The organism is Streptomyces sp. NPDC001270, assembly GCF_042896695.1.
Classification (GTDB): Bacteria; Actinomycetota; Actinomycetes; order Streptomycetales; family Streptomycetaceae; genus Streptomyces.
This window is the reverse complement of record NZ_JBIAXM010000005.1, coordinates 344,892-402,218: the sequence shown is the minus strand read 5'-3', so window position 1 is coordinate 402,218 and position 57,327 is coordinate 344,892. Positions and strand designations below refer to the sequence as shown.

General features: G+C 71.3%; 48 protein-coding genes and 3 pseudogenes (2 of these 51 running past the window's edge). 33 read left to right on the top strand and 18 right to left on the bottom strand.

All coding sequences use genetic code 11. The features are described 5' to 3' along the window. The 4 genes in view from ACFY2B_RS11705 to ACFY2B_RS11690 are tightly spaced (at most 5 nt apart) and all read left to right on the top strand, a layout consistent with a single transcriptional unit that may run on beyond the window. On the top strand, window positions 1–1,516 hold the 3' portion of the coding sequence (locus ACFY2B_RS11705; protein ID WP_390762959.1) for a hypothetical protein. Its footprint begins 1,112 nt before the window's first position; the window shows 1,516 of its 2,628 coding nt (coding positions 1,113–2,628); its start codon lies beyond the left edge, outside the window; its stop codon occupies window positions 1,514–1,516. A 5-nt stretch (window positions 1,517–1,521) separates the two neighbouring features. Next, on the top strand, window positions 1,522–2,613 hold the full coding sequence (locus ACFY2B_RS11700; RefSeq protein ID WP_390762958.1) for a hypothetical protein: 1,092 nt from the start codon (window positions 1,522–1,524) through the stop codon (window positions 2,611–2,613). Between the two features lie 5 nt (window positions 2,614–2,618). Continuing rightward, window positions 2,619–4,052, top strand: coding sequence for a hypothetical protein (locus ACFY2B_RS11695; RefSeq protein WP_390762957.1), 1,434 nt, complete (start codon window positions 2,619–2,621; stop codon window positions 4,050–4,052). A gap of 3 nt (window positions 4,053–4,055) precedes the next feature. Next, the gene (locus tag ACFY2B_RS11690) at window positions 4,056–6,305 is read left to right on the top strand and encodes a hypothetical protein (RefSeq protein WP_390762956.1); all 2,250 of its coding nucleotides are present in this window, start codon (window positions 4,056–4,058) and stop codon (window positions 6,303–6,305) included. 38 nt (window positions 6,306–6,343) lie between these two features. Here ACFY2B_RS11690 and ACFY2B_RS11685 read toward each other — a convergent pair whose 3' ends face one another. Next, the gene (locus tag ACFY2B_RS11685; protein ID WP_390762955.1) at window positions 6,344–7,258 is read right to left on the bottom strand and encodes a hypothetical protein; all 915 of its coding nucleotides are present in this window, start codon (window positions 7,256–7,258) and stop codon (window positions 6,344–6,346) included. Window positions 7,259–9,011: 1,753 nt separating this feature from the next. Here ACFY2B_RS11685 and ACFY2B_RS11680 point away from each other — a divergent pair. Next, the gene (locus tag ACFY2B_RS11680; RefSeq protein WP_390762954.1) at window positions 9,012–9,755 is read left to right on the top strand and encodes a hypothetical protein; all 744 of its coding nucleotides are present in this window, start codon (window positions 9,012–9,014) and stop codon (window positions 9,753–9,755) included. 5 nt (window positions 9,756–9,760) lie between these two features. Here ACFY2B_RS11680 and ACFY2B_RS11675 read toward each other — a convergent pair whose 3' ends face one another. Next, a complete protein-coding gene (locus tag ACFY2B_RS11675) occupies window positions 9,761–12,352 on the bottom strand; it encodes an NACHT domain-containing protein (RefSeq protein ID WP_390762953.1) in 2,592 nt (863 codons plus the stop codon). Between the two features lie 261 nt (window positions 12,353–12,613). Between ACFY2B_RS11675 and ACFY2B_RS11670 the strand changes: the two are divergent. Then, a pseudogene (locus tag ACFY2B_RS11670) lies at window positions 12,614–12,847 on the top strand (thymidine kinase); the annotation flags it as partial. Window positions 12,848–13,376: 529 nt separating this feature from the next. On the opposite strand, the gene ACFY2B_RS11665 reads toward ACFY2B_RS11670, so the two are convergent. The 3 genes from ACFY2B_RS11665 to ACFY2B_RS11655 all read right to left on the bottom strand — a co-directional run bounded on the left by ACFY2B_RS11665 (window position 13,377) and on the right by ACFY2B_RS11655 (window position 17,131). Beyond that, on the bottom strand, window positions 13,377–13,619 hold the full coding sequence (locus ACFY2B_RS11665) for a DUF5302 domain-containing protein (protein ID WP_390762952.1): 243 nt from the start codon (window positions 13,617–13,619) through the stop codon (window positions 13,377–13,379). Between the two features lie 225 nt (window positions 13,620–13,844). Next, window positions 13,845–15,260, bottom strand: coding sequence for a DEAD/DEAH box helicase (locus ACFY2B_RS11660; protein ID WP_390762951.1), 1,416 nt, complete (start codon window positions 15,258–15,260; stop codon window positions 13,845–13,847). Between the two features lie 737 nt (window positions 15,261–15,997). After that, complete coding sequence (locus tag ACFY2B_RS11655; protein WP_390762950.1) at window positions 15,998–17,131, bottom strand: hypothetical protein; 1,134 nt, start codon at window positions 17,129–17,131, stop codon at window positions 15,998–16,000. A 1,345-nt stretch (window positions 17,132–18,476) separates the two neighbouring features. Here ACFY2B_RS11655 and ACFY2B_RS11650 point away from each other — a divergent pair. Continuing rightward, a pseudogene (locus ACFY2B_RS11650) lies at window positions 18,477–18,891 on the top strand (transposase family protein); the annotation flags it as partial. Window positions 18,892–19,057: 166 nt separating this feature from the next. Here ACFY2B_RS11650 and ACFY2B_RS11645 read toward each other — a convergent pair. Continuing rightward, window positions 19,058–21,352 (bottom strand): hypothetical protein, encoded by a 2,295-nt coding sequence (locus ACFY2B_RS11645; protein ID WP_390762949.1) that lies wholly within the window; start codon window positions 21,350–21,352, stop codon window positions 19,058–19,060. Between the two features lie 652 nt (window positions 21,353–22,004). Here ACFY2B_RS11645 and ACFY2B_RS11640 point away from each other — a divergent pair. Beyond that, window positions 22,005–22,238, top strand: coding sequence for a hypothetical protein (locus ACFY2B_RS11640; protein ID WP_390762948.1), 234 nt, complete (start codon window positions 22,005–22,007; stop codon window positions 22,236–22,238). 49 nt (window positions 22,239–22,287) lie between these two features. On the opposite strand, the gene ACFY2B_RS11635 is transcribed toward ACFY2B_RS11640, so the two are convergent. After that, the gene (locus tag ACFY2B_RS11635; protein ID WP_390762947.1) at window positions 22,288–22,770 is read right to left on the bottom strand and encodes a hypothetical protein; all 483 of its coding nucleotides are present in this window, start codon (window positions 22,768–22,770) and stop codon (window positions 22,288–22,290) included. 123 nt (window positions 22,771–22,893) lie between these two features. Here ACFY2B_RS11635 and ACFY2B_RS11630 point away from each other — a divergent pair, with 123 nt between their 5' ends. Further along, on the top strand, window positions 22,894–23,049 hold the full coding sequence (locus ACFY2B_RS11630; protein WP_390762946.1) for a hypothetical protein: 156 nt from the start codon (window positions 22,894–22,896) through the stop codon (window positions 23,047–23,049). On the opposite strand, the gene ACFY2B_RS11625 is transcribed toward ACFY2B_RS11630, so the two are convergent. Next, entirely contained in the window at window positions 23,029–23,883 is an 855-nt protein-coding gene (locus ACFY2B_RS11625; protein ID WP_390762945.1) for an alpha/beta fold hydrolase, read from the bottom strand. The two genes, ACFY2B_RS11630 and ACFY2B_RS11625, sit on opposite strands and share 21 nt — an antisense overlap. A 76-nt stretch (window positions 23,884–23,959) precedes the next feature. Here ACFY2B_RS11625 and ACFY2B_RS11620 point away from each other — a divergent pair, with 76 nt between their 5' ends. After that, window positions 23,960–24,802 carry a helix-turn-helix domain-containing protein gene (locus ACFY2B_RS11620; protein WP_390762944.1) on the top strand — a complete coding sequence of 281 codons (843 nt, stop codon included), beginning with the start codon at window positions 23,960–23,962 and terminating at the stop codon, window positions 24,800–24,802. Window positions 24,803–24,968: 166 nt separating this feature from the next. Here the strand turns inward: ACFY2B_RS11620 and ACFY2B_RS11615 are convergent, their stop codons facing one another. Beyond that, a complete protein-coding gene (locus ACFY2B_RS11615) occupies window positions 24,969–25,895 on the bottom strand; it encodes a LysR family transcriptional regulator (RefSeq protein ID WP_390762943.1) in 927 nt (308 codons plus the stop codon). Window positions 25,896–26,016: 121 nt separating this feature from the next. On the opposite strand from ACFY2B_RS11615, the gene ACFY2B_RS11610 reads away from it, so the two are divergent. The 3 genes and pseudogenes from ACFY2B_RS11610 to ACFY2B_RS11600 all read left to right on the top strand — a co-directional run bounded on the left by ACFY2B_RS11610 (window position 26,017) and on the right by ACFY2B_RS11600 (window position 28,451). Then, window positions 26,017–26,892 carry a dioxygenase gene (locus tag ACFY2B_RS11610; RefSeq protein ID WP_390762942.1) on the top strand — a complete coding sequence of 292 codons (876 nt, stop codon included), beginning with the start codon at window positions 26,017–26,019 and terminating at the stop codon, window positions 26,890–26,892. Between the two features lie 99 nt (window positions 26,893–26,991). Further along, window positions 26,992–27,447, top strand: a pseudogene (locus tag ACFY2B_RS11605) (zinc-binding dehydrogenase); the annotation flags it as partial. A 32-nt stretch (window positions 27,448–27,479) separates the two neighbouring features. Continuing rightward, window positions 27,480–28,451, top strand: coding sequence for an MBL fold metallo-hydrolase (locus ACFY2B_RS11600; protein ID WP_390762941.1), 972 nt, complete (start codon window positions 27,480–27,482; stop codon window positions 28,449–28,451). 52 nt (window positions 28,452–28,503) lie between these two features. On the opposite strand, the gene ACFY2B_RS11595 is transcribed toward ACFY2B_RS11600, so the two are convergent. Further along, a complete protein-coding gene (locus ACFY2B_RS11595) occupies window positions 28,504–28,809 on the bottom strand; it encodes a hypothetical protein (protein ID WP_390762940.1) in 306 nt (101 codons plus the stop codon). On the opposite strand from ACFY2B_RS11595, the gene ACFY2B_RS11590 reads away from it, so the two are divergent. Then, window positions 28,808–29,131 carry a hypothetical protein gene (locus ACFY2B_RS11590; RefSeq protein ID WP_390762939.1) on the top strand — a complete coding sequence of 108 codons (324 nt, stop codon included), beginning with the start codon at window positions 28,808–28,810 and terminating at the stop codon, window positions 29,129–29,131. The two genes, ACFY2B_RS11595 and ACFY2B_RS11590, sit on opposite strands and share 2 nt — an antisense overlap. Before the next feature lie 28 nt (window positions 29,132–29,159). On the opposite strand, the gene ACFY2B_RS11585 is transcribed toward ACFY2B_RS11590, so the two are convergent. Further along, window positions 29,160–29,963 (bottom strand): VOC family protein, encoded by an 804-nt coding sequence (locus ACFY2B_RS11585; protein WP_390762938.1) that lies wholly within the window; start codon window positions 29,961–29,963, stop codon window positions 29,160–29,162. Window positions 29,964–30,287: 324 nt separating this feature from the next. Between ACFY2B_RS11585 and ACFY2B_RS11580 the strand changes: the two genes are divergently transcribed. Beyond that, window positions 30,288–31,139, top strand: coding sequence for a sulfurtransferase (locus ACFY2B_RS11580; protein ID WP_390762937.1), 852 nt, complete (start codon window positions 30,288–30,290; stop codon window positions 31,137–31,139). Window positions 31,140–31,533: 394 nt separating this feature from the next. Here ACFY2B_RS11580 and sepH read toward each other — a convergent pair whose 3' ends face one another. Beyond that, window positions 31,534–32,565: a septation protein SepH gene (gene sepH / locus ACFY2B_RS11575; RefSeq protein ID WP_390762936.1), complete on the bottom strand. Its 1,032-nt coding sequence runs from the start codon at window positions 32,563–32,565 to the stop codon at window positions 31,534–31,536. 472 nt (window positions 32,566–33,037) lie between these two features. Between sepH and ACFY2B_RS11570 the strand changes: the two genes are divergently transcribed. Further along, window positions 33,038–33,832 (top strand): hypothetical protein, encoded by a 795-nt coding sequence (locus ACFY2B_RS11570; RefSeq protein WP_390762935.1) that lies wholly within the window; start codon window positions 33,038–33,040, stop codon window positions 33,830–33,832. Here ACFY2B_RS11570 and ACFY2B_RS11565 read toward each other — a convergent pair. Continuing rightward, complete coding sequence (locus ACFY2B_RS11565; RefSeq protein ID WP_390762934.1) at window positions 33,756–35,075, bottom strand: D-arabinono-1,4-lactone oxidase; 1,320 nt, start codon at window positions 35,073–35,075, stop codon at window positions 33,756–33,758. The genes ACFY2B_RS11570 and ACFY2B_RS11565 overlap by 77 nt on opposite strands. Then, window positions 35,035–36,270, bottom strand: coding sequence for an MFS transporter (locus ACFY2B_RS11560; RefSeq protein ID WP_376523488.1), 1,236 nt, complete (start codon window positions 36,268–36,270; stop codon window positions 35,035–35,037). Before ACFY2B_RS11560 ends, ACFY2B_RS11565 begins: the two co-directional genes overlap by 41 nt. A gap of 220 nt (window positions 36,271–36,490) precedes the next feature. Here ACFY2B_RS11560 and ACFY2B_RS11555 point away from each other — a divergent pair, with 220 nt between their 5' ends. Next, window positions 36,491–37,618, top strand: a complete 1,128-nt coding sequence (locus tag ACFY2B_RS11555) for a ferrochelatase (protein ID WP_390762933.1) — start codon at window positions 36,491–36,493, stop codon at window positions 37,616–37,618. Continuing rightward, entirely contained in the window at window positions 37,615–38,442 is an 828-nt protein-coding gene (locus ACFY2B_RS11550; protein ID WP_390762932.1) for an inositol monophosphatase family protein, read from the top strand. The genes ACFY2B_RS11555 and ACFY2B_RS11550 overlap by 4 nt, the downstream gene beginning before the upstream one ends. A 181-nt stretch (window positions 38,443–38,623) precedes the next feature. Here the strand turns inward: ACFY2B_RS11550 and ACFY2B_RS11545 are convergent, their stop codons facing one another. After that, the gene (locus ACFY2B_RS11545) at window positions 38,624–38,797 is read right to left on the bottom strand and encodes a hypothetical protein (RefSeq protein ID WP_376523483.1); all 174 of its coding nucleotides are present in this window, start codon (window positions 38,795–38,797) and stop codon (window positions 38,624–38,626) included. Between the two features lie 408 nt (window positions 38,798–39,205). On the opposite strand from ACFY2B_RS11545, the gene ACFY2B_RS11540 reads away from it, so the two are divergent. The 4 genes from ACFY2B_RS11540 to ACFY2B_RS11525 all read left to right on the top strand — a co-directional run bounded on the left by ACFY2B_RS11540 (window position 39,206) and on the right by ACFY2B_RS11525 (window position 42,806). Next, window positions 39,206–39,859, top strand: a complete 654-nt coding sequence (locus ACFY2B_RS11540) for a response regulator transcription factor (protein WP_031035257.1) — start codon at window positions 39,206–39,208, stop codon at window positions 39,857–39,859. A 6-nt stretch (window positions 39,860–39,865) separates the two neighbouring features. After that, complete coding sequence (locus ACFY2B_RS11535; RefSeq protein WP_390762931.1) at window positions 39,866–41,098, top strand: sensor histidine kinase; 1,233 nt, start codon at window positions 39,866–39,868, stop codon at window positions 41,096–41,098. Between the two features lie 435 nt (window positions 41,099–41,533). After that, window positions 41,534–41,830, top strand: a complete 297-nt coding sequence (locus ACFY2B_RS11530; RefSeq protein ID WP_005481602.1) for a DUF4193 domain-containing protein — start codon at window positions 41,534–41,536, stop codon at window positions 41,828–41,830. Between the two features lie 13 nt (window positions 41,831–41,843). Continuing rightward, complete coding sequence (locus ACFY2B_RS11525; RefSeq protein ID WP_390762930.1) at window positions 41,844–42,806, top strand: hypothetical protein; 963 nt, start codon at window positions 41,844–41,846, stop codon at window positions 42,804–42,806. 177 nt (window positions 42,807–42,983) lie between these two features. On the opposite strand, the gene ACFY2B_RS11520 is transcribed toward ACFY2B_RS11525, so the two are convergent. Continuing rightward, entirely contained in the window at window positions 42,984–43,451 is a 468-nt protein-coding gene (locus tag ACFY2B_RS11520; protein WP_390762929.1) for a DUF3093 domain-containing protein, read from the bottom strand. A gap of 162 nt (window positions 43,452–43,613) precedes the next feature. On the opposite strand from ACFY2B_RS11520, the gene ACFY2B_RS11515 reads away from it, so the two are divergent. The 9 genes from ACFY2B_RS11515 to ACFY2B_RS11475 all read left to right on the top strand — a co-directional run bounded on the left by ACFY2B_RS11515 (window position 43,614) and on the right by ACFY2B_RS11475 (window position 52,584). Further along, entirely contained in the window at window positions 43,614–44,198 is a 585-nt protein-coding gene (locus tag ACFY2B_RS11515) for a PaaI family thioesterase (protein ID WP_390762928.1), read from the top strand. Beyond that, entirely contained in the window at window positions 44,195–44,773 is a 579-nt protein-coding gene (gene dut, locus ACFY2B_RS11510) for a dUTP diphosphatase (protein WP_390762927.1), read from the top strand. Before ACFY2B_RS11515 ends, dut begins: the two co-directional genes overlap by 4 nt. A gap of 1 nt (window position 44,774) precedes the next feature. Then, window positions 44,775–45,542: a DUF3710 domain-containing protein gene (locus tag ACFY2B_RS11505; RefSeq protein ID WP_390762926.1), complete on the top strand. Its 768-nt coding sequence runs from the start codon at window positions 44,775–44,777 to the stop codon at window positions 45,540–45,542. A gap of 226 nt (window positions 45,543–45,768) precedes the next feature. After that, window positions 45,769–46,947 carry an alginate lyase family protein gene (locus ACFY2B_RS11500; RefSeq protein ID WP_390762925.1) on the top strand — a complete coding sequence of 393 codons (1,179 nt, stop codon included), beginning with the start codon at window positions 45,769–45,771 and terminating at the stop codon, window positions 46,945–46,947. Between the two features lie 179 nt (window positions 46,948–47,126). Next, on the top strand, window positions 47,127–47,822 hold the full coding sequence (locus ACFY2B_RS11495; protein ID WP_390762924.1) for an ABC transporter ATP-binding protein: 696 nt from the start codon (window positions 47,127–47,129) through the stop codon (window positions 47,820–47,822). Between the two features lie 234 nt (window positions 47,823–48,056). Then, the gene (locus tag ACFY2B_RS11490) at window positions 48,057–50,618 is read left to right on the top strand and encodes an ATP-binding protein (RefSeq protein WP_390762923.1); all 2,562 of its coding nucleotides are present in this window, start codon (window positions 48,057–48,059) and stop codon (window positions 50,616–50,618) included. Then, window positions 50,615–51,301 (top strand): response regulator, encoded by a 687-nt coding sequence (locus ACFY2B_RS11485; protein ID WP_390762922.1) that lies wholly within the window; start codon window positions 50,615–50,617, stop codon window positions 51,299–51,301. Before ACFY2B_RS11490 ends, ACFY2B_RS11485 begins: the two co-directional genes overlap by 4 nt. A gap of 110 nt (window positions 51,302–51,411) precedes the next feature. After that, entirely contained in the window at window positions 51,412–51,810 is a 399-nt protein-coding gene (locus ACFY2B_RS11480; protein WP_376523456.1) for an OB-fold nucleic acid binding domain-containing protein, read from the top strand. 3 nt (window positions 51,811–51,813) lie between these two features. Next, a complete protein-coding gene (locus tag ACFY2B_RS11475) occupies window positions 51,814–52,584 on the top strand; it encodes a DUF3159 domain-containing protein (protein WP_390762921.1) in 771 nt (256 codons plus the stop codon). Window positions 52,585–52,783: 199 nt separating this feature from the next. Here ACFY2B_RS11475 and ACFY2B_RS11470 read toward each other — a convergent pair whose 3' ends face one another. Both ACFY2B_RS11470 and ACFY2B_RS11465 read right to left on the bottom strand, forming a co-directional pair. Then, entirely contained in the window at window positions 52,784–53,455 is a 672-nt protein-coding gene (locus tag ACFY2B_RS11470) for a potassium channel family protein (protein WP_376523451.1), read from the bottom strand. Next, the gene (locus ACFY2B_RS11465) at window positions 53,455–54,126 is read right to left on the bottom strand and encodes a potassium channel family protein (protein WP_376523640.1); all 672 of its coding nucleotides are present in this window, start codon (window positions 54,124–54,126) and stop codon (window positions 53,455–53,457) included. Before ACFY2B_RS11465 ends, ACFY2B_RS11470 begins: the two co-directional genes overlap by 1 nt. A gap of 371 nt (window positions 54,127–54,497) precedes the next feature. Here ACFY2B_RS11465 and ACFY2B_RS11460 point away from each other — a divergent pair, with 371 nt between their 5' ends. Together ACFY2B_RS11460 and ACFY2B_RS11455 are read left to right on the top strand one after the other, a co-directional pair. Next, window positions 54,498–56,603, top strand: coding sequence for an APC family permease (locus ACFY2B_RS11460; RefSeq protein WP_390762920.1), 2,106 nt, complete (start codon window positions 54,498–54,500; stop codon window positions 56,601–56,603). 141 nt (window positions 56,604–56,744) lie between these two features. Continuing rightward, on the top strand, window positions 56,745–57,327 hold the 5' end (the start) of the coding sequence (locus tag ACFY2B_RS11455; protein WP_390762919.1) for a class I SAM-dependent RNA methyltransferase. It continues 758 nt past the right edge of the window; 583 of the gene's 1,341 nt are visible here — the first part of the coding sequence; the start codon lies at window positions 56,745–56,747; the stop codon falls past the right edge of the window.

Below are 57,327 nucleotides of genomic sequence, written 5' to 3'. Positions count from 1 at the left end.
GGACCAGGCGGAGGCGGCAGTCCGCGACCTGCCGGTGATCGACGCTGTGCGACAAGGGCTCGCGGTCCGTTCGGTGTCCGGCCTCACCGCGACCCGGGACAGCGCGGGCGTCACCGTCCGCTGGCGGCCCTCGCCGTCCACGCGGGGCGAGCCCGAGTACGTACTGCTGCGCAGTGAGCGGCGCCCGCCCCGCGACGCGGCCGACGGCACCGTGCTGCCGCTGACCGAGCCGCGTGCCACCTCGTACCTCGACGGCAGCCCCCCTGCCTGCATCCCGCTGTACTACGCGGTCGCCGTGCGCCGGGCCGCCGAACCCGGCAGCGCCCCCTCGCCGCTCATGGTGGCGGGGCCCGTCGTGCACTGGCCCGAGGTCGCCGGCGTCCGCCTGCGCGCCGAGGACCGTCAGATCGTCGCCGACTGGACCTGCCCCGACGGCGCGCACCGCGTAGAGGTCGTCCGCACCGCGCCGGGTGGTGAGACCGTGACGGTGGCCGCCCGCCGCGACGGCTTCACCGATGACGGGGTCTCGAACGCGACGACGTACGGCTATTGCATCCGAGTCGTCTACCGCACCGACGACGGACCGCCCGTGCGCACGGAGGGCGTCCGGCGCACCGCCACGCCGCTCGCGCCGCCCGAGCCGGTCACCGACCTGGACATCCGTCTCGTCGACGGCCGCCTCCTGGCTCGCCTCGACCCGCTGCCGGACGGCGAGGTGCGCCTCTACGGGTTCGACGACGCGCCTCCGTGGCCGGCCGGCACCCGGCTGCGCACGACCGAACTCCCCGGGCGGCCGATCGTCGCGGAGCCCGCCCCGGAGGGGCTGCGGTTCGCGCCGCCGAGCCGGCTCACCCTGGTGGTCGCGGTCACGGTCGCCGGGGAACATGCCGTCGTCGGCGCACATGCGGCGGCCGCCGCGCCCGTACTGGGCAGTCTCACGTTCACCCGGCACGGCGGCACGGGTGTGACCGTCGTCTTCGACTGGCCGCCGGGCAGCGGCGACGAGGTCGAGGTCGTCTGGCGGAGCACCGGCGTGGCGGACGGCCGGCGACGCATCGTCACCCGGGCCGCCTACCGGCACGAGGCGGGCGTGCGGCTGCCGGTCGCCGACGGCGCCGGGGTGTACGTCGAGGTGCGGCCGATCGCCTTGCTCGGCGGACTGGCCGCCTACGGCGAGCCGAGCACGGCGGCACTGCCACCGCGCATCGAGGTCGACTATCGCCTGGAGCGGCACGGCCTGCCCGGACGCCGCACGGTCACCGCCGTGTTCACGGCACGCGCCACCGTACGAGCCGAGCGACTGCTGCTGGTCCGCTCGCGCGGCCCGGTAAGGCCGCTGGAGCCCACCGACGGGGAGGTCCTGGCGGCGGCCACCGACGTGACGCTCGGCCCGGGACACGACGTCCGGCTGTCGGCGCGCCTGGCCCGCGGCCCGAGCGGCGGGCTGCGCTGCTTCGCCGTGGGCGAGTCGCTCGTACTGCGTGACCCGCCGCTGCACACGCTCAAGGTCTCCTGAGGGGAGTGGACGTGCGAATGCCGTGGCGCCGCAGCTGGGTGTGCCCGCTCTGCTTCCGGAGCATCTCCCGGGCACAGATCGCGTATGTCTGCGCGAGCGGCGCCGGCTGCGCGGAGGACCGGGTCCTCGCGTCCGCCGACCCGCGGGCCGGTTCTGCGGTGTGCGGTACCTGCGGCCGTACCACCACCCGGCTGCGCTGCACCGCCTGCACGGGCCGGCTGCCAGAGGGTTATCTGCGTGTCCCCGGAAAGCTGGTGGCGCTCGCCGGACCGGTCAGCTCCGGCAAGAGCACCTACATCGGCGTCCTCGTGCACGAGCTGCTGCACCGCCTCGGAGCCGAACTCGACGCGGCTCTGCTGCCCTGCGACGACGACACGATGGCCGACTACCACGAGCGGTACGAACGGCACCTGTACGAGGAGCAGCACACCGTCCCCAAGACCGCGGAGCACGACGCCGGCCGCCCCCTGGTGCACCGGCTCAGCCGCACCCGGCGGGGCCGTTTCGGGCGCACCCGCCGACGGGTGCTGACCCTCGTCTTCCTCGACACGGCGGGCGAGCACTTCGCGTCGCGCGACCGTATGGAGAACCAGCTGCGCTACTTCGCCGCGGCCGACGCCGTGGTCGTTCTCGTCGACCCGCAGGACCTGCCCGGCGCACCGGTGAAGGACGGTGACGGGGTGCCGGGCAGATCGGGCGACGTACTGGCCCGGGTGCTGGGCCACCTGGGCGGCGGCAAGGTGGCCGTGCCGGTCGCGGTCGCCCTCACCAAGGCCGACCTCCTGTGGCCGCACCTGCCGGACAACTCCCCGCTGCACCGCACCCGCCGCCCCGGCCCCGTCTTCGACGCCGACGACCGAGCCGCCGTCCATGCCGAAGTGCAGGCCCTGCTGCGACGCTGGCAGGAACACCAACTCGACGCGCGGCTCCAGCAGTTCTGCACCGATTACCAGCTGTTCGCGCTGTCCACGCTGGGCACCGCGCCCCGGCAGGGCGGTGACCTCGGACTCGGCGGCGTGGTACGGCCGCACCGTGTGGAGGATCCCCTCATGTGGCTGCTGCACCGCTTCGGCGCCCTCGACCGGGGACAGGGGTGACACGCATGGCCGGACAGGCGCACTACACGTCCGCCCCGCCCTCGGCGGACGCACCCCACGGCGGCTTCCGCTTCACCGCGGTCTCCCCGGCCGCCCGCCCCGCACTCGACGTCCTGCGGGTGCTGACGGGGTACGCGCGGCCGCCGGGCACGGACCGGCACGACCACTTCCCCGTGGCGTTCGCCTACGACCGGCCGGACGTCGACATGGCCGTGCTGACCCGGACCTGCTTCACCGGCCAGGACTACAGCGGTCGCTGGGGCAACCACTTCTGCCACGTCCTGTGCGCCACCCCCGGTGAACTCGCGGGCCTGCGCCCAGTCGAGCTCTGGGACACCCCGCAGTGGGCTCCGTCGCCCGAACCCGGCGACGGCCACGCCCTGCCCGACCTCGCCGAACTCGTCCCCGGCAGCGCCGTCGGACCCGACCGCGTGGGCCGCCTGCTGGCCGGCAGCGGCGACCCCGGCGTCCGCCTCCTGGAACGACTGCTCACCGCGGCTCTGCAGGCGCTGGTCGGCGAGGGCCCCGGCGCGACCCTGGTCTCAGCGGACACGGACCGTGTCGTCGGCTGGATCGCCGCCGTCTCGTACACCCTGCCCGCGAGCCTGGCGGCCGAGCTGACGTTCACCACGTACACCGCTCGGCCGGAGGACGACCACCGCCATCTGATCGGGACGCGGCAGGAGACCGGGAAGCGGACACCGGGCCCGGTGTTCGACCTCGACCGACTGACCGCGGACGGCTGTCCGGAGCCCGATCCGATGGCACGCTTCCTCGCGGACGCGTTGGGGAACGGGCGCCTCGACATCCTGGACACCGTGGCGGAGGTGTGGGACGCGGGACCCGCGGACGGCGTCGAGGCGGACGTACGGCGGCTGCGGACCGGGTGCGCGTTGCTCGCGCCGGACGGCGATGCGGGGGCTTTCGGCGGAGAGGACTCCGGGCTTGCGGGTTTCGTACGCGCTGTCGTGGAACTGCGGCCCCAGGTGGGCCTGACGTCCGAGCACCTCAGGAGAGCCGTCGCGCGTCATCTCGCCCGGGGGAGGGCACCCCTCGGCGAGGTACGGGCCGTGCTCGCTCCGTTGCCCGACTCCTGCCGGCCGGCCGTCCTCGCCGGGGTGTTCGCCGCCCTCGAAGCCTCCGCCGATCTACGGACCGCCGCCCTGGACGCACAGGCGTGCGCGTCCCTCGTCTCCCTCGCGGACGAAGCTCCGGACGTGCTCGCCAGTGCCCCCGGCACCGCACTGCACGTCCTGCGCCGGGCTTCCGCGGAACCAGCGTCGGCCGCGCTGCGGATCCTGCGGCTGTTCCGGCAAGGGCTCTGGGAGGAGAAGGAGGTTTATGCGGCGCTGCGTGATCTGGTGCGGACCGAGCAGCCGGAACCGGAGCGGGCGTCACTGCTGCCGTGGCGACGCGGGGCGGCCCGGCAGAAGGAGTGAGCCGTGTCCAATCCCGTGATTCTGCTGCTGGCGATCATCCTGCTGGTCGTCTTGATCGTCGGCCAAGGCGTCGTCATCACCCTGCCCAAGCTGATGTGGGCTCAACTGAACACCGTCTGGCGGACCTTCGGCCGGGCACCGCACACCGCACCCGACCCGGATGGCGAGCCGGCCATGCCTGCCTACGTCCGGGGCGTCGCCGCACGCGACCTGCGCGCGACCTGGTGGGACGGACTCGATCGGCACGAACGGCCGGTGAGCGAGGCCGACCGCTTCGTGGCCGAACTGGTCCGGGACGCGTTCCGCGGGCCACGACGGGGCGGAAGCGAGGGACAGGGCTGCATGATGCTTCTGCTGCGCCCGCCCTTCCTGCTCACGACCGTCTTCGTCGTACTGACCGCGACGGCGTTCAGCCTCCTTCCGCTCCTGCTCACGCTGCTGGCGTGGGCGGTGTGCTGCGCGCTGTGGGCCCTGTGGTGGGCGGTGTGGGCGGCGGTCGCGCGGGCGGGGCGCGCGCTGCGCGGCAGGCCGGCGCCCTGCCCGTACCCGGGCTGTGGACGCGTCGTCCACCGCCCGGTCAGGCAGTGCCCGACATGCCGGGCCGGGCACCGGCAGCTGGTGCCCAACCGGTACGGCGCCTTCCGCCACCGCTGCCGCTGCGGCACCCGGCTGCCCGCCGTGCTCGGAGTGCGCCGCCTGGACGCGTGCTGTCCGCACTGCGGGAAGGCGCTGCCCGCCGGTTACGAACGGGCACGGGTCGTCGTGCTCGTCGGGGGCTCGACCACACAGCGCGCCGCAGTGCACCGGCAGGCACTGGCCGAGCTGGGCGCCACACCCGGAGCCGAGCCGCCGCTCGTACGCACCGGCAGGACGCCCCTGCTCTGGTACGACCCGCCTGGTGACGCGTACGGCAGTCAGGGTTCGGCCGCCGGTCTCGAGGTGGTGCGCCGGGCCCGCGGACTGCTGCTGATGGTGGACGACCCTGCCGCGCACAGCGCCGACGTACACGCCGTGACCCGGGTTCTGCACGTCGTGGCGGGACTGCCCGCGCGCCGCCGTCCGCGCCGGCTGGCTCTGCTGTACACCCGAGTCCTGCGGGGCGACGGCGCCGGAGTGCGGGCGCGGCTGGACGCGGCCGGCGGCGGTCACCTGCTGCGCGCGCTCGATGCCACGGGCATTCCGGTGCGCTGCCTTCCGGCCGCCGAGCTCGCGGGGACGCTGCGGTGGCTCGCCGGTACGGCCGGCACCGCAGGCTCCGGGGAGACCATGGCGCCGCCGCCCGCGCGCCGACCGGAGAACCCGACGCTCCGCCCGGCCCGGTACCACGCCGCTCGCCGCACTCTGCTCCTCACCCATCTCGCCGGATACCTGGCCCTGCCGGTCGCCCTGGTCCTGCTGGCGACGGGCGCGCTGCCCTCGCAGGCCCTCTTCGGAGTGCCCGGGAGATACGACAAGTGGCGGCGTCCGCTGGCCGATTCCGTCCACCAGGTCGACCTCACCGCGGCCGCCACCCGGGACTGGCCGAAGCTCAGCGAGAGTTACTCGGCACCGGGGCATCCGGCGTCCGCCGCTCTGCCGGGACACGCGGGTTACTGGTCGGTCAAGGCTTCGCCGGAGAAGGACAACTGGCTGAGGCTCGACTTCGGGATGCCGTTGCCGCTGAGCGAGGTCTCGGTGGACTTCGATCCGGACAGCATCACGTCGTGGGCCCCGGGAGTCGACGTGGAGGGCCAGAACGGCGCCCAGACGTACTGGCTCACCAACGCCCACCCCCACCGGCAGAAGCAGGGCGCCTACCTCACGAAGACGTACGGCTACGACGATTCCGTCCCACGGACCGTCGACTCCATCCGTATCGGCCTGAACTCCGACCTCGACGGCAAGACCAGTGACGAGCAGCGGCTTCGGCTGCGCGAGTTCAACGTGCGCTGGCGCAGCTCCGACGCCCTGCGCCTGCACCCGGCGGCCGACGGCCGGCTGGCCATCGAGAACGCCACCGCACGCGACCTCGCCATCACCGTACGGCCGCCCCTGCTGCCCGCGGGCTGGCGGGCGACCCTCGTCGGACGGCCGCCCCGGACACTCGCGGCACACGGCATGTACGAGGCACGCTGGCGGATCACGGCTCCCCGGGGGACCACGGGGCGTTCTCCCATCGCCTACGCCGTCGACGCCGGCGAGAACGGGCAGACTGTGACGGCCCGCTGCCTGGCCCTCCTCACGGCCGCCCTGGACGCCGAACCGCTCTGCTGAGCCTTTCCGCTCTGCTCATCGGTGCCCGAACGGCCGGCTCAGGACTCCGTCGGTTTCCCATGCAGGCGTACCGTGCTCAGGATCTTCATGATCGTCGAGTCCGCCAGCTCGTCCTTGACGCCTGTGGCGCCGACGAGGCTCCATGCGACGAAGCCGCCCGCGGAGTTCTTGAAGCCGAACGTGACGGCCTTGCCGTCGCTCGCGCACCTGCCTTTCTGAGGCGTGTTCCTGGACCGGGCCCACGCGATGCTGCCCTTGACGCCGGACCTGGTCGTGTACGGCTGCGCCGTCCTCTCGCGGACGATGCTCTTCCTGTCCGGCTGCGTATAACCGCCGTACACCCACAGGTCCGCCAGGCTCAGGGCGGCTTCTGCGGTGCTATTCGAGCCCTTTGAGCCCTTGGTGCCCGCCATCGCCAGACCGGTGCTGTCCATGCGCCCGTCCTTGTCGTCGTCGGACAGGCACCAGTTCTCCCGGAGGACCGCGGGAGCGCTCATGACGACGATGGTCTTGCCCCAGTTGTCGGGGTTGCTGTAATCGACCGTGCTGTCGTCGAAGCCAATCAGCATGCCCGGTGGCTTGACGTCCCAGTCCGGCGGTACATCGAAGGCCGTTCCCCACTTGGGGTTGACGACGACCTTCCAGCCCGGGACGGTCGGCCGCTCGGTCGCGGTGCCGTGCGGCTCGGGGGACGCCGGCGCCGAGGCTGTCGCGCTCTTCGAGGCAGTCGTCGGCGCTTTGGTGGTTCCGCCGCCTCCGGTGCGGTCGTCCTGGGCGCCGCCCAGGAGCAGGAAGCCGCTCAGGCCGACGGCTGCGACCACGGTCGTGGCCGCAGCGACTGCGACCGCCTTCGCCCGGTTTCCGCCGCCGGGCGGCTGCGGCCGCAGCGGCCGTTGGTACGGGTCCTGGCTGTGAAGGTCCCGCTCGTTACCGGGCGGTTGTCCTGACCACATGCCTGACAACCATAGTCCGGAGTCTTCCCACGGGTGCCGTCCCAGCGGTCGGGAAAGAGCCGGCGGCCCCGTCGGCAGACCGGTCACGGGCCTTGGTGAACCGCACGCAAGCAGTGCACGCCGACAGAGCCTGTTCACGCTACGGTTGTCCGGAGCCGTGCGCCACGGCTCGGGCCCTCGCGGGCGCGTGGGTGAGCGGGCGCCTCGACCCGGTGGCCGTACGGGAGCCGGCGCGGGCGGAGGGCGCGGCTGCCGGAGTGGCGGGGCGGGCTCGTGCGGGGGAGGGAGTGAGCCGTGCTGAACCCACTCGAACTGCTCCTGGGTATCGTCGTGCTGGTGGTTCTGACCGTCGGCCACAGCGTCCTGGTGATCCTGCCCCGCCTCGTGTGGACCCCGCTGCGCGCCGTGTGGCGGACGTTCGGCCGGGCCCCGCACGTGGTGCCCGAACCCGGCGGAGAACCGGCCGTCCCTGTCTACGTCCGCAGCATCGCGCCGAGAGACCTGCGTGCTGCCTGGTGGGACGGTCTCGTCGGGCAGCGACACCCGGTGGGCGAGGCCGACCGGTTCCTGAGGCCCGACGTGCTCAGGGGACGGGGCTGCATACTGCTCTTCCTGCGCCCGGCCTTCCTGCTCGCAACCGTCGCCGTCGTACTGACCGCGACGGTCCTGAGCATCCTTCCCCTGCTGTTCTCCCTCCTGTTCTGGGCGTTGTGCGGTGCGCTGTGGACGCTGTGGTGGGCGGTGTGGGCCGTACTCGCGGGGGTGGGCAGGGCACGGCGCGGGCCCGCGCCGTGCCCGCACACAGGTTGCGGGCGCGTCATCGACCGTCCGATGCGGCTGTGCTTCACCTGCGGCGTCGCACACCACCGGCTGGTACCCGACCGGTACGGCGCCCTGTACCGCCGCTGCCGGTGCGGCACCCGCCTCCCCGCCGTGATCGGCGTCCGCCGCCTGGCCGCACGCTGCCCACACTGCGCGAAACCGCTGCCCGCCGGATACGACCGGGCGCGGGTCGTGGTGCTCGTCGGCAGCCCGGCCGCACAGCGCGGCGGCGTGTACCGGCAGGGACTGGCCGAACTGGGTGCGACGCCCGGGAGCGAGCCGCCGCTCGTGCGCGCGGGCGGGCGGTCCCTGCTCCTGTTCGACCCGCCTGGGGACGCGTACGGCAGCCAGGAGTCGGTCGCCGTACTGGACGTCCTGCACCAGGCCGACGGACTGCTGCTGGTGGTGGACGACCCCGCCGCGCACAGCGCCGCCGCGCACGCCGTCACCCGGGTCCTGCACGTCGTGGCAGCCCTGCCCGCGCGCCACCGTCCGCGCCGTCTCGCGCTGCTGCACACCCGTGCCGCACGGGGCGATGACACCGCCGTCCGCGCCGGGCTGGAGGCGGCCGGCGGCGGCCATCTGCTGCGCGGCCTGGACGCCACCGGCATCCCGCTGCGCTGTGTCCCCGCCTCGGTTCTCGCGGGAACGCTGTGGTGGCTGGCCGGCGATGGATGGCTCCCGGGCCCCGGCGCGAGCATCACGCCACCGCCCGTGCGCCGTCCCGAGAACGCCCCGCTCCGCTTCCCCCGGCACCGCGTCGCCCGCCGCACCCTGCTGCTCACCCACCTCGCCGGATACCTGGTGTTACCACTGGTCCTGGTCCTCCTGGTGGTGGACGAGCTACCGTCGGGACGCCGTCTTCGGCGTGCCCGGCGCGTACGACAAGTGGCGGCATCCGCTGCGGGGTTCGGTCCGTCAAGTCGACCTCATGGCCGCCACCACCCGGGACTGGCCCAAGCTCGGCGCCGGTTATTCGGCTCCGGGGCACCCGCCCTCCGCGGTGCTCCCGGGCCACACGGGGTACTGGTCGATCAAGGGCTCTCCGCGAGACTACAACTGGCTGCGCGTGGACTTCGGTCTTCCGCTGCCGCTGAGCGAGGTCACGGTGGACTTCGACCCGGACAGTGTCAAGCGGTTCTTCCCACCGAGCCTCAGCGTGGACGGCCAGGTCGGCGCCCGCACGGTCCCAGCTCCGTTCGAATACGCTCATTACAAGGACGAGGACGGTCAGTTCAGCGGCCTGGACTTCCCCTTCGCCAAGGCCGTCAACTCCCTTCGCATCGGCATCAGCCCTTTGGTCGAGGGCGGCGACGAAAAGCAGTTCCGCATGCGCGAGTTGAACATCCGCTGGATCAGCTCGGACGCGCTGCGCCTGCACCCGGCGGACGGCGGCCGGCTCGGCATCGAGAACGCCACGGGGCGCTCTCTCGCCATCGACGTGCGGGCACCGCTGCTGCCCGCGGGCTGGCACGCCACCCTCGTCGGGCACCCGCCCCGGGTGCTCGGGGCGCACGACACGTACGAGGCCCGCTGGCGGATCACGGCGCCGCGGGGGACCCCGGGCCGGGCTCCGATCGCGTACGCGGTCGATGCCACCGAGGACGGTCACACGGTCACGTCACGCTGCCTGGCCCTGCTCACGGCGGCCGGCCGGACCCGGCCGCTCTGCTGACCGCATTACGGCCGCCAGCGTGGGCCTGCGAAGTCCTCCAGCGCCGCGGCGAGTTGGGGACCGACCTGCGGGGTCGTACCGAGCGACAGGACGAAGTACCAGCCTTCGCCCATCCGGGAGCGGCGTGGCGGGCGCGGAGCTGTGGGCAGCAGACGTACCTGGAGCGCGTAGAAGCGCATGTCCCGGCCCCGGATGACGGCGCGGCGCGCGGTGATCTCCTCGATACCGTGCCACGCGTACGAGCGGCGTCTGCGCCCGATCACCGAGGTGATCGCGTCCGGAGTCAGCTCCAGCTCCACCGGCCGGCGCGGCAGGAGGAAGCCGACCACGGTGACCAGAACACCGACGAACGGCCAGAACACCACGAGCAGCCAGTTCACGGGCTCCTGCCATTGGCCGCTCACGGTGAAGCGGACGAGGAAGACGCCGGTGATGGGTCCCACCGCCGCCCAGTGCGCCAGCGGCAGCCTCCGGGACCGGCCACGGACGTGGTAGTTGCCCGCGGTCCGTTCCACGGTGAAGTCGCGGGAGTCCGCGAGTACGGGTACGCGCGGCTTCACGAAGACGGGCACGGCGCTTCCCCGCTGCTGAGCGCGGTGGGCGGCGAGATGCTCCTGGAGCCGCCGGTTACGGAAGCGGTAAGTGCCCCCGGACAACTGCAACAGGCCCGCCGTACGGGCGTCCCCGAGGAACCTCATCAGCGACCAGGGCACCCGTCCGGCCGCAGCCAGCGAGCACTTGGCGAGGATCCAGCGGCTCCACGGACTGAGCAGCACGAACATCGCCGAGGCGCCCGCCCAGGCGGCGATGGCCGGCCACCAGCTGCCCGACCCCTGTGCGTCGAACGCGGAGTCCGCCCCGGCACCGAGGCCGATCAGCGGGGCCACCAGCGTCAGCGTGGTGACGAGCGCGGCCTGTTCGCCGCGTAGGAGTTCGCCGGGGGTGGCGGCGTCGACGGTGTCGGCGGGAGCCGCGTACACGACCATGAGCAGCGCGGGCAGCACACCGCCGATCCCGAGTGTGATCAGAAGGAAGTCAGGCGTCGCGAAGACGTACAGGACGAGGAGCAGGACGACCAGGGCGGGCCCGCCGGCGAGTGCCGCGAGGCGCGCCCGCGGGCCGACCCGCGCATGCCGGTCCACGGAGCGCAGGGCATGGATGAACAACAGCGGATTCACGCTGCGGCGTGGCTCGGCGAGCCGCTGGCCGAACCAGCCATAGGTCACGGTCCGCGCGACGGCGGCGAAGATGACGCCGCCCGTCACGTCGTACGTCACGCCGAGATCGCCCAGCGGATCGCTCTCGGCGTAGCCGGACATGAGCGCCCTGGTACCGACGGAGATCAGAATGCCGGCTGTGAGGAGCGCGGGCAGCGCCATCAGCCGGGGCAGCGGCGCCGCGTACAGCCGCCACCAGGCCAGCTCGGACTCCTCGCGGCGGCTCAGCAGCAGCGCGAGGTACGACAGCCAGGCGCCGGCCCGATCGGCCTCCCAGGCACGGGGCGGGTGCAGGCGGCCGGGGTCGGGCGGCCGGGCCGGAAACGCGGCGGGCACGATGCGATCGAGCAGATGTGCCTCGACCGCGTCCCGCTCCGGAAACCGCTTCCGGTCCGCCAACTCACCGGGATCGGCCGGATGTCGCTCGTACGCGCGACGCACCAGCCACACCATCAGCGGACTGGTCAGAGCCCACGCGACCGGCGCGGAGGGTTCCTTCCGAAGGGACTCCAGCAGAGGGGCCCAAGCAGCGGCGCGAGCCCGGGGCCGGGCCTGTCGCAGGTATTCCGCCACCTCGTCGGGGCGCAGCGGCAGCGATTCGATGACCGTGGCGTGCCGCAGCCCTTTGCCCTCCTGGTCGAGGTCGGCGTATTCGGCCGTGCGGGAGACCAGTACGACGTCCCCTTGACTGCCGAGGCCGGCGTTGAGGGCGTCGAGGACCTCGGCGCGGCGGTGCCCGGGCAGTTCGTCGAGGCCGTCGAGGACGGGCAGGACACGCCGCTCCCGTACGAGCCGACCGGCGGGATGGACGCCGTCCACGGGCGGCAGACCAGGGTGGTCCTGCCGCAGCCGGTCCACGAGCCACTCGGTCAGCGGCTGTCGCCGGGTGTCCCAGGACTCCAGCGACAGCACGAGCGGGATCGGCACGTCGTCCTCGCCCTGTGTGAGCCGCCGGGCCAGGAGTTCGAGGGTGAGCAGGACGGAGAGCACGGTCTTGCCGGACCCGGCGTTGCCCAGCACGACCAGCCGCCGTCGGGGCTGGAGCCTGAGGAAGGTCCCGGCGATGGTGTCGGCCCCGGAGCCCACGGGCACGTAGTCCCCTGCGGACGCGACTCGTCGGCTGGGCGTCCAGCGCACTGGCAGTGGCTCGGGATCGGTCATGTCCCATGCGTCGGCCTCGGCACGCCACCGGAACAGGAGACTCCGTGCGAGCCTGCGCTCGGCCGCGGCCAGCGGAGCGTCGTCATCGGGAGGCGGGCTCTCCATGCGCAGCGTCAGATTGAGATCGCCTTCGAGGATCCCGATCTGGATCAGATAATCGGCTGTGCAGTCGACCGCGGTGTTGGTGATGTGCGGCCCACCGCCGGAGTCCCTCGTCATGTATGTCTGCCCCCGTTGTCGGCCTTCCCACTGTACTCATCCGCCCTCGGCCGGGGCCCAGGAGCACATGCTCCGGTCCGGCCGGGCCCGCCGCGAACACGGCGCCGCGCCAGGGGACTTCAGCTGCCGCTCAGAATTCCGCTCGGGTCCCCGTGGCGGCGTAATGTGCCGAGGATCTTCATGATCGTCAGGTCCGGGAGCTCGCGTCAGGGAGGGGATTCCACCCCATGTGGTGAGTGGTCAAGTAAAAGGACACTCGCTCTGCAGCGAATCCACAATCGGTCGGCAAGGGGTCTGCAGGGCGTGATATTCACGCGCGATGACCGGGCGGGGGAGGGGAAACTGTCTTCGCGGCTCGGTCTGGTGACGGAGGCTGTCGAGGCGGCGCCGGAGATGGATCTGTACGCCTACGTCGTGGGTCGTATGTCGCAGGGCGACAAGGTCGACTATCTGATGGTGGATGAGGCGCAGTTCCTGGCGCCGGAGCAGATCGATTTGCCCCCGATTGAGCCTCGAACCTGTCTGCCGCGCCGTGGCGGCGGCCATGGCGACTACGCGGCCGCTGAGCCGCCGGTCCGACGCCCGCACGCTGGAAGCGACCTGTGCGTGGTCTGGACCGGTGCCTGGCTGGCCGAGTACGTCACGCTACGGCAGCCCGCCGACCTGGACAAGCCCTATCTGGACCTGCGGCTCCGCGTGCCCGCAGCCGCCGCGTGCCCGGCCGCGCGCACGGTGACTCTCGCCGACGGAACCGAACTTGCCGGCGACGTCCTGATGTTGGGCTGCAAACCGAGCGGCACGGACAACGCCAAGTCCGCCGCGGCGACGCCATCGACCCGCGCCGACCGCGGCTGGGCCCGTTTCCACAGGCGGAGGCTGTCGGCTATGACCTCACCGGCAACCGGCAACCGGCAACCGGCAACCGGCAACCGGGTATGCGCACGTCCCGGGCCTCGATACAGGGCGCGAGTTCGTGGCGCCCAGGGGGTGTGTTGTAGGGCGCCAGATCGCGGAACTGATCGACTCAGCCGCCGCTCTTGCGCCGGAAGGACCGCTGACTCGCAGCCGGGCCGTTCGCCCTGCGGACCTTCGACGCATCGACGTTCGCAGCGAGGTCAGCGGCGTCCGCCTGCGCACCGCGCTTGCGCGCCAGGGCCTCCCGGAACTTGCGCTTCAGGTCGTAGTGGCCGTCGCTGTCGGGTTCCAGAGCGGACGTCTCGGGGTCGGTCGGCTCCGAACCTTCTGTGGATGCTGACTCTGCGGTCATGGTGACCTCCTGGGTTCGGGCAGTGGGAAGCACAGCTTGTCATGCCGGGCGCAGTGCGGGGTGCCGGCAGCATCATCTCGGCTCCGGCTACGGTGGGTATCGCCTCGCGGCCGGGCACACCACGTGGGCGTTCATCTCGTGGGTGTACGCACGGGAGGCTTTCGGGCCGGGCTGGAGATTCTCCATTTCGTGGTCGGACGTATTCGATTATCAGGGCAGCGGCTCTCAGCCGCCGCGGCGCACCAGGGCTGCCTTGCGGGCCTCGGCGAGCTTGCGGGCCTCGGCGGCCTTTCGGGACTTGCCGCCGGCGCCGCGGGAGGTGTCCTTGCTGGTGCCCAGGCCGCGGAAGGGAGCGTGGGTGTTTTTGGGCCGGGGTGCGGCGGGTCCGCCGTCGAGGGGGGTGCCGGAGGGGGCTTTGGCCCCGGTGATCCGGCTCAGCTCCGCCTCGCCCGAGCGCACCTTGGTGATGGTCGGCTCGATGCCGGCCTCTGCCAGCAGTCGGCTCAGCTCGCGGCGCTGATCCGCCAGTACCAGCGTGACGACGCTGCCGGAGTCACCGGCTCGGGCGGTGCGGCCGGCGCGGTGCACATAGTCCTTGGGGTCGGTGGGCGGGTCGACGTTGACCACGAGATCGAGGTCGTCGACGTGCAGGCCACGGGCCGCGACATTGGTCGCCACCAGCACGGTGAGCTGGCCGTTCTTGAACTGTGCCAGGGTCCGTGTGCGTTGCGGCTGGGACTTGCCGCTGTGCAGGGCCGTGGCGTGCACCCCGTTGGCCCGCAGATGCCGGGTGAGCTGGTCGACGGCGTGCTTGGTGTCCAGGAACAGCAGTACGCGGCCGTCGCGGGCGGCGATCTCTGTCGTGACGGCGTACCGGTCGGGGCCGTGGACGACCAGAATATGGTGGTCCATCGTGGTGACCGAGCCCGCGGACGGGTCGACCGAGTGGACGACGGGGTCGTGGAGGTAGCGGCGGACCAGCTGGTCGACGTCGCGGTCCAGGGTGGCCGAGAACAGCATCCGCTGACCGTCGGGGCGTACCTGGTCGAGCACCTCGGTGACTTGCGGCAGGAAGCCCATGTCGCACATCTGGTCGGCCTCGTCGAGGACGGTGATCCGTACTCGTCCCAGGCGGCAGGCCCTGCGCTTGATGAGGTCGTGCAGACGGCCGGGGGTGGCGACGACGACCTCGGCCCCGTCGCGCAGCGCAGCGGCCTGCCGGCCGATCGACATGCCGCCGACGACCGTGGCCATCCGCAGCCGGAGCGCGTCGGCGTACGGCGCAAGTGCTTCGGTGACCTGTTGGGCCAGCTCTCGGGTGGGCACCAGGATCAGAGCGAGGGGCTGCTTCGGATCCGCGTGCCGCCCGGCCGTCCGTGCGAGCAGAGGCAGGCCGAAAGCGAGCGTCTTGCCCGATCCGGTGCGTCCGCGCCCAAGGATGTCGCGTCCCGCGAGGGCGTTGGGCAGCGTGGCTGCTTGGATCGGGAAGGGCTCGCGCACACCGAGTTCGCTGAGTGTTCGCAGCACCTCGGTCGGCAGTTCCAGGCTCGCGAAGGAAGCGACCGGGGGCGCTGTTGGGGCAGTGGCCATGCGCGGGGCGTGATCGCTGTGCGGGGTGCCGGGGTGGTCAGGGTGATTCATGAAGAGCCTTCCCCATGCGAACGTACCGAGGAAGGCCCGGTAGGAATGAGCGGTCGATGAACAAGAGGAACCGGACAGGCAGGATCGCCAACCGTCACGAGCACGCAAAAGCATGAGGGTAACACAAGGTGGCAGCCCCGCGTCCTGAGATCGCGGCCCGGCAGCGCCGGCCTCAGTCGGCCGTCCGCCCGCTGCTTCCCCCGGCTGCCGGCCCCTGCGGGATCGCGCCCCCGATGGCCGTCTTGACGTCTCTTCCAGAAGGCCGATCGAGATCTTCTCGCCGGATCCGCGCACGGTGAGCGGTGGCTGGCCGGGCTGAGGGGCCCCGCACATCCTTGTTGTTGCGCCTTCCGCGAGTTCGGCCGGTGTCTCGGGACGCCGGTGTGCCCGGGAGAAGCCGGGTGGCATGACGAATGCAGAGCGCGCGCAGGAGATACCGTCGTCGCGGCGCGGTAGATGCGGACCACCGCCCTCTGTTCATGTCCGGTACGTCGTTGGAGACGGGCCGGAGGCTGCGCAGCTGCGACGGCGTCAACTGGATGTGATCCGCGCCGTCCTGACGTTCCTTGCGGATCAGGGGCAGGCTGCTTGCCGCCCCGGAGACGGCGAGGATCGAAGGTGTGGTGACCGTGGAGGGCCAGCGTTCGACAAGCTCGTGCATGTTTCGGGCGTTCACGCTGCCTCCCTGAGGTACGGAGGGTGCCGCTCGGCCCGATCGGTGCCAGGGCGGAGGGGACCTATCGGAGGCCGCGGCGGTCAAGGCGGTGGATGAGGCCGGGACGGCGCCGGTAGTCCTCGCGCAGGTTGATGAGGCGCTGTCGGAAGTCAGCGCTCCGTCCAGTGTGGGCGTACGCGTCGCGTAGTTCAGCGAGCAGGGTGACCGCCTGGTCGTAGGCGTTGGTCTTCTTGGTGGTGATGTGCGCCTCGATCTGCCGCCAGGCGGATTCGGCCTCGCTCGCGAGGGTGGTCAGGCGCTGGGCGCGGGTTGCGGCTCGTTCGTGTTCGGCGCGCTGTCGGCGCTCGGTGCGTCGTGTGTGGGCGGCGTCCAGGAGCTGGGCGGCGGAGCGGTGCCCGGGGAAGGTGGCGGGGGCGGCGGTGGTGCCGTGCAGGCGGTGCAGGAGTTCGGTGCGCAACCGGGGTTCCGGGCCGAGGGCGAGCCGTAGCAGCAGAGCGTCCTTCTCCTTCCGTGGCAGGGCGGCGATGAGCGGAGCGAGTTCCTTCTTCGTGGGCCTGGCCGACGTCTTGGGCGTCGCGGGACTGGCCTGCGCCGCGACCGCCAGCAGATCGCCGTCCACGCGCAGGAAGTCCGCGAGCGCGCGCTGTGCGGCGGTCAGCTCGCCGAGCCCGGCCGGGACGGGCGGTTCCGGGCAGGTCTGGTATTCCTCTTCGCTGTCGTCTTCGAGTTCCCAGGCGGCGAGCGCGGAGAGCCAGGCGAGGTAGAGGGGGCGCAGGTCGCCGGTGGCGAGTTCGTCGCGTACGCCGATGAGGGCGGCCAGTGAGTCGTCGGCGCCCTCGATCCAGTCGCCGCCCTCGTCCTCGCTGGTCAGGCCGAGCAGGAGGTGGGTGCGGGTGGTCCACGCGTCGACTTGGTGGTCCAGGCAGTACGGCTTCACCGTGGGCAGGGCCAGGGCCTGTTGGGACAGGCGGAGCAGCAGCCGGTGGGTGCCCCAGTTGGTGACATACAGGTGGGCGTCGAAGTAGCGCTCGACCATGCGGCGCGGATCGGCACTGAGGTCACCCCAGTTGTAGGTATTGGTGAAGCTCGTGGCGGTGATCCGGGCCCGGGTGGAGATGGCCCGCAGTTGTTCCTGCTCCTCGGGACTGAGCGGACGGTCGAGGGCCTGGAACTCGTAATACTGGTACTCGCTCACACGGCGGACCCTATCGCCACCGCAGGTGGGCCGGGACGCGGACGGGCCACGGCAGCGGAGCCGACCGGACACCGCACTCTGACGCCGTAGGGTGAGCCGGGGCGAACTGCAGCGGGGGAGGCGCGGGCTGTGGCGGTGCCGGGCGATGGAACACGATGTGAGGACGGAGCTCGCGGCCGTGCTGCAGTTGGCCGCCGCGGGCAGGCTGCGGTGCAGCGGCAAGACGAAGCGCCCCTCCGCGGTCACCCTCCGCGCGCTGGGCGAGGTTCCCACCGGCGGTCACTTCTACGAGGGCGAGGCGGTCAGGGCCCTCGCCCGGGCTGCTGCTTCAGGCCGAAGTTTCAGGGAACTGGCGTGCGGCCTAATGGAGTTGACTTCACGGGCCGATGGGATCTGGCCGAGTCCGCCCATGAGAGCATCCGGCACCTGTGGCGGCGCGCGACGGGTCGCTCCTCCCGCCACGAGGGACAGTGTGATGCCTCGTAATGCTTCCGACTTCTCAGCACCCACCGCGAGTTGCGTAGAGGAGACCGCCGAATGTGCGGAGCCGATCAGGTGCAGGTTCTCCGTTCGCGACGCCTGCCGATAACTGCCGGGCCCGTTGCCCTTGACGGCACCTTGGGCTTCCGTACGGCGGCGGCAGCACCTCGCAGACGGACGTCGCCCGCACATGGCGAATTCAGTGCCGCGGCGCGGGCGGCGGCGCTGTCGCCGGATGTGCTGCCGGTCACCGGCATGTGACCGCCGTCGGTGAGAAGCGCGTCGACTTGCTTGTCGGCCGCACTGGCCATGGAGGAGCGGGAGGATCTGGGCCGTGACCGTGGTCGGAGGTCCGAGTGCCAGGCAGGACTCGCAGGGCGGGGCGCGGGGTGAATGGCCGTGACGGGGCCCGCGTGGGCCGCTCAGCTGGACGTTATGGTGTCGTTGTCGCGCTTGGTCGCAGGTTTGAGTCCCCGGCGGGGCACCAGACAGATGGGAACCGTTGCGGGCGGTGGTTTCCGGGATCACGGATCACCGTGGAATCCACTCTGCACCTATGAAGAGGCTGTGCCGTTGGCCGTAGGTTCGAGTCCTGGGCAGGAGCCACAAAACATGGCTGGTCGGGCAAACGGCGCTGACCTGAACATGTGCGCCATAGTGGCGGTTAAGGGGCGGGCGCGGCTGGCGCCGCTCCAGCCGTGGACGGTCTCGGCGGCTCCGAAATCCGCGAGCGGGGCGACGGAGATACCGCGCGCGGTTGACGTGTTTCACGAGTTCGGTCGGGCATGACGAGACGCCGATGCGCCGGGGAGATGGTGGGGTGTACGGCGCATGCGGAGCGCGAGCCGTGCGGTTCCTCTCCGGTGGCCTGCTTGTGATCGCGCTCACCGACGACCGGGGCCGCCTGCTGTGGATCTCCGCGGCCCGGCCCGCGCGGACCTCGGAGATTACCGCCTGCCGACACGGCAAAACTCACCGCCCATCTCCGCGCGGCCGGCCTCGGAGCCATCGCCGACCTGGGCTTCGTCGGCCTCGACGACAGTGATCCCGACGCTGACCCGGCGGTGATCACCGGCTACAAGGCCGCCCGGAACCGGCTACTGACCCGTGGCCAGAAGCTGTCCGACAAGGCACTCGCCGCAGTGCGCGCCCCGGTCGAGCACGGCTTCGCGCACCTGAAGAACTGGCGCGTCCTGGGCAAGTCCGCACGGATCCGAGGTGGGCGACCGCGCTGGTACGGGCCCCTGCTGGTCCTTACGAACAAGGAAGTTGCCCGATGACGGACGATCTTGTCGCTGGACTACCGCCCCGGACCTGGCCGAGCGTCCCGACGCCTACGCATACCAGCCCGCCCGACCTGCCGTTTTCACGATGCACACGTCTCAGTCAAAACACTCGGGCCGACTTCACCACGGGAGGAGACCAATACGTCTCCTCCCAGGACTCTCACCGTGCTCTGCCAGGTGCGCTGTTGGCAGTGCCTGCCCGCGAGTGTTGGGATCCGCGGCTGCTGGAACTGCGGCGAGGGCCGGGGGCAGTTGCTGGGCGGGCAGCGGATCCGGCCGTTGCGATGTCGGGGAGGAAGCGGCGCGCAGCGGCACTGACATTCAGCATGCCCCAGCTGTCCGGGACCGTGCTGTGCAGCTCGACAGTCCGGTGCTGACGGGCTGTGGCCAGCTGGGCGGCCTGCCAGGCGGTCGGTGCGAACCCCGGGGGCGGACTGCCGGTCTGGGGAGGAACTGCGCGCAGTGCCATGGCGGTGAGCAGGGACTGTGTTTCTGCTCGGAAAACGCTGCGGGGCAGCTGATGGGAGGCGGCGCCGGTCACTTCGACGCGGTGTTGTCGTCCGCGGGCCTCGAAGGTGAGGCCGTAGCCGAGATACTGCTGTTCCTTGCTGAACATCAGATCTCCGGTGATCCGGCCACCGCAGGCTCGGGTCCAGTTCCCCAGTGCGGACGCGGCCTGCGGCAATGGTGCGGTCCGGCCCACGCAGCTGACGTACGCCTCAGCCTCTACGTTCCCCTCCCGGAAATGGATCTGCCCACGGGAGCCTGCCTTCATCTGCACTGCTCCCACCCGATTCGACGGGGCGACGTTGATAGCCAGGCGGCCGTCGCCGCCGTGTGCGGCGTCGAACAGCTTGCGTACTGCGTTGAACTGCACGTTCTCGAACAACACTTGAGGAATACGCGAACCGACGATGGTCACATGCGCGTGGGGATTGGCCTTGAGGATGATCTCGGCGTTGGCCGCGGCGTTGCCGCCGGAACCGGTGATGAGCCAGGTGTTGACGACGTTCGGGTCGAAGTGGTTGCGATTGTCAGCGATATCGTCGCCCAGCAGGACCCGCCCAGGAGCCTGCGCCCTGGCGTATTCCCACTCCGCGGTGGCGTCGAGAGTGCGCAGAGCGCCTTGTGCGTGCTTCTCCTCGCGGAGTGCGGTGAGGACGCCTCCGGCGCGCAGCATCCGCAGAGCGGCCTGCGCCGTGGTCGCCGAGGTCAGCCCGCGCACCGGACGGGAGGCGGGAAGGTGCTTGCGCAGGGCGTCCAGGGCTTCGGACAGTGTCTGAGCGCTGGAGTCGACACCCGGAATCACTTCGGGCGGCACTCCTGTGGCGACGGTCGGTGTGCCCTCGACCCTGATGCGGACGGGCTCGGAGCCGTCGGTGGGCTTGATCTGCGCGTAGAGGTGGCCGTCCTTGCCGGGGACAAGGCGGGCGTGACCGTCGACGACCGGGCCGCGGGCGGCCAGGGTGTCCTGCCACAGCTGTATGGCTCGCATCGGTACCCGGCTGGTGGGCTGGGCGAACTGGTGAGCGTGGCCGATGCCGGTAGCGGGTAGGGCTCGCACATGGTCGGCGGACTGGACGATGCCCTCGCCGGGATCCAGGTGCCAACGGCCGCGCGCATCAATGAGAAGTGTGTCGGAGGTCCGGCAGGTGAGGCTGGCCCCACCGCCGATGATCACCTGCCTGCTCGGCCATTCGCCTGTTCGGGCGATCTCGGCTCGCAGCTCGTCCAGGGTACGGTCACTGGCCCTGGTGCGCTGTTCGGCTGCCTGCCCCGCCGCTGCGGCGAGTTCCTCGCGGGGAATGGGCGAACCGTCCGGCCTGAATCCCGGCGTCGGCTGACTCGTGACAGCTCGCGGAACGCGCCGCGGTGCTGTCCGCGCGCGGGCATGGAAAGCCTGTACGGCACGGGTGTCGAAATTGCCCAGGCGCTCGATGGGGGCGGCCAGTTGCCGGACTGCGTTCTTCGCCGTCAGGGACAGGTGCCTATGGGCCGCCTTCCTGCGCAGGTCTGCGGCGGCCTGCTCCGCAGCGCGGTTCGCGGTTTCACGGATCGAGGCTTGAGGGCGAAGTCCCATATGGTCCATCAGGGCGATGAATTCGCTGCGTGCCTGAGTGTGCTGCCGGCTACCCAGGGCGCGGTCGTTCATACGGGCAGCGAGGTAATTGAGTTCTCCGACCCTGCCGAGATCCTCGTCCGAGAGCCCGCCCTCGCTCTCGGCTGCGCGGCCGCGCTTCAGGAAGTCCTGGTGGTGGGTGGTCCTCCCCGTGCGGGCCCGGTCCCGCACCGCGAGAGTCTCACCCAGCTCATGACTCAACGCCCGGCCGACCTGCCTCGGGTCCATGGAGTCGGACAGCTGCACGATGTGGTTGTCGGTCGTGGTGTTGACATACGTGCGGGCGACGGTACCCGACGGCAGAGGGACGGCGTCCACCCGAACCGTGAAGGTCATGCCCTGGCGGTCAGTAGCGGCGAAGTACCTCTCCTTGTCACCCTCCCGCAGGTCGACGGAGCGCAGTCGGTCCGCGTACACGCTCCGTACTACTGCCGGAAGGTCCGACTCCGCCTGGGCGATGATTGTGGCCTGCCGGGTTCGCGCATCCGCGGTGCGATCGGCGCCCCGGCCCGTGAACGCGGTGCCGACGACATCGGTGGCGGTGATGGCCGCCACCGTTCGGGGAGGCTCACCGGAATATTCACTTGCGGCCACGGCCAGATGTCTCCTTTGTCTCATCGCCGGTCACGCATCCGAGGTGGCTTATATCAGACGCAGCCGCACCTACAGTAGCTACTTGCCCCTGAAAACGGTGGCTTTTGCGAAGGGTTGACCTTTGGTGAGAGCCGGTGCGGACTTCTGGTGAGCCGGGACAGTTGATGCGGGTCATTGGCGGCCGGGGGTGGTGGCGGTGTTGCGGGTCTGGGAGTCCAGGACACATGGTGGGAGGTCCCCGGCCGGAGCGGGCACGGCAGTTACCGGCCGAGCCGGCTGCCTGCTGTGTCCTGACGCACGTTCTCTGGTCCTCCTCGCGTAGATGGCGAGGCGGGCAGGAAGTCGGTGTCTCCGCATGGCTGGGAGGCACGGGCTTCCACATGTGCGGAGGCGGGTGCCATCCGTTACGCCATCGCTTGCCGGTGAGAACAGCGGCACCTGGGGCTTCGTCGTGGCGGACGGAAAGAACGGTTCCGCCATGTCACGCGAGGCAAATTCGGATGACCGGATCGGGCTGTCCTTCAGAAGCGACGACAACCAGAACTTCTCCTGCTCCGTCGATCTGGCCATCATTCCGGTGGAACCTCGACTACGTCGTCGACCGGCACGGCAACGCGATCAGGGTTGAGCCGAACGCTCCCAGCGAATCACGCCGGGAGCGCTCAGGTCCGGCCGAATCAGAAGGCGTCGATCTGCCAGGCGATCACGCCACTTGATCCCTTGGTGCCGTTGACGTCGATGCGTATCGGCTTGTTCACCGTGATGCGCTGCTGAACCACCGACCGGTCGCACGGGACCGGTGTTTCCTCGCTCTCTGGCGTCACGGTGAGGTTCGCGCTGCCGCTGCCGAAGCAGACCAGGTTGAGCCGGTAGGTCCTGCCCTCGCTCAAGGTGGGTTCGGTGTGGATGCCGTCACTGACGCGTTCCGCGCCGGCTTCGACCATCTTCCCGTCCTGGACGGCGGCCAGAGCTGCCTGAGCCTGCTCGGTGAGCTTCTGCTCGGACGGACCGGCGGTCGTCCGGGACGCGCTCGGCACGGATGAGGGTGACGTCTTCGCCGACGTGTCGTCCTCGCTGCCTGATGTGCAGGCGGTGAGACACAGCAGCGACGCCGTGAGAGCGCATCCGACGAGTGAGGCTCGCGGGACCAAGTGGGTCATGATGGTGTTTCCTCATACTTCCGGCCGGTTTCGGGACGTGGGCAGCGTGCCGTTCCCCTGCCGATGTGTATGCCGACGTAGTCCTTTGCCTTTGGCTGAGCGGTACCACTTCCAGGACGCCTTGTGCCCCATGAACCGTACTTCAAGGGACCGTACTTGGTGCTGGTGCTGGTGCTGGTGCTGGTGCTGGTGCTGGTGCTGTGGGAGTACGTGTGGCCGGTGGTGACGGTCAGCTGGCGCCGATCTTGCTGCTGGCGGTCAACCTCGCCTTCGCGATGATTCCACTTGCGGTGAAGCCTCGGTGAAGGCCAGAAGCGGCGCGGCGGTCCGTGGCGGGTCCTCAAGGTTCGGTGAGTGGCCGATGCCGGGCAGCATCTTGACCGTCGCGCCCGGGACGGCGCGGTAGTCGGCCGCGGACGTGGGGCGCCACCTGCGGTCCTCCGCTCCGAAGAGCACCAGCAGCGGCTTGCCGAGCGGCGCCAGCCGTACCGGGAGCGACCGCTCGTCGAGAAACGCGCGGATCGTTCGTGACGTCGCGCCGAACACGTGGAAGTCGATGTCCCGGAACTGGTCCACGAAATCCTGGGGAATCGCGAAGCCCTCGTGGAATCCGTCGCTCACGGCCCGGCGAATCTGGTCGTCCGTCAGCTCCGTCCACGAGTCCGTCCGGAACGGGACCTCCTTCGCGATGTAGGCGGCCATGTCGGGGCCGGTGTCGATGAGCACGACGGCGGTCACGAGGTCGGGTCGTTGCTCGGTGAGGGCGGTGGCGAACACCCCGCCACTGGAGTGGCCGACGACGCCGGCCTGGTCGACGCCGAGCCGGTCCAGCGCTTCGCCGGCCCGGCGGGCCTGGTCGTCGACCGCGTAGCTCGCGCCGTCCGGTCTGCCTGACCGGCCGCACCCGAGCAGGTCGATCCGGATGACCCGGTGAGAGCCGGTCAGCAGCGGAACCATCGGCTCCCACGAGCGAGCCGACGCGCCGGTCCCGTGGATGAGCAGGAGTGCGGGGGCGCCGAGCGGGCCGTCCTGGCAGACGTGGATCTCACCGTCGGCCAGGGACAGGGTCGTTTCCTCGGCGGCGAGGTGTGACGTGTTCTCGGAAGCGGTCATGCGGGCAGTGTGGTCGGCGGTGCTGCCCGGTGGCTTGGAAAAATGTTCCGGCGACCGGCGTCCGTAACATGGAGGAATGGGGGCCGAAACGGACGATCTGCTGTGGGACATCGTCTGTCCCGCACGTCCCATCCGCATGCCTGGCGTCACCATGGCCGGGTTCCGTGACCGTGGCATCACCCCGCCCGGTCTCCGGCTCATCCCGCATCCGGCCGTCGCCCTGGTCCTGGTGTTCGGCGGCACGATCGTCGTGGAGGACACCACCGGTCGGCAGCAGCACGGCAGCTTCGTCACCGGGCTCGGGTTCGGCGAACGCCTGGCCGCGCTGCGGGTCGACGCCTTCGAGTGCCTACAGGTGCGCCTGTCGCCGGTGGTCGCGCACGCCGTCCTGGGCGGGGTCGTCGCCGACCTCGACACCACCGCGGTGACCCTCGACGACCTGTGGGGCCGGGAATCGGCGCGGATCAGTGAGCGACTGGGCGACCTTCCGTCCTGGGCGGACCGCTTCGCGTGGGTCGACGCGTGGCTCGCCCGTCGTTGTGCGGCGTCGTCGCGGGTGGCCCCGGAAGTGGCCTGGGCCTGGCGGCGGATCGACGCCAGCCGGGGCACGGTCCGGATCGAGCGCGTCGCGACCGAACTCGGCTGGAGCCGCAGACAGTTGTGGTCCCGGTTCCGGTCGCAGGTCGGTCTGTCGCCCAAGCGCGTCGCGAAGCTGGTCCGCTTCGACCACGCGGTCCACGGCCTGGTCGCGGGGCAGAACGCGGCGGGAGTCGCGGCCGACAGCGGCTACACCGACCAGTCGCATCTGCACCGGGACGTCATGGCGTACACCGGGTTGACTCCCGCGACCGTGGTCGACGAGCCGTTCCTCGCGGTCGACGACATCGCGTGGGGCTGGCCCGGACCGGCTCGGAAATAGAGCGCCGGCGTGGGCAGTCGCATCGTCCTGAGCCGCAGGCGCGCGGACACAGGTGGTGCCGCCCCGCGGTCCTGCCGTCCGTTCGCACCGTCCCTGACCATGGGTCTTGTCCGGCCAGGTGCGCCTCGTCGCCACGCCCTCCCGTCGGCCCACCGACACGGACTGCCTAGGAGTCGGCGCCCCCGTAGGAGGACAGTTCCTCCGCGGTCAGGAAGGGCCGGCACGCTTCGAGGAGGGTGTCGGCCATCGCCGTCGCCGCGGGTGTCGCGGGGAACTGGGCCTGGGTGGCGAGCGCCAGCGTCCAGGTGATGGTGGGGGTGACCGGAAGGGTCCGCAGATCCGGGTAGGTGCCGGCCGCCGTGGCGGGCATCAGGGTGACGCCGAGCCGGTTGCGGACGAGTCCTGCGGCGGTGTCGTAGTCGGCCACCTCGTAAGGAGCGTCGACGTCGATCCTGGCGGTGGTGAAGGCGTCGTCGGTCTGGCGGCGGATGCCCCAGCCCGCCGCGAATCGTACGACCGTCTCCCCGGCCAGGTCCGACACCTGGACCTGGCTGCGGGAGCCCAGCCGCTGATCGGGCCGGCACAGCAGGACCAGGGGTTCACGGGCGACCGGCCGCAGGGCGATCTGCGGTGGTGCCGTGGTGGCGGCGACCAGGGCGAGGTCCAGTGAACCGTCCGCGATGGCGGCCAGGTGCCCGGCGGTGCCGGCGACGCTCTGGTGCAGCCTGATCGAGACCAGCGGATATTCGGTGTGGAAGCGGCCGAGGGCGGCGGGCAGGTCGAGTGGCCCGGACGACATCAGCGTGCCCAGGTCGACGCTGCCGCTGAGGTGCTCGCGGAACTGGTCCACGGAGTTCTTCGCGCGCCGGGCCGCGGCGAGCGTCCCGCGTGCCTCGGTGAGGAACCGGGCGCCCGCCGGGGTCAGCGCGATGCGGTACCGCGAACGGTCGAGCAGCTGGATGTCGAGTTCGCGTTCGAGTTTGGCGACCGCCGTCGACACCGCCGACTGCACGACATGGACCCGCTCGGCGCCACGGGAGAAGCTGCGCTCCTCGGCGACGGCCACAAAGTACTCAAGCTGCCGTAGTTCCACCCACATATTATCTCACATCGAGATCGTCTCCATCGGGTCTTTTTGTTGGACGAGATATGTCTGCCGGGGTCATGCTTTTCGCCACAGGTCGAGAAGCAGATCCGCGTGAGGGAGACGAGCGATGGCGATCGATCTGACCGAGGAAACGATCACGGCCGCGGTGCAGGGGACCTTCGCCGGGGCGCGTGATGCGCGCCTGCGTGAACTCGTTGTCAGCCTGGTCCAGCACCTGCACGACGTCGCCCGCGAGACGCGCCTCACCAGCGAGGAATGGTTCACCGCGGTGGACTTCCTGGAACGGGTCGGCCACCTGTCGCCCCCCACCCGGCAGGAGTTCGTGCTGCTCTCGGACATCCTGGGACTGAGCGTGCTGGTCGACCAGATCAACCACGCACGCGGCTCGGCCACCGACTCCACCCTGCTCGGGCCCTTCTACGTGGAAGGCCGGCCCCGCGCCGAGAACGGCGCCGACATCTCCGGCGGCGTCACGGGCATGCCGCTGTTCTTCAGCGGTGGGGCCGTGGACCCCGAAGGACGGCCGGTGGCGGGTGCGTACGTGGACACCTGGCACAGCGACGGCGAAGGCTTCTACGACGTACAGCAGGCCGACAGGCTGAACGGCGAGACCGCCATGCGGGCGCTGCTGGCGACGGACGACGACGGCCGGTTCTGGTTCCGTTCGATCGTGCCGCGGTACTACCCGGTGCCCACCGACGGCCCCTGCGGCGAGATCCTCCGCGCCGCCGGCCGCTCCCCGATGCGGCCCGAGCACATCCACTTCTGGTTGCACGCGAAAGACCACGAGTCGCTGGTCACGATGCTGTTCCGGGGTGACGACCCCTATCTGGAACGGGACGCGGTGTTCGGCGCCAAGAGTTCGCTGGTCGCCGACTTCGTCCAGCACGACGCCGGGGAGACGGCGCCGGACGGGACCGTGATGTCCGAACCCTTCCAGACCGTCGAGTGGACCTTCGTCCTCGCCCCGGACCGCCGCTGACGCCGCGGAACCGGACTCCCCTGTCCAACACCCGTCCAGAAAGGACATCCGCGTGCGCGCGCTACGTTTCGACCGGTTCGGCGGTCCCGAAGTCCTGGGCGTCGCCGAACTGCCCGATCCGGGGCGGCGGAGATCATCGACGAGTTCGTCCCCTTCACCCCCGACCCGGCCGCACTGGCCGGCGAACTGCTGGCGCACACCGGACACCGGGGAGCCGAGGTCGTCTACGACGCCGTCGGCGGGATCACCACCGCCGCGGCCCTCGCCTCGCTGGCCCACCGGGGCAGGCTCGTGGTGATCAGCGCCGTCGGCACCCCGACGGTGGAGATCCACCTGCCGGACTTCTACCGCCGCGAGGCCCGCATGCTCGGTGCGGACAGCCGCAAGCTCGACGTCACCGAGTCGGCCGAACGGCTGGCCCTGCTCACCCCCTACTTCGAGCGCGGCGACTTCCGCCCGCTGCCGGTTACCCACCGGTTCGGCCTCGACGAGGGCCCCAAAGCCTATGCCGCGGTGGCGGACGGGGTCTCCGGCCGCGTCGTCGTCGTTCCCTGAGGCCGTCCGCAACCACCGAGGAAGGCGACACCATGACACGCTGCGCAGGCGCCCGTATCACCGTTCTCGACGAGAACTTCATCGACATCCTCCTGCCCTCGACCCCGGGCATCCGCCGCTACACCATGGACCAGCACTTCAACTCGCGCTACGGCGAACTGCTCGCCGAGAACGGGCTGTGCTTCCTCGTGGAGACGTTCACCGAAAGCGGTTCCAGCACGATCCTGTTCGACGCCGGGCTGACCTCCGAGGTGGTGCTGCACAACGCCCGGCACCTCGGCGTCGACCTGCACGAGGTGGAGGCGGTCGTCCTCAGCCACGGCCATCCCGACCACTTCGGCGGCATCAACGGAGTCCTCGGGGCGATCGGCCACCCGACCCCGGTCGTCGTCCATCCGGACGCGTTCGACCCGCGAATGATCGTCACACCGCACACCACCCTGCCGATGATCAATATCGGGCTGACACGGGAGGGAATCAGGGCATCGGGCGGTCAGCCGATGGAGGCCCGCGGCTCCGTCCCGCTCGGACCCGGCCTGCGCACCTCGGGCAAGATGCGGACCACCGCCGACTTCGAGTTCGAAGCCCCCGCCGGACGCCTGTGCGTCCACGCGGACGGCCGTGTGGAGGCCGACGACATCGAGGACCACCAGGTCCTCGGCATCGACGTCGAAGGCCACGGGCTGATCGTCATCGACCCGTGCGGGCACCGCGGCGTCGTCAGCTCGGTCGAACACATGCGGGCCCTCACCGGCACCGAGAAGGTCTACGGCGTGCTCGGCGGGTTCCACACCGGTCATCCCGGCATCAGCGCGGGCCGGATCGAGAACACGGCGAAGGCGCTCGCCGCCTACGAACCGCAGCTGATCGCCCCCATGCACTGCAGCGGATTCCCGCTCAAGAAGGCCGTCGCCGACCTCGCCCCGGAGGCGTTCGCCCTCATCACCGCGGGCACCGTGCTCACCATCGGCGACGTACCCGCCGACACCCGCACCTGGCAGTGACCCGCGGCCCTTCGAGCAACCGTACGGAGGTCAAAGGTGACAGACAGAACGCTCAGCAAGGGGGCATCGTCTGCACCGTCGCCCCCGGATCGGTGAACTCCCGCGCGGCGACGTGCTGGTGGAGGACGGCACGATCGTGGCCGTCGGTGAATACCTCCCCGTACCGGACGCACACGTCGTCGACGCCGACCGGCCGAACCTGTTGCCGGTGAACAACCTGTCGGCGGCCATCACCCTCGCCGACAACGAGAACGCCCACACCGTGCTGATCGCGGGCCGGGTGGTCAAACAGGGCGGACGGATCTCGGGACACGACCTGCCGGCCGTCCGCACCGGCCGCCTCACCGGCGGCGGCCATGCCGCCGCACGAGGCGCTCCGCGCCTGGACGCGCGGCTTCCTCGACCACGCCGGCCTCCGGCCCGGGATGGCCGACGCGCTGCGCACCGTCGTCGTCTTCGGCGTCCGCCCCTGCGCCAGCCGCGAGTTGCTGGTGACCGCCCTCACCTCGCTCGTGGCCGCCGCGACGGCGGACGGCACCGTACGGCCCGACACCCGCCCGACCGACCTGCTCGCCGCGCTCGTCGGCGTCGCCCTCGTCGCCGGCGATCCGGCCCGGCGCGAGCAGGCCGAACGCCTCCTCGCCCTGGTCCTGGGCGGCTGCGCGGCGGAACAGGGCTGAACCGGCGGGCGGGGCCGGCCGCCGGCGGTCAGCGCGGGCTCTGGATCACGGAGAAGACCGTGCCCTCCGGGTCCGTCACGGTCGCCACCCGCCCGTGCGCGCTGTCGTGGGCCGGCTTCAGGATCCCGCCGCCCAGGTCGACGACCTGGCGCAGCGTCGCGTCCGTGTCGCCGACCCCGAAGTACGTCAGCCAGTGCGGCCCGCGGGTGCGCGGAAGCCGCTGTCCCGCACCGTGCACGCCGGCCACCGGCCGGCCGTCGACGTGCAGGGTCACGTAGTCGAAGTCGGCGGACACCACCGGATCCTGCTCGTACCCGAACACCGACTCGTAGAACTTGACGACGCTCGCGGTCTCGAAGGTGACCAGTTCGTTCCAGGCCGGCGTGCCGGGTACCCCGGTGACCGCCGTACGGAGGCGGGCGGTGCCCTGGCAGACCCCGAAGACGGCTCCCGTGGGGTCGGAGGCGATCGCCATCCGCCCGGCCTCGTCCGCGTCCAGTGGACCGACCCCGACCGTGCCGCCGCACAGCCGTACCGTTTCCGCAGTCCGGTCCACGTCGTCGGAGGCCAGGTAGGGCGTCCAGGCAACGGACAGCCGCCGGTCGGGCGGCAACTGGCCGATGCCGGCCACCTCCTGCCCGTCGAGCAGGGCCCGCACGTTCGGGCCGAGTTGCAGCGGTCCGGGCTGGAACTCCCAGCCGAACAGCGCGCCGTAGAAATCCTCCGTCGCCGTCAGCGCGTGCACCATGAGACTCACCCAGCAGGGTGTGCCGGGCGCACGCCGGGCGTGCGCGCCGCCGGCCGAATCGGCCGACCCCCGTGACTCGGTCATCGTCACCCTCTCCCCGGCCCCCTGGCGGTGGCCGTGTCGCTTCCGCTCGGCGGAACCGGTGTGCCGCGGCGGCGTGCACGCACCGTGCCAGTGCTCACACCCTCCGTGCCTGCACGTGGCACGGCTGCGTCACCACCCGACGGCACACTGCCGGGAGAATGCCTGATCTGTCGTTTCCCGCCCGTTATCGAGTGTTTGCCGTCGGGTGTCCATCAGCTGTACAGCACGTGCCCGGTCCCGTACGCCTCGTGATCGAGCCTGTCCGGCGGAGCAGAGTAGCCGGACCTGGACGACGCGGCCACCCCTGGCGTATGGATGGGGGCCATGGAAGTCATCATCAGCGCATCCCGACTCGCCCACGACCTGACCGCGGACCGTCCGCCCGTGCTGCTCGACGTCCGCTGGCAGCTCAGCGTGCCCGGGGCGAACGGCGCGACGGCCTTCGACGGCCGGGCCGCATACGCGGCCGGGCACCTCCCCGGCGCGGTCTTCGTCGACCTCGACGAGGAACTGGCCGCGGCCCCGGGGGAACACGGCCGGCATCCGCTGCCCGACCTGGCCGAGTTCGGCGCCGCGATGCGCCGGGCGGGCGTGTCGGCCGACCGGCCGGTCGTGGTGTACGACGGCGGTCAGGGCTGGGCGGCGGCCCGTGCCTGGTGGCTGCTGCGCTGGACCGGGCACCCGGACGTGCGGGTCCTGGACGGCGGGCTGTCCGCCTGGGAGGGACCGCTGTCGGCCGACGTCCCCGAGCCGGCCGAGGGCGACTTCGAGCCGGTGCCGCGGCCGGCGGGGCTGCTGGACGCGGCCGGGGCCGCCGCGCTGGCCCGGTCCGGGGTGCTGCTCGACGCCCGCGCGGGGGAGCGGTACCGGGGCGACGTCGAGCCGATCGACCGGGTCGGCGGGCACATTCCGGGTGCCGTGTCCGCGCCGACCAGCGAGAACGTGGGGCCGGACGGCCGGTTCCGGCCCGCGGACGAGCTGACGGCGCGGTTCGCCGCGCTCGGTGTCTCGGCCGCGACACAGGTCGGCGTGTACTGCGGCTCGGGAGTCTCGGCGGCCCACCAGGCGCTGGCGCTCGCGGTCGCGGGGATCCCGGCGGAGCTGTACGTGGGGTCGTGGTCGGAGTGGTCGGCCGATCCGTCCCGGCCGGTCGCCGTGGGACCCGACCCGCAGTGACGACAGTGGAGGAGGCGGGGGGGGGGGGGCCCCCGCCCCCCCCCCCCCCCCCACGGCCCCCCCCCCGCCCAAAGGACGCCCCGTTACAGGGCCCACGCACCCCGGGGGGGGGGGGGTCCCCCCCCGCCCCCCCCCGGGGGGGGGGGGGGCGGGGGGGGGGCGGGGGGGGGGGCGGGGCCCCCCCGGGGGGGGGGGGGGGGGGGGGGGGGGGGGGCCCCCCCCCCCCCCCCCCCCCCCCCCCCCCACTACGGGCAGATCACTGACGGGCAGATCACTGGCACTGCTCCACGGGGTCGCGATGGGAACCCGCCGGGCCGCCACGGGTACGGGCCTCGGGCGGGACCGCTCCCGGTGGCTTCCGGCGTGCGCCCCGGACTGCTCCCGCTGCTCGGGGCTACTCCTGCTTCTTGCGCCGCGTGCCGAAGACGATCTCGTCCCAGCTGGGGACGGCCGCCCGGCGGCCCGGACGGACGCCGTCCGCCTCGGCCTGGCGGTCGGTGGCGCCGACCAGGCGGTCGCGGTGGCTGCCGACGGAGCGTGGCATGAGGACGTCCGCGTACGCGGAACCGGCCGAGGCCGCCGGGGCGGGGGGCTCCTCCGCCGCGGGTTCCGCGACGGGCTCCTCCTTGGGCTCCGCCGGGCGTTCGGGCACCACCATGTCGCCCCGGAAGCTCGGCACCGCCTCCAGCAGGCTGGTCAGCGAGTCGCGTTCGCTCGTGCTCTCCTCGGCCGGCTCGGGCGCCGGGGCCGGCAGACTCGGCCGTTCCCGGTCGTGGGAGCGGTCCAGCGCGCGCTCGCGCGGCAGCCGGGCGATACGCGGCACGAACGGAAAGCTCGGCTCCGGTACGGCGAGGTCGTCGGACTCGCCGATCAGCGAGCGCGCCTCCTCGTCGACGGCCTGCACGAGCCGCCGCGGCGGGTCGTACGTCCAGCTCGCGGAGTGCGGTTCACCCGCCACCCGGTAGACGAGCAGGACCTCCCAGGTGCCGTCGTCGCGACGCCACGAGTCCCACTGCACGGTGTCCTTCTCGGCGCCACGCAGCAGCAGCCGTTCCTGGACGGCCTCGCCGAGCAGCGGGCCGGAGTTCTCACCGGGGCGGCGTACCGAGGTCTTGCGGGCCCGCTCCGCCATGAAGGCGCGCTCCGCGAGCACGGGGCCCTCGAACCGACGTACGCGGTCGACCGGGATGCCGGCGAGTTGCGCGACCTCTTCCGCGGTCGCGCCGGCGCGTATCCGCGCCTGGATGTCACGGGGGCGGAGATGGCTCTCCACCTCGATCTCGATCTGGCCGAGCCGGGGGCGGTCGCCGCGCACCGCGGCGCGCAGCCGCTCGTCGATCGGAAGGGTGTATTCCGTGGAATCGGCAGCCTTGAGCACCAGCCGTGTGCCGTCATTCGAGACGGCCACGACACGCAGTTCGGGCATGGGAACCTCCCGGGTGGTGCCTGCCGACGTCACGTGCGTCGCTGCTTCCGCTAGTCGAGTGTGGCCTGCCCGGGTGCAGCCTGCCACAACCTTGCCGAGTTGCCCGGCGTGTCGGGCTGGGGCCCTGGATCGCCGTTATGGCACGGTTACCTGTTCGCAACGCTAAGTGACCAAAGTCGCCACCCTGCGCAACTAGCCCCCCTTCCAGCGGTCCAACAAGGCCCCGGGCACCCCGAAGGGCGACCGGACCCAGGGCTCGCCACAGTACTCCATTCGGACCACGTGCGTGGATTGGCGCGCCGCCCAACTTCCGGTGGGGGGACGGGCGCCAGGCGCCCCTGCCCCGGATTTCTCGATCACAGGCGTGGCAAACTTCACGCAATCCACAAAAACGGAACTATCGGTTTCGCCTGTACGTCACCTTCTCGTGTAGTCCGTCGGTCAACTGCATGAAAGACAGGCAAGGTCCGGGATGCGTAAAAAGCCCGATTCAACTGTTGAGTCGAGCGGGCGGGAGGAGGTGCGGCGCAGGCGGGTCGACCTGAATTTCCCCCAGGTCGCGGGGAGCGCCGTGGCCGCGGTCGTCGCCGCCAAACTCGCCTCCTACTTCGGTGTCTACGGCACCATCCTCGGCGCCGGCGTCGTCAGCGTCGTCGCCACCTGCGGCGGCAGCTTCTTCCAGCACTTCTTCTCGCGGACCGGCGAGCAGATCCGCGACGCGGCGGTCGCCACCAAGCCCAGGGAGCAGGCGCTCCCGGCGCCGGGCGAGTTCACCGGGGGCACGGTCTACCGGGCCCGGATCCGCGGCTGGCGGCGCCCGGTGCTCGCCGCCGCCGTGGTCTTCCTGGTCACCATGGCCGGCATCACCACGTACGAACTGGTCTCCGGCGGCAGCCTCAGCGGCGGTACCGGCACCACGGTCAGCGACGTGCTCCACGGCTCGTCGTCCGCCGACTCCGGCGGCGGCTCCGCCCCGGCATCGCCCGAGCGGTCCCCGTCGGCCCCGTCGGCCGGGACGTCCTCGTCGGCCTCGGGCACGTCCACGGCGGGCACCGGGGACGCGTCGGGAGGCGGGGGCACCGCGGTGGACGGGGCGACCGCGACCCCCTCGCCGAGCGCTTCCACGGACCGGGGGCCGGGCGTCCGGACGGAGGTGACGCCGTCGCCCTCCGCGACGCCCAGCGGCTCGGTCACGGCCCCAGCACCCTCCGCAAGTAGTCGTTCTGGAACCGCCGGTCAGGATCCAGCCGGTCACGCAGTGCCGTGAACTCGCCGAAGCGCGGATAGAGCTCGGCGAAGTAGGCGGCGTCCCGGGTGTGCACCTTGCCCCAGTGCGGCCGCCCCTCGTGCGCGGTGAAGACGCGCTCGGCGAGGGTGAAGTACGCCTGGAACGGCGTGCCCCGGAACATGTGGACGGCGATGTAGGCGCTGTCCCGGCCGGAGGCGGTGGACAGGGCGATGTCGTCGGCCGGGGCCGTGCGCACCTCGACCGGGAAGCTGACCCGCAGCCGGGAGCGGTCGAGCGCCGTCTTCAGCTCGCGCAGCGTGTCCACCAGGGCGGCGCGCGGAACGGCGTATTCCATCTCCACGAACCGCACCCGGCGCGGGGACGTGAAGACCTTGTGCGGGATGTCCGTGTAGGTGCGCGCGGACAGCGCCCTGCTGGCGGCGTTCGCGACGGCCGGGACGGCTGCGGGCACCGCCCGGCCCACCCACTGGGCCGCCTGGAACACCCCGTTGGAGAGGAACTCGTCCTCGAACCAGCCCGCCAGCCGTCCCACCGGCCGTTCCGGGCCCGCGCTGCGGTTGTTGCGCTTGGTGTTGGTGTTTCCGGTGTGCGGAAACCAGTAGAACTCGAAGTGCTCGTTCTCGGCCCAGAGTTCGTCGAAACCGGCGAGGACCCGGTCCAGGGTCATCGGCTCCTCACGTGCCGTCAGCAGGAAGACCGGTTCCACGGCGAAGGTGATCGCGGTGACGATGCCGAGGGCGCCCAGGCCGATCCGGGAGGCCGCGAAGACCTCCGGGTTCTCCTGCTCGGAGCAGGAGAGCACCGAGCCGTCCGCCGTGACCAGCTCAAGACCCCTGATCTGGGCGGCGATGGAGGCCGATTCGCGGCCGGTGCCGTGGGTGCCGGTGCTGGTGGCCCCGGAGACCGTCTGCTCGGTGATGTCGCCCATGTTGGTGAGCGACAGGCCCTCGCGCGCCAGGGCCAGGTTGAGCCTCTTGAGCGGGGTGCCCGCCTCGACCGTGACGGTCATGGCGTCCCGGTCGATCGTGCGGATGCCGGTCAACAGTTGAGGGCGGATCAACACTCCGTCGGTGGCGGCGACGGCGGTGAAGGAGTGCCCGGTGCCGACCGCCTTCACCTTGAGGCCGTCCTCGGCAGCCCGCCGTACGGCCGCCGCCAGTTCCTCCACCGAGGCCGGTGTCACCTCCCGCGCGGGGTGGGCGACGACATTGCCGCCCCAGTTACGCCACGTGCCGTTCTTTTCGCTCGCTGTGGTACTCAACGACGCCTCCCCGACCCGCGGCCGGCCTGCTGAGCCGGCGGAACCCGAGGAAACCGACCGTGACCGCGACGGCTCCGGACACGGCCGGAACCCCGTACCCGGCGCGCGCACCGGCCGAGTCGATCACCCAGCCGGCCACGGAGGAGCCGACGGCGACCCCGACCGCGAGGCCGGTGCTCACCCAGGTCATGCCCTCGGTGAGTTTCGCGCGAGGTACGTGCTGTTCGATGAGGGACATTGTTGTGATCATCGTCGGTGCGATCGACAGGCCCGAGACGAACAGCGCCACGGCCAGAAGCGGCAAGTTTCCGACCAGTAGGAGGGGGATCATACTCACGGCCATCGCGCATATGCCCAACAACCAACGACGTTCCGGCCGCCCGGCGAAGTGCAGCAGGCCGAACACCATCCCGGCCACGCAGGAACCCGCCGCGTACAGCGCCAGCACCAGGCTCGCGGCGCTCTTGTGGCCGCGCTCGTCGGCGAAGGCGACCGTGACCACGTCGATCGCCCCGAAGATCGTCCCCGTGGCGACGAAGGTCGACACCAGCACCTGGAGGCCGGGCGTGCGCAGCGCGCTGCCGCCGTGGTGCTCGCGGCGGTGGGGCTCGGGCTCGGTGGCGCGCTGGGCGGTCAGCCAGAAGACGCCGACGGCCAGGAAGCAGGCGGCCAGCAGCGGCCCGGCCTCCGGGAACCAGGCTGTGGACAGGCCGATGGAGATGATCGGCCCGAAGATGAAGCAGACCTCGTCGATCACCGATTCGAACGAGTAGGCGGTGTGCAGGTGCGGGGTGCCCCGGTACAGGGCCGCCCAGCGGGCCCGGATCATCGCCCCCAGGCTGGGCACCGAGCCGATCCCGGCCGCGCAGACGAACAGCACCCAGTCCGGCCAGGAGAAGTACGCGGCGAGCAGCAGCCCGGCCGCCGCGGCGAGCGCCACCAGGGTCGCCGGACGCAGCACCCTGCGCTGCCCGTGCCGGTCGACCAGCCGGGAGATCTGCGGGCCGATCGCCGCGGCCGACAACGCGAGGGTGGCCGACAGGGCGCCCGCGAGTCCGTACCGCCCGGTGAGCTGGGAGATCATCGTGACCACGCCGATGCCCATCATCGACAGCGGCATGCGGCCGAGGAACCCGGCCGTGGAGAACGCCTTGCTGCCGGGCGCGGCGAACAGGGCGCGGTAGGGGCTGGGCACGTGGGTCTCCGAGGTGCGGTACGGCGGGCGGTCCGGCCGGCGGCGGGTGCGCAACACGCGGTGGACCAGGTAAGCGGACCAGTAAGGCGTGAAGGCCGCCGATACAGCTTACGAGTAAGGGAACCCTAATGCACCAGGAAAGTCGCGGGAAAACCGGCCAGAATCGCACTCGTCACCCTGCCGTTCCCCGGCTGTCGGTACCAGGTGGCAGGATCGAGACATGCCAGACGCGCACGATGCCACTCCCTACGACGCCCTGCTCCTGCTCTCCTTCGGCGGCCCGGAAGGCCCGGACGACGTGGTCCCGTTCCTGGAGAACGTGACACGGGGGCGCGGCATCCCCAAGGAACGCCTCAAGGAAGTCGGCCGGCACTACTTCCTGTTCGGCGGGATCAGCCCCATCAACGCCCAGAACCGCGCCCTGCTGGACGCCCTGCGCAAGGACTTCGCGGAGCACGGCCTGGGCCTGCCGGTCTACTGGGGCAACCGCAACTGGGCGCCGTACCTGACGGACACCCTCCGGGAACTGGTCGCCGACGGCCGCCGCCGCGTCCTGGTGCTCGCCACCAGCGCCTACGCCTCCTACTCGGGCTGCCGCCAGTACCGGGAGAACCTGGCCGACGCGCTGGCCGCCCTGGAGGCCGAGGGTCTCGAACCGCCCCGCATCGACAAGCTCCGGCACTACTTCAACCACCCCGGCTTCGTGGAGCCCATGATCGACGGCGTGCTGCGATCACTCGCGGACCTCCCCGAGGCCGTGCGCGACGGCGCCCACATTGCCTTCACCACCCACTCCGTCCCGACCTCCGCGGCCGACACCTCCGGCCCCGTCGAGGCGCACGGCGAGGGCGGCGCCTACGTCGAGGAACACCTGGACGTGGCGCGGCTGATCGCCGACGCCGTCCGCGAGCGCACCGGCGTCGACCATCCGTGGCGGCTGGTCTACCAGTCCCGCTCCGGCGCCCCGCACATCCCGTGGCTGGAGCCGGACATCTGCGACCACCTGGAGGAGCGGCACGCGGCCGGCGCACCGGCCGTCGTCATGGCCCCCATCGGCTTCGTCTCCGACCACATGGAGGTCCTGTACGACCTCGACACGGAGGCGAAGGACAAGGCCGACGAACTCGGCCTGCCGGTGCGCCGCTCGGCCACGGTCGGCGCCGACCCGCGGTTCGTGGCCGCGATCCGCGAGCTGGTCCTGGAGCGCGCCGCCGCGGAGAGCGGACGGCCGGTCGAGCGGTGCGCCCTGGGCGCGCTCGGCGCGAGCCACGACCTCTGCCCGGTCGGCTGCTGCCCGGCCCGCACCCCGCGCCCGGCCGCCGCGGGCGCCGACAGCCCCTACGCATGAGGAGCCCCGTGACCGACACCCCGTACCCGGACCTGCTGGCCCTCGCCCGGGAGGCCGCCCGCCGCGCAGGCGACCTGCTGCGCGACGGCCGTCCGGCCGATCTCGCGGTGGCCAGGACCAAGTCCAGCCCGATCGACGTCGTCACCGAGATGGACATAGCCGCCGAGAAGCTGATCACCGGGCTGATCGCCGACCAGCGCCCGGACGACGGCTTCCTCGGTGAGGAGGGCGCCGCCAGCGACGGCACGAGCGGCATCCGCTGGGTGATCGACCCGCTCGACGGCACGGTGAACTACCTGTACGGGCTGCCGACCTGGTCCGTGTCCATCGCGGCCGAGCAGGACGGGGAGACCGTCGTCGGGGTGGTGGCCGCCCCGATGCGCGGCGAGACGTACCACGCGGTACGCGGCGGCGGTGCGTGGGCGACGGGTGCCTGGGCGGGCGAGCGCGCACTGGCCTGCCGCCCGGCGCCGCCCCTCGACCAGGCCCTGGTGTCCACGGGCTTCAACTACGTCTCCGAGGTCCGCAGTCACCAGGCCCAGGTCGCCGCGCGGCTGATCCCGCTGCTGCGCGACATCCGGCGCGGCGGCTCGGCCGCGGTCGACCTGTGCGACGTGGCCGCGGGCCGCCTGGACGGCTACTACGAGCGCGGGCTGAACGCGTGGGACATGGCCGCGGGCGACCTGATCGCCCGGGAGGCGGGCGCCCTGACCGGTGGACGCCCCGGAGAGCGCCCCTCCGGCGATCTGGCAGTGGCGGGCACCCCCGGCGTCTTCGAACCCCTCCAGCGCCTCCTGGAGGACTTCGGCGCCTGGCACGACTGACGGCGCCGGGGTACCGGGCCCCGGAAACCCGACCCGACACGACCGGGACCCTGCCGGTGTCCACCGGCAGGGAACCCGGCGGAGAACACCGGCCGGAAACCCGGCACAGGACACCGACCGTGAAACGCAGCAGGACCCCGGCGCTGGATTCGCCGGGGTCCCGCCGTTGCGCTACGGGCTGTCAGACGCTTGACGCGCCGACCTCCACACCGTGTTCGGCAGCGAGGCGGTGCAGGTCGTCGAGCTCGGCCTGTTCCACCTCGGCGAGGAAGTCGTCGCCCTCGTCGCGAGCCCGGGACAGGTCGGACTCGGTCGCCTTTATGCGCTGCAGAAGTCCTGCGGTGAACGCGTCCATGCTGCGCCCCCTCGTCCTGGGTCGTGGGTCGGTGGCACGGGGGTGTGCCGTTCAGAAGGGGCGATCACGTCTCCCGCAGGTGCCCAGCGCTGCCCTGCTGGGCGGCGACGGTGCCGGACACCCACGCCCGCCCTGCGGGAAGCGGACTGACATGCCGCATGGTGGTACGGCACACGCAGAGCGTGATCGCGGGGTGTAAACCGGTCCTCCCCCCGCTCCCTTCCGAAGAAACCTCAACCGAAGGAGAAAATTTCGCATTCCCGCCCCGGCGCCCCGATCCGTCCGGCTCCGTTCCCGTCTTACTGCCGACTTATGGCCGAAAAGGGCAGGATGGAGCCACACCCGGGAAAGCCCTGCCCGCGCGCCCACGGTTGGGCCGTGCGGGTGGACACAGGAAGGACAAGCGACGTGCGCGTACTCGTCGTCGAGGACGAGCAGCTGCTCGCGGATGCGGTGGCCACCGGACTGCGCCGGGAGGCCCTGGCGGTCGATGTCGTGTATGACGGCGCCGCCGCCCTGGAGCGCATCGGCGTCAACGACTACGACGTGGTCGTCCTCGACCGAGACCTCCCGCTCGTGCACGGCGACGACGTCTGCCGCAGAATCGTGGAGCTGGGCATGCCCACGCGCGTGCTGATGCTCACCGCCTCCGGCGACGTCAGCGATCGGGTCGAGGGCCTGGAGATCGGCGCCGACGACTATCTGCCCAAGCCCTTCGCCTTCAGCGAGCTGATCGCACGCGTGCGTGCCCTCGGCCGGCGCACCAGTGTGCCGCTGCCGCCCGTCCTGGAGCGGGCCGGGATCAAGCTCGACCCGAACCGCCGCGAGGTCTTCCGGGACGGCAAGGAGGTCCAGCTCGCGCCGAAGGAGTTCGCCGTGCTGGAAGTGCTGATGCGCAGCGAGGGCGCCGTCGTCTCCGCGGAACAGCTCCTGGAGAAGGCATGGGACGAGAACACCGACCCGTTCACCAACGTCGTACGGGTGACGGTCATGACCCTGCGCCGCAAACTGGGCGAGCCGCCCGTCATCGTGACCGTGCCCGGCTCCGGCTACCGGATCTGATGCACCGTGGCCACGACACCCGCGCCACCGCAGGCGCCCCCGAAGCCGACCTGGGACCCGCGCAGACCCCAGCCCCCGTTCCCCTGGCTGCGCCCGACCATCCGGATACGGCTGACACTGCTGTACGGCGGCATGTTCCTGATCGCGGGCATCCTGCTGCTGTCGATCATCTACCTGGTGGCCGCGAACGCGCTCAACGTGGGCAGTGAGCTGCCGTTCAAGATCCTCTCCGGCTCGGTGAGCAGCAGCAGTTGCAACTTCCCGAGCGCGCCGTCGGCGGCCGAGCTGAACAACGCGATGAACGACTGCGTCAACCAGCAGCGCCAGCACGCCCTCGACGACCTGCTCAGCCGCTCGCTGCTGGCCCTGCTGGGCCTCGCCGTGATCGCCTTCGCGTTCGGCTACGCGATGGCCGGCCGCGTGCTGTCCCCGCTCGGCCGGATCACCCGCACCGCGCGTGCGGTGGCGGGCTCGGACCTGTCCCGGCGGATCGAGCTGGACGGCCCGGACGACGAGCTGAAGGAGCTGGCGGACACCTTCGACGACATGCTGGAGCGGTTGCAGCGGGCCTTCACCGCCCAGCAGCGGTTCGTCGGCAACGCGTCGCACGAACTGCGCACCCCGCTCGCGATCAACCGCACCCTGCTGGAGGTGCACCTGTCGGACCCGGAGGCGCCCGTGGAGCTGCAACAGCTGGGCAAGACCCTGCTGGCCACCAACGAGCGCAGTGAGCAGCTGGTCGAGGGCCTGCTGCTGCTCGCCCGCAGCGACAACCAGATCGTCGAGCGGGGACCCGTGGACCTCGCCGAGGTCGCCTCGCAGGCCATCGACCAGGTGCACGCGGAGGCGGAGGCCAAGGGCGTGCGGATCACGGGCGAGCGCGGTCCCGCAGTGATCCAGGGCAACGGCGTACTGCTGGAACGGATCGCCCTGAACCTGGTGCAGAACGCCGTGCGGTACAACGTGCCCGAGGACGGCTGGGTCGAGGTCACCACCGAGGTCCAGCACGGACAGGCGGTACTGTCCGTGTCGAACACCGGCCCGGTGGTCCCGGCCTACGAGATCGACAACCTCTTCGAGCCCTTCAGACGGCTCCGCACGGAGCGGACGGGCAGCGACAAGGGTGTGGGTCTCGGCCTGTCCATCGTCCGGTCCGTGACGCGCGCACACGGCGGTCACATCTCGGCACAGCCGCGTGAGGGGGGCGGGCTCATGATGCGGGTCACCCTGCCGACCTGAGGGTGAGCCGCCGCGATCCCGGTCGCGGCGCAGAGGATCTTGCCGGACGGCCGACACACGCGGGGATGTTCGCTTTGCGCTGAATCCTCGGGCGGGTCGACGGGGGTTCGCATGTGTGATCAATCACAAGGGCGGATTTCTGGCCATCTACTCTCCGTGATCACAATCCTGGGCGGAAAGCCGGGAACATCCGGGTTTTCAAGGGTCTTGATCACGGGAAGTACACGGTGAGACGCCTTTGAGGTGCGGCGTTCGGACCGTGTACGGTCCCCATCGCCATCCAAGCCGATCACTCTTGAGGAGTCCGGTTGGGTGTCGATTGAGTAACAGACCTTGATGTGAGGCAAAATCTCCGCCTCGGGTCGGGCACAAGTCCGGCCTCTCACGCGTTACGTGCGCTGGAGACACCGCAGACACCCAGAGGGGGAGAGCGACATGGCAACCGATTACGACACTCCACGCAAGACCGACGACGACGTCGACTCGGACAGCCTGGAAGAACTGAAGGCCCGGCGGAACGACAAGTCGACCTCCGCTGTGGACGTGGACGAGTTCGAGGCCGCCGAGGGCCTGGAACTACCGGGCGCCGACCTCTCGAACGAGGAGCTGGCGGTCCGGGTACTGCCCAAGCAGCAGGACGAGTTCACGTGCATGAGCTGCTTCCTGGTACACCACCGCAGCCAGCTGGCCCGCGAGAAGAACGGTCAGCCGATCTGCCGCGACTGCGACTGAGGGCGGGTCGGCCGTGACTGGCTCGACCCCTCCTCGGAAGCGCCGCTTCCCGTTGCGGGGAGCGGACCACGGGCCGCGGGACGGCTCGTACGGCGCGCGTGACGACGAGCGAGGCTCACCGGAGACGGGGGCCTCGCTCGACGAACCGACCACCGACCGGGGTGACCGCCCGGAGCCGGCCGAGCACCCCGCGCCCGTCGCACCGACGGAGGAGTTCCCCGCCCGCACGCGACTGAGGGCGCGGACAAGAGCCGTCGCCATCGGCGGCAAGGCCCGGGACTTGGCCCGGGAAGGGGCCCGCAAGGGCGGGAGCCGCGCCAAGGCGGGGCTGGCGTACCTCGCGGACCGGATCATCGACATGGCCCCGCGGATCGCCGTACGTGACCTCGCGACGCTGCGCGGACAGTTCCCCGGCCTCGGGCCGGAGCAGCTCGCGGACAAGCTCGTGGCGGGTGCGGCCCACGGGACCTCGACGGTCGGAGCGGGGGTCGGTGCGGCGGCGATGCTGCCGGTGCCGCCCGCGATGCCGACCGAACTGGCCGCGGAGATCACCGGGGTCGCGGCGATCGAGCTGAAACTGGTCGCCGAACTGCACGAGGTCTACGGGGTACGGCCGCCGGGCGGCCTGATGGCCCGCAGCACCGCGTATCTGTCCTCCTGGTCGGGGGAGCGCGGGATCGACGTGATGAAGCCGTCGACGATCAACACGGCCCTCGGGGGCCAGATGAAGCGCGAACTGCGCCAGCAGATCATGAAGCGGATGGTGCGGAACCTGCCGAACCTGATGCCGTTCATGGTCGGCGCCGCCGTGGGGGCGGTCATGAACCGCCGCGACACCAAGAAACTGGCCGCGCGGATCCGCGCCGACCTGCGCAAGGTCCAGGTCTCCTGGGACGAACTGGCCGGGCTGCCCCCGCTGGAGCCTCCGGCGGACCCGCTGACACCGGGAGATCTCCCCGGGGAACTCGACCGCTGACGAGGCGCCCCGGGCCCCCTCGGGGCCTGGACCGGCCGAGCCGGCCGTGCGAAGTCCGCTGCGGTTCGGCAGCGCGCTGAAGAGGCCGAGGCTGTGCTGAAAGGGGCGCGGGACGGTATCGACATGCGGCTCCGCCGCGGTGGGGGTCCCCTGGTCGAGCGAAGCCGGGCGGAGCGCTCAGGCCGTCGCGCCGTCGCGGGCCGCGTCGATCGCCGCCGCCAGCTGCTCCGGGGCGCGCGTCGACAGATACAGGTAGGGCGTCGGGTCGGCCGGGTCGCTGACCTCGACCCGCAGGGCCTGCGGGATGTAGGAGCGCAGCAGCAGGAAGGCGCGGGTGTCGGCCTTGTACGTGCGCCAGGCGCGGGCCTCCTCCGGATCCAGGATCTCCCACGCGCCGAGCGCCGTCACCGGGATCTTCGCCTCGCCCGCGATCAGGTGACCGCCCACGACGCGGATGCGCAGCGAGCCGTACGAGCTGGCCATCACCGCGGCCACCGCCGTACCGCCGACCAGTCCGCCCAGCAGCGGCAGGGTGCCGAAGGGGAGCAGGACCAGGGCGCAGGCGACGCCGACCAGAAGGCTGATCAGCCACCACGAACGGGGGGCGGTGAGGCGTTCTTCGTACGGGGTGCCGGGGTGCTCCATGAACCAAGCTTGGCACGCGTGGCGAAGGCCGCCCGAATCGGGGCACCCGCCGCAACCGGACGCCGGCGAGGGGTGTAGCCGCGGGGTGCTGTGGGGTAGTGCGGAGGTGGGTCGACGGGCGACGGGTGGTGGGGCGTGTCAGGCCGGGTAAGGTCTGCGGCTGTGAGTGGTGGTTCCGCTGTGCTTCAGCCTCCCGCCGACGCCGTGAAACCGGTGCGGCATCCCGATGCGCCCGCGCCCGGCGAGGTGCTCGGCTCGCATTACGGACAGTGCTTCGGCTGCGGCCAGGACCAGCCGCACGGGCTGGGCCTCGCGGTGCGGGCGGGCGAGGGCGTCACCCTGACCGCCGAGTTCACCGTCCGGCCCGCTCACCAGGGCGCCCCCGGTCTCGCGCACGGCGGGGTGCTGGCGACCGCCCTCGACGAGGCGCTGGGCTCGCTGAACTGGCTGTTGCGCAAGATCGCGGTGACCGGGCGGCTGGAGACCGACTTCGTGCGGCCGGTGCCGGTCGGCACGCGGCTCCACCTGACCGCCGAGGTGACCGCGGTCGCGGGGCGGAAGATCTACGCCTGTGCGGTCGGCCGCATCGAGGATCCCGGCGGGCCCGTGGCCGTCCGGGCCGACGCCCTGTTCGTCGAGGTCGAGGCCGGCCACTTCGTCGAGCACGGCCGCGACGAGGAGATCCAGGCCGCCCTGCACGACCCGGACCGGATCCGGCGGGCCCGCGCCTTCGAGGTGAACCCGTGAGCGCCCCGGACAGCGCGGCCCCGGCGCGTCGTACCCCCCTGGACGTGCTGATCCGGCGCGTCGACCCGGACGTACCGCTTCCGGTGTACGCGCACCCCGGGGACGCCGGCGCCGATCTGCGCACGACGCTGCGGTGCGAGCTGGCGCCCGGAGAACGGACCGTGCTGCCCACGGGTGTGTCGATCGCCCTCCCCGACGGGTACGCGGCCTTCGTGCACCCTCGATCCGGTCTGGCCGCCCGCTGCGGTGTCGCGCTCGTGAATGCCCCAGGGACGGTTGATGCCGGGTACCGTGGGGAGATCAAGGTGATCGTGGTGAATCTCGACCCGCGCGAGTCCGTGCGGTTCGAGCGCTTCGACCGGATTGCCCAACTGGTCGTCCAGCAGGTCGAGAGGGTCCGCTTCCAGGAGGTCGCGGAGCTTCCCGACTCGGCGCGGGCCGAGGGGGGCTTCGGTTCCACCGGGGGCCACGCCACGGTGGGCGGCGAGAGCGACAGAAGTGGCCGGGTCGCCGAGGGCGGCCGGGCGGGTGGGAATCGATACGCTTCGGTCGTATCCGACCGGGAAGGACAGTGACGTGTTCGGACGTCGCAAGAAGAAGGGTGCCGCCGAGGACGCGGCCGGCGAGGCCGAGCAGGTCGTCGACAGCGTCGACACCGAGGCGGACGAGGAAGAAGCGGGCGAGCCCGAGCAGCGGGTGCGGCTCGAACCGGAGCCCCGCCCCGACGGACCGTGGGACGACTCCGAGGTGCGCGACCCGGCCGAGGGCCGGGTGGATCTCGGCGGTCTGTTCGTGCCGGGCGTTGACGGCATGGAGCTGCGGGTCGAGGTCGCGGGAGACGCGATCGTCGCGGCGACCGTCGTGCTGCGCGATAGCGCGGTCCAGTTGCAGGCGTTCGCCGCGCCCAAGCGCGAGGGCATCTGGGGCGAGGTCCGCGAGGAGATCGCCTCCGGCATCACCCAGCAGGGTGGCATCGTCGACGAGGTCGAGGGCCCGCTGGGCTGGGAGTTGCGCGCCCAGGTACCGGTGCAGCTGCCCGACGGGACCGGCGGCTTCCAGGTCGTGCGGTTCATCGGTGTGGACGGCCCGCGCTGGTTCCTGCGTGGAGTGATCTCCGGCCAGGGCGCGGTGCAGCCGCAGGCGGCCGGGCTGCTGGAGCAGGTCTTCCGGGACACGGTCGTGGTCCGCGGCGAGGGCCCGATGGCGCCCCGCGACCCGATCGTCCTGAAGCTGCCGAACGACGCCCAGATGGTTCCGGAGGGCGTCCAGCAGGAGGAGTCCTCGCGCTTCTCCGGCGGCATGGGCCAGTTGCAGCGCGGACCCGAGATCACCGAGGTCCGGTAGCGGACAGCCGAGTATCAGTCAGCCAAGAACGACGAGGGCCGTACCCCGGGCCAAGGGGTACGGCCCTCGTCGCGTTCACCTGCATGGTCGTCGATTCCGTTCCGGCGCGTGGACATCCGCTCTCGTGTGCGGGCCCTTGACGGGCTTTTGGTCTGTACCTATGGTCTCCGGCCAACGCCTCTGTTCATAAAGGCGCTCCGAGTTCACATACGAGAACGGAGTTGCTGTGCGTCGTACCCCCCTCCTCGCGGTGGTGGCCGCCCTCGTGCTGGGCGTCTTCGCGGCCCCCGCCGCACAGCGTGCCGACGCTGCCCCCACCGCCTTCGTCCACCCCGGAGTCACCGTCTCCCAGGGCCAGCTGGAGTTCGCCCGCACCAAAGTGCTGGCCGGAGCCCAGCCCTGGAAGGGCGCCTACGACCAGATGATGGCGAGCAAGTACGCCGACCTGAACCGCACGCCGAAACCCCGCGCCACCGTCGAATGCGGTTCGTACTCCAACCCCAACTACGGCTGCACCGACGAGCGCGAGGACGCGATAGCGGCCTACACCGACGCCCTCGCCTGGTACATCACCAAGGACGCCCGCTACGCCCAGAAGGCCATCCAGCTCATGGACGCCTGGTCGGCCACGATCACCAGCCACACCAACAGCAACGCGCCCTTGCAGACCGGCTGGGCCGGCTCGTCCTGGCCCAAGGCCGGCGAGATCATCAAGTACACGTACAGCGGTGGCTGGGCGAACTCCGGCCGTTTCGCCACCATGCTGCGCGACGTCTACCTCCCCGTGGTCATCAAGGGCTCCAACTCCAACGGCAACTGGGAGCTGTCCATGATGGAGGCCGCCGTCGGCATCTCCGTCTTCCTGGAGGACAAGACGTCCTACGACACGGCCATGGCGAAGTTCCGCACCCGCACGGCCGCCTACGTCTACCTGTCCACCGACGGTGACCTGCCGAAGACCGTACCCAGCCAGAACCTGAACACCCGGGACAAGATCGTCTCGTACTGGCAGGGCCAGTCCACCTTCGTCACCGGGCTCACCCAGGAGACCTGCCGGGACTTCACCCACACCGGGTACGGCATCTCCGCGATCTCGCACGTCGCCGAGACCAGCCGGATCCAGGGGCAGGACCTGTACGGCACCGACGTCGGCGAGCGGCTGCGGCAGGCCCTCGGCTTCCAGTCGAAGTACCAGCTCGGCACGGCCGCGCCCAGCTGGCTGTGCGGCGGCTCCCTCAACCTCGGCCTCGGACCGGTCACCGAGGTCGGCTACAACGCCCTGCACAACCGCCTCGGCATCGCCATGACCAACACCCAGACGCTGACCCAGAACAACCGGCCGGCCGGCAGCAACAACCTCTTCGTCGCCTGGGAGACCCTGACCCACGGCGACAACCCGAACTGACGGATCCGGACCGGTCCAGAACCGCTCACCAGCGATCCGAACCCGTCCGGACTCATCCGGACTCATCCGCACCCATCCGAACCCATTCGAACCCATCCGAACCCTTGGACGGCCGGGCGTCGGGCGGCGATACTGGCGCCCGGTCGACGGGGGGAATCGGTTGTGACGGGGGAAGCGGCATGAACGCTCAGGTCATCACGGAGACGATGGTGCGCGTCGAGGACGTGCACCGCTCCTACGGGCACGGAGCCGCCGCCGTGCACGCCCTGCGCGGAGTCTCCTTCGAGATCCCGCGCGGCGAACTCGTCGCCCTCAAAGGACGCTCGGGATCCGGCAAGACCACGCTGCTGAACCTGGTCGGCGGGCTCGACGTGCCGGACCGCGGCCGGATCACCGTCGACGGCCGTGACCTCGCCGGACTGGGCGAGCGGGGCCTGCTGGAGCTGCGCCGGGACCGGATCGGCTTCGTCTTCCAGTCCTTCGGGCTCATCCCGATCCTGACCGCGGCGGAGAACGTGGGCGTGCCGATGCGGCTGCGCCGGGCCGACCCGCGCGAGCGCGAGGAACGCGTCGAACTGCTGCTCTCCCTGGTGGGCCTCGCCGAGCACGCTGCCCAGCGCCCCGGCGAGCTGTCCGGCGGCCAGCAGCAGCGCGTCGCCATCGCCCGCGCCCTCGCCAACGGCCCCGCGCTGCTCATCGCCGACGAGCCGACCGGCCAGCTGGACGCCGAGACCGGTCACGCCGTGATGGAACTGCTGCGCGCCGTCGTACACAGCGAGCAGGTCACCGCGCTGGTCGCCACGCACGACACCACCCTGCTGGACCTGGCCGACCGGGTGCTCGAACTGAGTGACGGGGAGGTCGTCGAACGCTGACGCACGCGCCGGCGATCGGCGGCGCGATGGGCGTGCCGCCGCGGCCCGCCGCCCGCCGTACCGCGCCCGGTACGCTCTGACCTGCGCCGACCGGTGGCGGTGGGCGTGGAACCGATCGGCTCATCAGGGTTGCGTCAAAGTTGCCCGTCACCCCACCACCTGTCCCTTTCGTCGCAATTGCGGGCCGTAAGGTCGACGCTGCGTCGGCAGCAGTGACGGGAAGACAATGGGGCCATGGCACGCGGAAAGCTTCGGATCTATCTCGGTGCGGCACCGGGCGTGGGCAAGACCTACGCGATGCTCTCGGAGGCACACCGGCGCATGGAGCGGGGGACCGACTGCGTGGTCGCCTTCGTGGAGCACCACGAGCGGCCGCGCACCGAGGTGATGCTGCACGGCCTGGAGCAGGTGCCCCGCAAGGAGCTGGAGTACCGGGGCGGCCGCTTCACCGAGATGGACGTGGACGCGGTCCTGACCCGCCGCCCCCAGGTCGCCCTGGTGGACGAACTCGCCCACACCAACATCCCGGGCTCGCGCAACGCCAAGCGCTGGCAGGACGTGGAGGAAATGCTCGCCGCCGGGATCGACGTGATCTCGACGGTCAACATCCAGCACCTGGAGTCGCTGGGTGACGTGGTCGAGTCGATCACCGGGGTGCGGCAGCAGGAGACCGTGCCGGACGAGGTAGTCCGCCGCGCCGACCAGATAGAGCTCGTCGACATGTCGCCGCAGGCGCTGCGCCGCCGCATGGCGCACGGCAACATCTACCAGCCCGACAAGGTGGACGCGGCCCTCTCCAACTACTTCCGGCCGGGGAACCTGACCGCGCTGCGGGAGCTGGCGCTGCTGTGGGTGGCCGACCGGGTCGACGAATACCTCCAGCAGTACCGCAGTGAGCACCGGGTCTCGAAGATCTGGGGCTCGCGGGAGCGGATCGTGGTCGGTCTGACCGGCGGACCCGAGGGGCGGACGCTGATCCGCCGGGCGGCCCGGCTCGCCGAGAAGGGCGCGGGCGGCGAGGTGCTGGCCGTCTACATCGCCCGCAGCGACGGCCTGTCCGCGGCCTCGCCCAAGGAGCTGGCCGTCCAGCGTGCCCTCGTCGAGGACCTGGGCGGCACCTTCCACCACGTCGTGGGCGACGACATACCCGCCGCGCTGCTGGACTTCGCCCGCGGCGTCAACGCCACCCAGATCGTCCTCGGCTCCTCGCGCCGCAAGACCTGGCAGTACGTCTTCGGGCCCGGCGTCGGCGCCACCGTCGCCCGCGAGTCCGGCCCCGACCTCGACGTGCACATCGTCACCCACGGGCAGGTCGCCAAGGGCCGTGGGCTGCCCGTGGCCCGGGGCGCCCGGCTCGGCCGGAGCCGGATCCTCTCCGGCTGGCTGGTCGGGCTGCTGGGCCCGGTGGCCATGGCGCTGCTGCTGAACGCCGTGGACCTCGGCCTCGCCAACGACATGCTGCTGTTCCTGTCGCTGACGGTGGCGGCGGCCCTGCTCGGCGGACTGCTGCCCGCCCTCGCCTCGGCGGCCTTCGGGTCGCTGCTGCTGAACTACTTCTACACGCCCCCGCTGCACCGGCTGACCATCGCCGACCCGCACAACATCGTCGCCATCGTGATCTTCGTCGGGGTCGCGGTGTCCGTGGCCTCGGTGGTGGACCTCGCCGCCCGCCGCACCCACCAGGCGGCACGGCTGCGCGCCGAGTCCGAGATCCTGTCGTTCCTCGCCGGCAACGTGCTGCGCGGCGAGACCAGCCTGGAGGAGCTGCTGGAACGGGTCCGGGAGACCTTCGGCATGGAGTCGGCCGCCCTGCTGGAGCGGGCGGGCGACGTCGAGCCGTGGACCTGCGCCGGCCGGGCCGGCTTCGGCCCGCCGCTGGAGCGCCCCGAGGACGCCGACGTCGACATGCCGGTCGGCGACCACATGGCGCTCGCGCTGACCGGCCGCGTGCTGCCCGCCGAGGACCGCCGGGTGCTGGCGGCCTTCGCCGCGCAGGCCGCCGTCGTCCTGGACCGCCGGCGCCTGCGGGAGGAGGCGCTGCGGGCCCGCGCCCTCGCCGAGGGCAACCGGATCCGCACCGCGCTGCTCGCCGCCGTCAGCCACGACCTGCGCACCCCGCTCGCCGGGATCAAGGCCGCGGTGACCTCGCTCAGGTCCCACGACGTCGACTGGTCCGAGGAGGACCGGGCGGCGCTGCTGGAGGGCATCGAGGAGGGCGCCGACCGCCTCGACCACCTGGTCGGCAACCTGCTCGACATGTCCCGGCTGCAGACCGGCACGGTCACCGCGATCATCCGCGAAGTCGACCTCGACGAGGTGGTCCCGATGGCGCTGGTCGGCGTGGACGAGGCCGGCGTGGAACTGGACGTCCGCGAGACCCTGCCGATGGTCTCCGTCGATCCCGGGCTGCTCGAACGGTCGGTGGCCAACCTGGTGGAGAACGCCGTCAAGTACAGTCCGTCCGGCCGCCGTGTCATGATCTCCGCGAGCGCCATCGCCGACCGGGTGGAGGTGCGGGTCGTGGACCGCGGGCCGGGCGTCCCGGACGAGGCCAAGGAGCGCATATTCGAGCCCTTCCAGCGCTATGGCGACGCCCCGCGCGGCGCCGGGGTGGGGCTCGGGCTCGCGGTCGCCCGCGGCTTCGCCGAGGCGATGGGCGGCACGCTGACCGCCGAGGACACCCCCGGCGGCGGCCTCACCATGGTCCTCAGCCTCCGGGCGGCAGGATCGCGTCCCGAGGTCCTCGCCTCCGGAGAGGGCCTGGCAGAACCCGAACCCGAAAGGGAGGCTTCATGACCCGGGTGCTCGTGATCGACGACGAGCCGCAGATCGTGCGCGCCCTCGTGATCAACCTCAGGGCCCGCAAGTACGAGGTCGACGCGGCCCCCGACGGCAGGACCGCCCTCGAACTCGCCGCCTCCCGCCACCCCGACGTGGTGGTCCTCGACCTGGGCCTGCCGGACATGGACGGCGTCGAGGTGATCAGGGGCCTGCGCGGCTGGACCCGGGTGCCGATCCTGGTCCTGTCGGCCCGGCACTCCTCCGACGAGAAGGTCGAGGCGCTCGACGCGGGCGCCGACGACTACGTCACCAAGCCGTTCGGCATGGACGAACTGCTGGCCAGGCTGCGTGCCGCCGTGCGCAGGGCCGAGCCGGTCGGCCCCGGCGAGGACGACGTGACCACGGTGGAGACCGAGGGGTTCACCGTCGACCTCGCGGCGAAGAAGGTCAACCGGGGCGGCAAGGACGTCCGGCTGACCCCCACGGAGTGGCACCTGCTGGAGGTGCTGGTCCGCAACACCGGACGGCTGGTCAGCCAGAAGCAGCTGCTGCAGGAGGTGTGGGGTCCCTCGTACGGGACGGAGACCAACTACCTGCGGGTGTACATGGCACAGCTGCGCAGGAAGCTGGAGACCGACCCCTCGCACCCGAAGCACTTCATCACCGAACCGGGTATGGGGTACCGGTTCGAGCGGTAGGCCCGCCGGGAGCGGCTTGCGGCGGGCCGTTGACGCGAGTGTTCCGTCCCGCCACCGGCACCCGGACGCACCGGTACGTCGCCGTCGGCGGGCGCCGGTACGCTTCTGTTATGAGTGCTGTTCCGCATTCCGAGAAGCCGGCCGGCCGGTTCCGGCGCATGCTCGACCGGCTCTCCTCCTCGCAGGAGGACCTGGAGTCCGAGGAGCTGCGGGAGGACGCCGAGACGGCCGGCTGCATACGGATCGGCGACTGCCAGGACCGGCAGATCGTCACGGTAACTGGTACCTTGCGCACGGTCACGCTGCGTCCGCGCGCCGGAGTCCCGGCCCTGGAGGCCGAACTGTTCGACGGCTCCGCCGCACTGGACGTGGTGTGGCTCGGCAGGCGTTCCATCGTGGGTATAGAACCGGGACGCAAGCTGATCGCATCGGGCCGGATCTCGATGAGCCGGGGCCGCCGGGTGCTGTTCAACCCGAAGTACGAACTGAGACCCCTTGGACGGGAGTAGCCGGTGACGTCACTCGACAAGCCGACCGAAGACGCCACTCAGCAGGACGACGCGCGGACGGTGACCGAGGCCGCGCTGTTCGAGGCGTTCGGCGGTGTCCGGGGCATGGTCGAAACGGTCCTGCCCGGGCTCCTCTTCGTCACCATCTACACGATCAACAAGAACCTGCACTGGTCCGCGATCGCGGCCCTGGTCGTGTCGGTGATCCTGGTCGTGGTCCGGCTGGTGATGAAGGACACCGTCAAGCACGCCTTCAGCGGCGTCTTCGGCGTGGCCTTCGGTGTTCTGTTCGCGATGTTCACGGGCAACGCCAAGGACTTCTACCTCCCGGGCATGCTCTACACCCTGGGTCTGGCCCTGGCGTACATCATCACGACCCTCGCCGGTGTTCCCCTGATGGGCCTGATCCTCGGCCCGGTCTTCAAGGAGAACCTGTCCTGGCGCCATCGCAACCCCGGCCGCAAGAAGGCGTACGCCAAGGCCAGTTGGGCCTGGGGACTGATCCTGCTCGGCAAGTGCCTGGTCCTCTTCCCGCTGTACTGGTGGGCCGACACCGCGCAGCTCGGCTGGGTCCTGGTGGCGCTGAAGATCCCGCCGTTCCTGCTCGCCGTCTGGCTCACCTGGGTCTTCCTCGCGAAGGCGCCCGCGCCGATCGACGTGTTCGCCGAGATGGAGGCCGCGGAGAAGGCCGAGGAGGAGCGGAAGGCGGCGCAGGCCGACCAGGCCGCGGAGTCCGGTGAGTCGACCGCTGGACGGCACCGCCGGGAGGCGTGAGCGACATCCTCGACACGGAGGGGGCGCCCGGGATCACCGGGCGCCCCCTCCGTCGTGTCACTCGGCTCGCTCGGCGCTGGTCGGCCGGATCGGCTCTCACCCGGCCCCGGTCGGCCGCAACGAGTCCCAGCCATTCTCGCCCGGACCCGGACCCGGACCCGGACTCAGCCGCCCTCTTCCGGATTCAGCCGGCTGGGACTCAGCCGTCCTCGCGGCGCACCGAGAGCAGATCCTCCAACTGCTCCTCGCGGGCCTGGGCCGCCACGAACAGCAGCTCGTCACCCGCCTCCAGGGAGTCCTCCTTGGAGGGGGCCAGGACGCGGTTGCCGCGGATGATGGTCACCAGCGAGGTGTCCTCCGGCCACTCCACGTCGCCGACCTGGGTCCCGGCCAGGGCCGACTCCTCCGGCAGGGTCAGTTCGACCAGGTTCGCGTCGCCGTGGCTGAACCGGAGCAGCCGGACCAGGTCGCCGACGCTGACCGCCTCCTCGACCAGCGCGGACATCAGACGCGGGGTGGACACCGCCACGTCGACGCCCCATGCCTCGTTGAACAGCCATTCGTTCTTCGGGTTGTTCACCCGGGCCACGACGCGCGGAACGCCGTACTCCGTCTTCGCCAGCAGGGACACGACCAGGTTGACCTTGTCGTCGCCCGTCGCGGCGATCACCACGTTGCAGCGCTGCAACGCGGCCTCGTCCAGGGACGTGATCTCACAGGCATCGGCCAGCAGCCACTCCGCCTGCGGGACGCGTTCGACCGAGATCGCGGTCGGCGCCTTGTCGATGAGCAGGACCTCGTGGCCGTTCTCCAGCAGCTCGCCCGCGATCGAGCGGCCGACCGCGCCGGCACCGGCAATGGCGACCCTCATCAGTGACCGCCCTCCTCTTCGGGACCCTCGGTGAACGCCGCCTCGACCTTGCCCACGTCGTCGGTCCGCATCATCACGTGGACCAGGTCGCCCTCCTGGAGCACCGTCTGGGAGGTGGGCAGGACCGCCTCGCCGAGCCGGGTGAGGAACGCCACGCGGACCCCGGTCTCCTCCTGCAGCTTGCTGATCTTGTGGCCGACCCAGGCAGGGGAGGTGTGCACCTCCGCGAGCTGGACGCCACCGGTGGGGTCACGCCACAGCGGTTCGGCCCCCGAGGGGAGCAGCCGGCGCAGCATCTGGTCGGCCGTCCAGCGGACCGTGGCCACCGTGGGGATGCCCAGCCGCTGGTAGACCTCGGCGCGGCGAGGGTCGTAGATGCGGGCCGCGACGTTCTCCACGCCGAACATCTCGCGGGCCACCCGCGCCGAGATGATGTTCGAGTTGTCGCCGCTGGACACCGCGGCGAAGGCGCCCGCGTCCTCGATGCCGGCCTCGCGGAGGGTGTCCTGGTCGAAGCCGATCCCGGTGACCCGGCGACCGCCGAATCCCGGGCCCAGCCGGCGGAAGGCGGTGGGGTCCTGGTCGATCACGGCGACCGTGTGCCCCTGTTGCTCCAGGGTCTGGGCGAGAGCGGAACCCACTCTCCCGCAGCCCATGATGACGATGTGCACGACCGTCCTTCCGATGTCCATAAACCGACAGCTCAGCCCCATCAGGGTCTCAGACCGACGTTCAAGCTACACACGCACTCTCCGGGCCCGGCACCCCCGTGCGGCTTCGTCCGCGCTCAGCGGCGCGTGATGCTGCGCACGCTGAGCAGTGTCAGGAGTCCGAGGCCGACGAACGAGGCGAGGGCGCCGATCAGCTCTGCGGTCGCGGGCATGGAACCTCCGGGGGCGGCGACGGGCGGGTCTGCCATCTAGGCACGGCGGGCGCTCCACGCCCGGAATCTGCCGTTTTATTCGCCTCATATTTCACTCGTGAGGCAGATCTGGGACGGCAGGTGGGCGGCTGCCAGTTCGAAGCCTTACGATGCTCTGTCGTGTCCAAACTGACCGACGTGCCCAAACGGATCCTGATCGGCCGCGCACTCCGCAGCGACCGGCTGGGAGAAACACTCCTGCCGAAGCGCGTCGCGCTCCCCGTCTTCGCCTCCGACCCGCTGTCCTCCGTCGCGTACGCACCGGGAGAGGTCCTGCTGGTCCTGTCCATCGCGGGCGTGTCGGCGTACCGCTTCAGCCCCTGGATCGCGGTCGCGGTCGTTGTGCTGATGTTCACGGTGGTCGCCTCCTACCGGCAGAACGTGCACGCCTATCCGAGCGGCGGCGGCGACTACGAGGTCGCCACCACCAACCTCGGCTCCAAGGCGGGCCTCACGGTGGCCAGCGCACTGCTCGTCGACTACGTCCTGACCGTCGCCGTATCCATCTCCTCCGGCATCGAGAACCTCGGCTCCGCGATCCCCTTCGTGGTCGAGCACAAGGTGCTGTGCGCGGTCGCGGTGATCGTGCTGCTGACGCTGATGAACCTGCGCGGCGTGAAGGAGTCCGGCACGCTGTTCGCGATCCCGACCTACGTCTTCGTCGCGGGCGTCTTCATCATGATCGTGTGGGGCGCGTTCCGGGGTCTGGTCCTCGGGGACACCATGCGCGCGCCCACCGCCGGCTACGAGATCAAGGCCGAGCACGGGGGCCTCGCGGGCTTCGCCCTCGTCTTCCTGCTGCTGCGCGCCTTCTCGTCCGGCTGTGCCGCGCTCACCGGCGTCGAGGCGATCTCCAACGGCGTCCCCGCCTTTCGCAAGCCCAAGTCGAAGAACGCGGCGACCACGCTCGCGATGATGGGCCTGCTCGCCGTGACCATGTTCTGCGGGATCATCGCCCTCGCCATGACCACCAAGGTCCGGATGGCCGAGAACCCGGCCACCGACCTGCTCCACCACGGCATGGCGCTCGGTTCCGGCTACGTCCAGAATCCGGTGATCTCACAGGTCGCCGAGGCGGTGTTCGGCAAGGGCAGCTTCCTGTTCGTCGTGCTGGCGGCGGCCACCGCGCTGGTGCTGTTCCTGGCCGCCAACACGGCCTACAACGGCTTCCCGCTGCTCGGCTCGATACTCGCCCAGGACCGCTACCTGCCCCGCCAGTTGCACACCCGCGGCGACCGGCTCGCCTTCTCCAACGGCATCGTGCTGCTCGCGGGCGCCGCCGCCCTGCTGGTCTTCATCTACGGCGCCGACTCGACCCGGCTGATCCAGCTGTACATCGTCGGCGTGTTCGTGTCCTTCACGCTCAGCCAGACCGGCATGGTCCGGCACTGGAACCGGCACCTCGCGGTGGAGCGGGACCCGGCACGGCGCAGCCACATGATCCGCTCCCGGGCGATCAACGCGTTCGGCGCCTTCTTCACCGGCCTGGTGCTGGTCGTCGTCCTCGTCACCAAGTTCACCCACGGCGCCTGGGTCGCCCTCCTCGGCATGGTGATCTTCTACGCGACCATGACGGCGATCCGTAAGCACTACGACAGTGTGGCCGAGGAGATCGCGGCGCCCGAGGAGCCGAGCGACGAGAGCGTACGGCCCTCCCGGGTCCACTCGATCGTCCTGATCTCCACGATCCACCGCCCCACGCTGCGCGCCCTGGCCTACGCCCAGCTGATGCGCTCGGACACCCTGGAGGCGCTCACCGTCAACGTCGACGCGACGGAGACGAAGGCGCTGCGCGAGGAGTGGGAACGGCGCGGCATAGAGGTACCGCTGAAGGTGCTCGACTCGCCCTACCGGGAGATCACCCGGCCGATCATCGAGTACGTCAAGAACCTGCGCAAGGAGTCGCCGCGCGACGCCGTCTCGGTGATCATCCCCGAGTACGTGGTCGGCCGCTGGTACGAGGCCCTGCTGCACAACCAGAGCGCCCTGCGCCTCAAGGGCCGGCTGCTGTTCACCGCCGGTGTCATGGTGACCTCGGTCCCCTACCAGCTCCAGTCCTCCGAGGTGGCCAGGAACCGGGCCCGCAGGCGGCAGGAGTGGACCGCGCCCGGCGCGGTGCGTCGCGGCCCGGCGGAGCAGCGGCCGAAGGACCCCGGCACCGGCGAACCGAGCCGGGGCGAGCCCGCCGGGAAACTGACGGGGGGAGAGCCCGGCACCGGGAACTGACGGGCGGGGAGCCGGGTGGGGGCCGATCGTGCGGGGCCCCCGGTGCCCGGACCCGGACGCTGCGGGGAGCACGTAGACTGGTGGGCTGTCGTCGGCCCGCGAGCGGGCCGTTCCCCTCACCCGATCTGGAGTCACCCCGCCATGCAGGCACAACGGAAGCAGTCGCAGGCGGGGTCGCTGGTGGGGGAGGAGTACGAGGTCGAGGTCGGCCCCGTCGCGCACGGCGGCCACTGCATCGCCCGCACCGCTGAGGGCCAGGTCCTGTTCGTGCGGCACGCGCTGCCGGGCGAGCGGGTGGTGGCCCGGGTCACCGAGGGTGAGGAAGGCGCCCGCTTCCTGCGCGCGGACGCGGTCGAGGTCCTGGAGCCGTCCAAGGACCGTGTCCCGGCACCCTGCCCCTACGCCGGACCCGGCCGCTGCGGTGGCTGCGACTGGCAGCATGCCAAGCCGGGCGCCCAGCGCCGGCTGAAGGGCGAGGTCGTCGCCGAGCAACTGCGGCGCCTCGCGGGCCTCACCCCCGAGGAGGCCGGCTGGGACGGCACCGTGATGCCGGCCGAGGGCGACAAGCTCCCGGCGGGCGAGGTGCCCCGGTGGCGGACCCGGGTGCAGTACGCGGTCGACGCCGCGGGGCACGCCGGGCTGCGCCGGCACCGCTCGCACGAGGTGGAGCGGATCGACGACTGCATGATCGCGGCTGCGGGCGTCGCCGAACTGGGTATCGAGA

Bases quoted from the DNA above. Each gene is read 5' to 3' on its own strand.
- ACFY2B_RS11695 (WP_390762957.1), top strand. From the start codon at position 2,619: ATGGCCGGACAGGCGCACTACACGTCCGCCCCGCCCTCGGCGGACGCA.
- ACFY2B_RS11685 (WP_390762955.1), bottom strand. From the start codon at position 7,258: ATGTGGTCAGGACAACCGCCCGGTAACGAGCGGGACCTTCACAGCCAG.
- ACFY2B_RS11680 (WP_390762954.1), top strand. From the start codon at position 9,012: ATGGCCGCCACCACCCGGGACTGGCCCAAGCTCGGCGCCGGTTATTCG.
- ACFY2B_RS11675 (WP_390762953.1), bottom strand. From the start codon at position 12,352: ATGACGAGGGACTCCGGCGGTGGGCCGCACATCACCAACACCGCGGTC.
- ACFY2B_RS11665 (WP_390762952.1), bottom strand. From the start codon at position 13,619: ATGACCGCAGAGTCAGCATCCACAGAAGGTTCGGAGCCGACCGACCCC.
- ACFY2B_RS11660 (WP_390762951.1), bottom strand. From the start codon at position 15,260: ATGAATCACCCTGACCACCCCGGCACCCCGCACAGCGATCACGCCCCG.
- ACFY2B_RS11645 (WP_390762949.1), bottom strand. From the start codon at position 21,352: ATGACCTTCACGGTTCGGGTGGACGCCGTCCCTCTGCCGTCGGGTACC.
- ACFY2B_RS11635 (WP_390762947.1), bottom strand. From the start codon at position 22,770: ATGACCCACTTGGTCCCGCGAGCCTCACTCGTCGGATGCGCTCTCACG.
- ACFY2B_RS11625 (WP_390762945.1), bottom strand. From the start codon at position 23,883: ATGACCGCTTCCGAGAACACGTCACACCTCGCCGCCGAGGAAACGACC.
- ACFY2B_RS11620 (WP_390762944.1), top strand. From the start codon at position 23,960: ATGGGGGCCGAAACGGACGATCTGCTGTGGGACATCGTCTGTCCCGCA.
- ACFY2B_RS11610 (WP_390762942.1), top strand. From the start codon at position 26,017: ATGGCGATCGATCTGACCGAGGAAACGATCACGGCCGCGGTGCAGGGG.
- ACFY2B_RS11600 (WP_390762941.1), top strand. From the start codon at position 27,480: ATGACACGCTGCGCAGGCGCCCGTATCACCGTTCTCGACGAGAACTTC.
- ACFY2B_RS11590 (WP_390762939.1), top strand. From the start codon at position 28,808: ATGCCGCCGCACGAGGCGCTCCGCGCCTGGACGCGCGGCTTCCTCGAC.
- ACFY2B_RS11595 (WP_390762940.1), bottom strand. From the start codon at position 28,809: ATGGCCGCCGCCGGTGAGGCGGCCGGTGCGGACGGCCGGCAGGTCGTG.
- ACFY2B_RS11585 (WP_390762938.1), bottom strand. From the start codon at position 29,963: ATGACCGAGTCACGGGGGTCGGCCGATTCGGCCGGCGGCGCGCACGCC.
- ACFY2B_RS11580 (WP_390762937.1), top strand. From the start codon at position 30,288: ATGGAAGTCATCATCAGCGCATCCCGACTCGCCCACGACCTGACCGCG.
- sepH (WP_390762936.1), bottom strand. From the start codon at position 32,565: ATGCCCGAACTGCGTGTCGTGGCCGTCTCGAATGACGGCACACGGCTG.
- ACFY2B_RS11570 (WP_390762935.1), top strand. From the start codon at position 33,038: ATGCGTAAAAAGCCCGATTCAACTGTTGAGTCGAGCGGGCGGGAGGAG.
- ACFY2B_RS11555 (WP_390762933.1), top strand. From the start codon at position 36,491: ATGCCAGACGCGCACGATGCCACTCCCTACGACGCCCTGCTCCTGCTC.
- ACFY2B_RS11550 (WP_390762932.1), top strand. From the start codon at position 37,615: ATGAGGAGCCCCGTGACCGACACCCCGTACCCGGACCTGCTGGCCCTC.
- ACFY2B_RS11545 (WP_376523483.1), bottom strand. From the start codon at position 38,797: ATGGACGCGTTCACCGCAGGACTTCTGCAGCGCATAAAGGCGACCGAG.
- ACFY2B_RS11530 (WP_005481602.1), top strand. From the start codon at position 41,534: ATGGCAACCGATTACGACACTCCACGCAAGACCGACGACGACGTCGAC.
- ACFY2B_RS11520 (WP_390762929.1), bottom strand. From the start codon at position 43,451: ATGGAGCACCCCGGCACCCCGTACGAAGAACGCCTCACCGCCCCCCGT.
- ACFY2B_RS11495 (WP_390762924.1), top strand. From the start codon at position 47,127: ATGAACGCTCAGGTCATCACGGAGACGATGGTGCGCGTCGAGGACGTG.
- ACFY2B_RS11490 (WP_390762923.1), top strand. From the start codon at position 48,057: ATGGCACGCGGAAAGCTTCGGATCTATCTCGGTGCGGCACCGGGCGTG.
- ACFY2B_RS11485 (WP_390762922.1), top strand. From the start codon at position 50,615: ATGACCCGGGTGCTCGTGATCGACGACGAGCCGCAGATCGTGCGCGCC.
- ACFY2B_RS11480 (WP_376523456.1), top strand. From the start codon at position 51,412: ATGAGTGCTGTTCCGCATTCCGAGAAGCCGGCCGGCCGGTTCCGGCGC.
- ACFY2B_RS11470 (WP_376523451.1), bottom strand. From the start codon at position 53,455: ATGAGGGTCGCCATTGCCGGTGCCGGCGCGGTCGGCCGCTCGATCGCG.